At 74.4% G+C, this 43,564-nt stretch carries 26 protein-coding genes (1 of these 26 only partly in view); 11 read left to right on the top strand and 15 right to left on the bottom strand.

The features are described 5' to 3' along the window. Positions 1 to 1,647 (bottom strand): condensation domain-containing protein (locus tag ACZ6K0_RS28125; protein WP_469232232.1); only part of this gene is annotated, 1,647 nt, incomplete at its 3' end. Then, positions 1,644 to 15,875 (bottom strand): amino acid adenylation domain-containing protein, encoded by a 14,232-nt coding sequence (locus ACZ6K0_RS28120; protein WP_469232234.1) that lies wholly within the window; start codon positions 15,873 to 15,875, stop codon positions 1,644 to 1,646. The genes ACZ6K0_RS28125 and ACZ6K0_RS28120, both read right to left, overlap by 4 nt. Positions 15,876 to 16,183: 308 nt before the next feature. On the opposite strand from ACZ6K0_RS28120, the gene ACZ6K0_RS28115 reads away from it, so the two are divergent. Together ACZ6K0_RS28115 and ACZ6K0_RS28110 are read left to right on the top strand one after the other, a co-directional pair. Then, positions 16,184 to 17,173 (top strand): polyprenyl synthetase family protein, encoded by a 990-nt coding sequence (locus ACZ6K0_RS28115; RefSeq protein WP_376396195.1) that lies wholly within the window; start codon positions 16,184 to 16,186, stop codon positions 17,171 to 17,173. Beyond that, positions 17,163 to 18,386 (top strand): hypothetical protein, encoded by a 1,224-nt coding sequence (locus tag ACZ6K0_RS28110; RefSeq protein ID WP_376396198.1) that lies wholly within the window; start codon positions 17,163 to 17,165, stop codon positions 18,384 to 18,386. The genes ACZ6K0_RS28115 and ACZ6K0_RS28110 overlap by 11 nt, the downstream gene beginning before the upstream one ends. 87 nt (positions 18,387 to 18,473) lie before the next feature. On the opposite strand, the gene ACZ6K0_RS28105 is transcribed toward ACZ6K0_RS28110, so the two are convergent. The 8 genes from ACZ6K0_RS28105 to ACZ6K0_RS28070 form a co-directional block, all read right to left on the bottom strand. Beyond that, on the bottom strand, positions 18,474 to 19,406 hold the full coding sequence (locus ACZ6K0_RS28105) for a TauD/TfdA family dioxygenase (protein ID WP_376396201.1): 933 nt from the start codon (positions 19,404 to 19,406) through the stop codon (positions 18,474 to 18,476). Between the two features lie 12 nt (positions 19,407 to 19,418). Then, the gene (locus tag ACZ6K0_RS28100; RefSeq protein WP_469232237.1) at positions 19,419 to 20,276 is read right to left on the bottom strand and encodes an enoyl-CoA hydratase/isomerase family protein; all 858 of its coding nucleotides are present in this window, start codon (positions 20,274 to 20,276) and stop codon (positions 19,419 to 19,421) included. After that, on the bottom strand, positions 20,263 to 21,081 hold the full coding sequence (locus ACZ6K0_RS28095; protein WP_376396208.1) for an alpha/beta hydrolase: 819 nt from the start codon (positions 21,079 to 21,081) through the stop codon (positions 20,263 to 20,265). The genes ACZ6K0_RS28100 and ACZ6K0_RS28095 overlap by 14 nt, the downstream gene beginning before the upstream one ends. Beyond that, on the bottom strand, positions 21,078 to 22,655 hold the full coding sequence (locus ACZ6K0_RS28090; protein WP_469232239.1) for an amino acid adenylation domain-containing protein: 1,578 nt from the start codon (positions 22,653 to 22,655) through the stop codon (positions 21,078 to 21,080). Before ACZ6K0_RS28090 ends, ACZ6K0_RS28095 begins: the two co-directional genes overlap by 4 nt. Next, on the bottom strand, positions 22,639 to 23,838 hold the full coding sequence (locus ACZ6K0_RS28085) for an acyl-CoA dehydrogenase family protein (protein ID WP_469232241.1): 1,200 nt from the start codon (positions 23,836 to 23,838) through the stop codon (positions 22,639 to 22,641). Before ACZ6K0_RS28085 ends, ACZ6K0_RS28090 begins: the two co-directional genes overlap by 17 nt. Then, the gene (locus ACZ6K0_RS28080) at positions 23,835 to 25,250 is read right to left on the bottom strand and encodes a TrpB-like pyridoxal phosphate-dependent enzyme (RefSeq protein WP_469232243.1); all 1,416 of its coding nucleotides are present in this window, start codon (positions 25,248 to 25,250) and stop codon (positions 23,835 to 23,837) included. Before ACZ6K0_RS28080 ends, ACZ6K0_RS28085 begins: the two co-directional genes overlap by 4 nt. Continuing rightward, entirely contained in the window at positions 25,247 to 25,531 is a 285-nt protein-coding gene (locus ACZ6K0_RS28075; RefSeq protein ID WP_376396220.1) for a phosphopantetheine-binding protein, read from the bottom strand. Before ACZ6K0_RS28075 ends, ACZ6K0_RS28080 begins: the two co-directional genes overlap by 4 nt. Before the next feature lie 168 nt (positions 25,532 to 25,699). Then, entirely contained in the window at positions 25,700 to 26,383 is a 684-nt protein-coding gene (locus tag ACZ6K0_RS28070; RefSeq protein WP_376396223.1) for a thioesterase II family protein, read from the bottom strand. Positions 26,384 to 26,736: 353 nt separating this feature from the next. Between ACZ6K0_RS28070 and ACZ6K0_RS28065 the strand changes: the two genes are divergently transcribed. The 5 genes from ACZ6K0_RS28065 (at position 26,737) to ACZ6K0_RS28045 (ending at position 32,375) form a co-directional block, all read left to right on the top strand. Next, complete coding sequence (locus tag ACZ6K0_RS28065) at positions 26,737 to 28,167, top strand: aldehyde dehydrogenase family protein (RefSeq protein WP_376396225.1); 1,431 nt, start codon at positions 26,737 to 26,739, stop codon at positions 28,165 to 28,167. Between the two features lie 130 nt (positions 28,168 to 28,297). Continuing rightward, a complete protein-coding gene (locus ACZ6K0_RS28060; RefSeq protein ID WP_469232246.1) occupies positions 28,298 to 29,305 on the top strand; it encodes a terpene synthase family protein in 1,008 nt (335 codons plus the stop codon). A 54-nt stretch (positions 29,306 to 29,359) separates the two neighbouring features. Beyond that, positions 29,360 to 30,262 (top strand): oxygenase MpaB family protein, encoded by a 903-nt coding sequence (locus tag ACZ6K0_RS28055; protein ID WP_376396231.1) that lies wholly within the window; start codon positions 29,360 to 29,362, stop codon positions 30,260 to 30,262. A 5-nt stretch (positions 30,263 to 30,267) separates the two neighbouring features. Continuing rightward, positions 30,268 to 31,281, top strand: a complete 1,014-nt coding sequence (locus ACZ6K0_RS28050; RefSeq protein WP_469232248.1) for a cysteine synthase family protein — start codon at positions 30,268 to 30,270, stop codon at positions 31,279 to 31,281. Positions 31,282 to 31,343: 62 nt separating this feature from the next. Then, the gene (locus ACZ6K0_RS28045; protein ID WP_376396235.1) at positions 31,344 to 32,375 is read left to right on the top strand and encodes an ornithine cyclodeaminase; all 1,032 of its coding nucleotides are present in this window, start codon (positions 31,344 to 31,346) and stop codon (positions 32,373 to 32,375) included. Between the two features lie 111 nt (positions 32,376 to 32,486). Here the strand turns inward: ACZ6K0_RS28045 and ACZ6K0_RS28040 are convergent, their stop codons facing one another. Both ACZ6K0_RS28040 and ACZ6K0_RS28035 read right to left on the bottom strand, forming a co-directional pair. Continuing rightward, complete coding sequence (locus ACZ6K0_RS28040; RefSeq protein ID WP_376396238.1) at positions 32,487 to 33,641, bottom strand: acyl-CoA dehydrogenase family protein; 1,155 nt, start codon at positions 33,639 to 33,641, stop codon at positions 32,487 to 32,489. Next, positions 33,638 to 34,771: a CaiB/BaiF CoA transferase family protein gene (locus tag ACZ6K0_RS28035; protein ID WP_376397253.1), complete on the bottom strand. Its 1,134-nt coding sequence runs from the start codon at positions 34,769 to 34,771 to the stop codon at positions 33,638 to 33,640. The genes ACZ6K0_RS28040 and ACZ6K0_RS28035 overlap by 4 nt, the downstream gene beginning before the upstream one ends. A 241-nt stretch (positions 34,772 to 35,012) precedes the next feature. On the opposite strand from ACZ6K0_RS28035, the gene ACZ6K0_RS28030 reads away from it, so the two are divergent. Further along, the gene (locus ACZ6K0_RS28030) at positions 35,013 to 36,701 is read left to right on the top strand and encodes a class I adenylate-forming enzyme family protein (protein ID WP_376396241.1); all 1,689 of its coding nucleotides are present in this window, start codon (positions 35,013 to 35,015) and stop codon (positions 36,699 to 36,701) included. Between the two features lie 66 nt (positions 36,702 to 36,767). Beyond that, the gene (locus ACZ6K0_RS28025) at positions 36,768 to 37,811 is read left to right on the top strand and encodes an LLM class F420-dependent oxidoreductase (RefSeq protein ID WP_376396244.1); all 1,044 of its coding nucleotides are present in this window, start codon (positions 36,768 to 36,770) and stop codon (positions 37,809 to 37,811) included. A 35-nt stretch (positions 37,812 to 37,846) separates the two neighbouring features. On the opposite strand, the gene ACZ6K0_RS28020 is transcribed toward ACZ6K0_RS28025, so the two are convergent. Both ACZ6K0_RS28020 and ACZ6K0_RS28015 read right to left on the bottom strand, forming a co-directional pair. Next, positions 37,847 to 38,497, bottom strand: coding sequence for a response regulator (locus ACZ6K0_RS28020; protein WP_376397256.1), 651 nt, complete (start codon positions 38,495 to 38,497; stop codon positions 37,847 to 37,849). Between the two features lie 2 nt (positions 38,498 to 38,499). Further along, a complete protein-coding gene (locus ACZ6K0_RS28015; RefSeq protein ID WP_376396247.1) occupies positions 38,500 to 39,723 on the bottom strand; it encodes a sensor histidine kinase in 1,224 nt (407 codons plus the stop codon). A gap of 83 nt (positions 39,724 to 39,806) precedes the next feature. Between ACZ6K0_RS28015 and ACZ6K0_RS28010 the strand changes: the two genes are divergently transcribed. Beyond that, positions 39,807 to 40,772 (top strand): ABC transporter ATP-binding protein, encoded by a 966-nt coding sequence (locus ACZ6K0_RS28010; RefSeq protein WP_469232251.1) that lies wholly within the window; start codon positions 39,807 to 39,809, stop codon positions 40,770 to 40,772. A 2-nt stretch (positions 40,773 to 40,774) separates the two neighbouring features. Further along, entirely contained in the window at positions 40,775 to 41,524 is a 750-nt protein-coding gene (locus tag ACZ6K0_RS28005) for an ABC transporter permease (protein WP_376396253.1), read from the top strand. A 72-nt stretch (positions 41,525 to 41,596) separates the two neighbouring features. Here the strand turns inward: ACZ6K0_RS28005 and ACZ6K0_RS28000 are convergent, their stop codons facing one another. Then, a protein-coding gene (locus ACZ6K0_RS28000) for a BTAD domain-containing putative transcriptional regulator (protein ID WP_469232253.1) crosses the window boundary here: on the bottom strand, positions 41,597 to 43,564 show its 3' portion. 93 nt of this gene lie beyond the right edge of the window; only the last 1,968 of its 2,061 coding nucleotides appear in the window; the start codon falls outside the window, past its right edge; it ends in the stop codon at positions 41,597 to 41,599.

The raw sequence follows: 43,564 nt of genomic DNA, 5'->3' as shown, positions 1-43,564 counted from the left end.
CAGATCCACCGGCAGGAACACCCCACCCGCAAGACCCACACCCAGCATCGCCACCACCGCATCCACCGAACGCGGCACCGCCAACGCCACCACCGCACCACGACCCACACCCGCAGCGGTCAGCTCATTGGCCACACCCACCGCACGCGACCACAACTCCCCGTACGACAGACGCACCTCACCACACACCACCGCCGGCGCCTCCGGCGCCCGCGCCGCACACTCCGCGAACCACACCGGCACCACACCCACCGGCACCACAGCACCCGTCGCATTCCACCCGCTCACCAACCGATCACGCTCGGCGGCTTCCAGCACGTCTACCGCGCCCACGGGCCGGTCCGCGTCCATGACCGCGGCACGCAGCACACGCTCCAGTCGTCGCAGGATCCGTTCGGCCGCCGCACGGTCGAAGAGGTCGGGCCGGTAGTCGACGCGCACCTGCACGCCGGCGGCCGTCCGGGAGACGACGAGGGTCAGCGGGTAGTGGGTGGCGTCGCGGCCCTTCGCGCCGACGAGGCGCAGCCCGGACTCCAGCCGGGCGCCCTCGGCGGCGGGGTCCACGGGGTAGTTCTCCACGAGGACGGTGGTGTCGAAGAGTTCGCCGATGCCGGCCAGTGCCTGGATCTCGGCGAGGCCGAGGTGCTGGTGCGGGCCGAGGTCGGCCTGCTCGTTCTGCACGCGGGCGAGGGCCTTGGACCACGGTTCGTCGTGGTCGAGGGCGACGCGGACCGGGACGGTGTTGATGAACAGGCCGACCATGGACTCGACGCCGGGCACCTCGGCCGGGCGTCCGGCCACGGTGGTGCCGAAGACGACGTCGTCGCGGCCGGTGAGGCGGCCCAGGACGACGGCCCAGGCGAGCTGGACGACGGTGTTGAGGGTGACCGCGCCGGAGGCGGCGAGGTCCGCGATGCCGTCGCCGAGGTCGGCGGGGAGCAGGGTCTCGACGCGCTCCGGCATGCGGGCCTCGCGGCCGACGGCGGCCGGGGCGAGGCGGGTGGCCTCCTCGACGCCGGCGAGGGTGCGCCGCCAGACCTGCTCGGTCTCCGTGCGGTCCTGGGCGGCCAGCCACTGGAGGTAATTCTTGTACGGGGTGACCGGCGGCAGGGCCTGCTCGCCCTGCTCGTACACGGTGAAGAGTTCGCGCAGCACGACCGGCATCGACCAGCCGTCGAGCAGGATGTGGTGGTTGGTCACGACCAGCCGGTGCAGCGCGTCCTCGCGGCGGATCAGGAGGCAGCGGATCAGCGGCGGCGCGGCCAGGTCGAAGCGCTCGGCGCGGTCCTCGTCGGCGAGCCGGGCGAGTTCGGCCTCCTGCTCCTCCGCGGGCAGGTGGGTGAGGTCGGCCTCGCGCCAGGGCAGTTCGACCTCGCGGAGGATGAACTGCACCGGCTTTCCGGAGCGTACGGAGCGGAATCCGGCCCGCAGGTTGGCGTGGCGCCGCAGCAGGGCGGCCATCGCGTCCTTGAGCCGGGCCGCGTCGAGCGGTCCCTCCAGGTCGACGGCGAGCTGGACGGCGTAGACGTCGGGGCCCTCGCCGTCGTCGAGCAGGGAGTGGAACAGGAGGCCTTCCTGCAGGGGGGACAGGGGCAGGACGCCCTCGAGTCCGGACGGCTTGCGGGCCGGTCGGCTGGTGTGCGTCACGTCAGATCCTCCAGGTCGGCCAGGTCGGCCTCGAGCTCGTCGATCTCGCCCTGGTCCAGGTCTGCCAGGGAGAGGTCGGATGTCGTCAGACTGCGGGGGGCGCCGCCGGCGGGGGCGGCGTGTGCGGTGCTGTACCGCGTGAGGGCGTCGAGGGCCTCGAACCAGAGGCCGGTGAGGGCGTCGACGTCGGTCTCGTCGAAGAGGCCGCCGGGCCAGGTCCAGGTCACGGTCAGTTCGGGTCCGGAGGACCGGTCGTGGGTGACCGCGTTGACCTCCAGGCTGTGGGCGAACGGCAGGTCCGGGTCGGTCGGGGCGATGCGTACGTCCTCGGGCGCGGCGCCCCAGTCGGCGGGGCCGGCGGAGTGGTCGGTGCGGACGCGGCCCAGGTAGTTGAAGCCGATCTGCGGTGTGGCGCCGCCCGCGAGGAGGTCCGCGGTGCGCGGGTTGAGGTGGCGGAGCAGGCCGTATCCGGCACCCTTGGCGGGGATCGCGCGGATCTGGCCGCTCACCCGGCGCAGGGCCTCGCCGGCGGCCGGGGCTCCGCCGCGGACCTCGTGCCACTTGACGCCGGGGTCGAGGCGCAGCGGGTGCATGGCCGTGAACCAGCCGACGGTGCGGGAGAGTTCGGCGCCGTCGTCGTCGTTGCGGCCGTGGCCCTCCACGTCGAGGAGCACGGGCCCGGCGCCCGGCGCGCCGCGCCTGCGACCTCGTCGCCATTCGGCGAGGGCGAGGGCGAGGGCGGTGAGCAGGATCTCGTCGGGGCCGGCGCCGGTCGCCGCGGGTACCGCGGTGAGCAGGGGCTCGGTGCGGTCGGCGGGGAGGGTGCGGGCGCGACGGCGGGTGGTGGCGTGGGTGTCGGCGGAGGGTTCGAGGGGGCGGTCGGAGAGGAGCGGGTCGGCTTCCGCGGTCATCCTTTCCCACAGCGGGAGTTCGGCCTCGACGTCGCCGCTGAGGGCACGGTCGGCGAGGCGGCGGGCCCAGGTGCGGAAGGAGGTGCGGGCGGGTGCGATCCCGGTCTCGCGACCTGCTTCGGTGTCGGTCCAGCAGGTCATGAGCTCGGGGACGAGGATGCGCCAGGAGACGCCGTCGACGACGAGGTGGTGGGCGATGAGCAGGAGTCGTCCGGCGCGGTCGGGTCCGGCGTCGAACCAGACGGCGCGGAGCATGTCGCCCCGGTCGGGGTCGAGGGACCGGCGGGCGGTCTCTGCGTGGTCGGTGAGGAGCGGGGCGAGGGCGTCGTCGGGGACGGCGGTGATCTCGACCCGGGTGACGCGGTCGGCGGCGTCGGTCTTGCCGGCGGGCGGAACGTCCAGGGTCCAGGGGCCGTCCCCGGTCCGGTCGAGGCGGGCGCGGAGCAGGTCGTGTCCGTCGAGGACGGCTTGGACGGCGGCGACCAGGGCCGGTTCGCCGAGGCCCGCGGGGGTGCGGAGCAGGACGGACTGGTTGAAGCCCGCGACGGGGCCGCCGAGGCCGCGCAGCCATTCCATGATGGGGGTGGCGGGCACGGTCCCGGTGCCGTCGTCGGGGGCGCTCGCGGCGTCGGCGCCCGGAGCGGTGGCGGCGAGGGCGAGGGCCTCGACGGTCTGGTGCTGGAAGATGTCGCGCGGGGTGAGGACGAGTCCGGCCTCACGGGCCCGACTGACGAGCTGGATGGAGACGATGCTGTCGCCGCCCATGGCGAAGAAGTTGTCGTCGACGGCGACCTCGGCGACGCCGAGCAGGTCGGCGAAGAGCGTGCACAGCAGTTGCTCGCGCTCGTTGCGCGGGGCGCGGCCGCCACCGCCCTCGTACCGGGGTGCGGGCAGGGCCCTGCGGTCCAGCTTTCCGGTGCGGGTCAGGGGCAGTTCGGCGAGTTCGACGAACGCGGCGGGCGTCATGTAGTCGGGCAGCAGGGCCGCGACGTGGGCACGCAGCGCGTCGGCGTCGAGCGGCCGGCCGGCGGTCGGGACGGCGTAGGCGACCAGGCGCTTGTCGCCGGGCCGGTCCTCACGGACCACGACGACGGTCTGGGCGACGGCCGGGTGGGCGGCGACGGCGGCCTCGACCTCTCCGAGCTCGATGCGGAAGCCGCGGACCTTGACCTGGGCGTCGGCGCGGCCGGCGAACTCCAGGGCGCCGTCGGCCCGCCAGCGGACCCGGTCGCCGGTGCGGTACATGCGCGATCCGGGCGGGCCGTACGGGTCGGCGACGAAGCGTTCGGCGGTGAGGCCGGGGCGGCCGGTGTAGCCGCGGGCCAGGCCCTCGCCTGCGACGTACAGTTCGCCGGTGACGCCGTCGGGGACGGGCCGCAGGGCCGTGTCGAGGACGTAGACCCGGGTGTTGTCGAGCGGGCGGCCGATGGGGAAGGCGTTGCGGGCGACGTCCTCGTCGGTGAGGGCGTGGTGGACGACGCACAGGGTGGTCTCGGTGGGGCCGTAGCTGTTGGTGAGGCGGGCTCCGGCGGTCTGCTCCAGAACCTTGCGGACGGCGGTCGCCGAGGCGGTGTCGCCGCCGACGTAGATGTCGCGCAGGTCGCGGAAGGCGTCGGCGTGGTTCTCGGCGAGGAGCCGGAACACGCCCTCGCTGAACAGGCCGACGGTGACGCGGTGCCGGGTCATGGTGGCGGCCAGGGAGGCGATGTCGGTGGCGTCTCCGTCGGAGGCGACGATCAAGGCGCCGCTGAGGAGGGGGCCCCACAGTTCGTACGTGGAGGCGTCGAAGGACGGCGGGGAGTGCATGAGCACCCGGTCGTCGGCGCCGTGGCCCCAGTAGCGGTCGCGGGCGAGCCCGGCGACGTTGCGGTGGGTGACGGCGACGCCCTTCGGCTCACCGGTGGAGCCGGAGGTGTACATGACGTAGGCGAGCCGGTCCGGGTGGATCGCGGGCAGTTCGGCGTCGGGCGCGCCGGCCGGCGGGAGCCCGTCGTCGAGCAGCAGGACGGGCGCGGAGCCGTCCGGGACGCGGGCGGCGGTGACCGTCTCGGCGAGGACGAGGACGGTCGCGGTGCCGTCGAGGATCCGCCGGGTGCGGGCCTCGGGGCTGCGCACGTCCAGCGGTACGTACACGCCGCCGGCCTTGGCGACGGCGAGGGTCGCCACGACGTGGGCGGCCCGGTCGGCGAGGAGCAGCGCGATCCGGTCCTCGGGGCGGACGCCCCGGCCGAGCAGGGTGCGGGCGAGCCGGTCGGAGCGCGCGTCGAGTTCGGCGTAGGTGAGGGTGAGGTCGCCGCGGACGAGGGCGGTCGCCTCGGGGGTGAGGGCGGCCTGGCGGCGGAACAGCTGGGGCAGCGACGCCTCGGGGCGCGGGTGGCCGGTGGCGTTGCGGACGACGAGGAGGTCGTGGAGTTCCGCGTCGTCGAGGACCGCGAGGCCGCTGATCGGCAGCTCGGGGGTGTGCGCGGCGGCGGTGAGGAGCCGCTGGAGCCGGGCGGCGACCGTTTCCGCGGTGGAGCGGTCGAACAGGTCGAGGGCGTACTCGATCCGGCCGAGGACGCCGTCGGCGGCGCCGTCGTCGGTGTGCCGCTCCCAGAGGCTGACGGACAGGTCGAACTTGGCGACCGGGGCGTCGGCGCCCTCGACCTCGATCCGCAGTCCGGGCAGGTCGATCTCGGGCCGGCCGGTGTTGTGCAGGATCAGCATGACCTGGAAGAGCGGGTGGCGGGCCAGGGACCGTACCGGGTTCAGCTCCTCCACCAGACGCTCGAACGGCAGGTCCTGATGGGTGTACGCGGCGAGGTCGGTCTCGCGGACCCGGGCGAGAAGTTCGCGGAAGGTCGGGTCGCCGGAGGTGTCGGTGCGCAGGACCAGGGTGTTGACGAAGAAGCCGACCAGCTCGTCGAGGGCGTCGTCGGTGCGTCCGGCGATGGGCGTGCCGATCGGGATGTCGCCGCCGGCGCCGAGCCGCGTCAGCAGGGCGGCCAGACCGGCCTGGAGGACCATGAAGAGGCTGACGCCGTGGGCGCGGGCGAGCGCGGCGAGCGCGGCGTGGGTCTCGGCGTCGAGCTCAAGCGGCACGTTGTCGCCGCGGTAGGTGGCGACCTCGGGCCGGGGCCGGTCGGCGGGCAGGTCGAGTTCCTCGGGGAGGCCGTCGAGGGCGGCCTTCCAGTGGTCGAGCTGCCGGGTGAGCTGGCTGTCCGGGTCGGTCTCGTCGCCCATGACCGTCCGCTGCCACAGGGTGTAGTCGGCGTACTGGACCGGCAGCGGCTCCCAGGCCGGTGCGGCGCCACGGGTACGGACGGCGTAGGCCCGGGACAGGTCGGCGAGCAGCGGGGTGAGGGACCAGCCGTCGCTGGCGATGTGGTGGGTGACGAGGACGAGCACGCAGGCGCCGGAGCCGTCGGCGGTGAGCAGGCGGGCCCGCAGCGGCGGCTGGACCGTCAGGTCGAAGCCGCCGAGGACGGTGTCGGTGATCGCCTGCTCCAGCTCGTCGGCCGGGACGGCGCGTTCGTCGAGGACGGCGGCGCCCTCGACCGGGCCGAGGACGTGCTGGCGGGGGACGCCGTCGGTCTCCGGGAAGACGGTGCGCAGGCTCTCGTGGCGGTCGGTGACGTCACGGAGCGCGGCGCGCAGGGCGGCGCGGTCGAGCGTGCCGGCGAGACGGAGCACGAGGGGCACGTTGTAGGTGGCGTTGGGGCCTTCGAGCCGGTTGAGGAACCACAGCCGGGTCTGGGCGAAGGACAGCGGGACGCGGTCGCCGCGGTCGGCGGGGACGAGCGCGGGGCGCGTCTCGCCGGGGGTGGTGAGCCGGGCGGCGACGCCGGCGACGGTCGGGGCGTCGAACAGCGCTTTGACGCCGACGCGGACCCCGAGGGTGGAGGCGATGCGGCTGAGCAGCCGCATGGCGAGCAGGGAGTGGCCGCCGAGGGCGAAGAAGTCGTCGTCGACGCCGACGCGTGCGACGCCGAGGACGTCGGCGAACAGGCCGGCGAGGATCTCCTCCTCCGGGGTGCGCGGGGTGCGGGTCACCGGCCCGCCGGCGGCCTCGGGGGCGGGCAGCGCGCCCCGGTCCACCTTGCCGTTGGCCGTGAGCGGGAGCGCGTCGAGGACGACGACGGCGGTGGGCGTCATGTACTCGGGGAGCACCCCGGCGACATGGGCGCGGACGCGGTCGGGCACGAGCCGCTCGCCGGGGGCGGGGACGACGTAGGCGGTGAGGCGCTTGTCGTCCCGCTGGTCCTCGCGGACCAGCGGGAGTGCCTGGCGGACGCCGGGGGCGGACAGCAGGGCGGCCTCGACCTCGCCGAGTTCGATCCGGAAGCCGCGGACCTTGACCTGGTGGTCGGCCCGGCCGACGTATTCGAGGACGCCGGCGGCGTTCCAGCGGACCCGGTCGCCGGTGCGGTACATGCGCGCGCCGGGCGGGCCGTAGGGGTCGGCGACGAACCGCTCGGCGGTGCCGGCGGGGCGGCCGAGGTAGCCGCGCGCCAGGCCGGTTCCGGCGATGTACAGCTCGCCGGTGACGCCGTCGGGCACGGGCAGCAGGGCCGTGTCGAGGACGTAGGCGCGGGTGTTCCGCATGGGGCGGCCGAGCGGGACCGGTCCGGCGGCGAGCGGGGCGCCGGCCGGGACGCGGTGGTCGAGGACGCCGACGGTGGTCTCGGTGGGGCCGTAGTGGTTGACGACGGCGACCTGCGGGTGCCGGGCGCGCCAGGCGGCGAGCTGTTCGGCGTGCAGGGCCTCGCCGCCGGTCATCAGCTCGGCGGTCGGGGAGAGTTCGTCGGGCAGGGTGTCGAGGATCGGCAGGTGGCTGGGGGTGGCCTTGAGGAAGGTCAGGCCGCCGGGGACGTCGAGGGTCTCGTCGAGGTCGGCGACGTGGAGGCAGCCGCCGGCGAGGAGGGTGCCGTAGAGGGTGGTGAGGCCGAGGTCGAAGGAGAGCGGCGAGTGGAGGAGGGTGCGTCCGCTCAGGCCGGGGTACTCGGCGGCGCAGCGCACCACGTAGTCCACCAGGGCCCGCTGCTCGACGACGACGCCCTTGGGCGCGCCGGTGGAGCCGGAGGTGTAGACGACGTACGCGGCGTCGAGGGGGGTGACGGGCGCGGTCCGGTCGCGTTCGGCCGGGGCGTCGGTGCGGGCGCGGGCGAGCGCGTCGGCGATGTCGGGGGCGTCCAGGACGAGGACGCGGGCGCCGGCGCCGGCGCCGGCCAGGTGCGGGGCGGCGTCCAGGGTGGCGGCGGTGGTGAGCACGAGGGCGGGGCGGGCGTCGGCGAGGAGCCGGGTGACGCGCTCGCCGGGGTGCTCTGGGTCGAGCGGCAGGTAGGCGGCGCCGGCCTTGCCGACGGCGAGCATCGCCGCGACGGCGGTGGCCGAGCGGGGCAGGGCGAGGGCGACCAGGGTGTCCTGGCCGGCGCCGTGCTCCAGGAGCAGGTGGGCGAGGCGGTTGGCGCGGGCGTCGAGCCCGGCGTAGCTGAGCCGTTCGGCGCCGCAGACGACGGCGGGGGCGTCCGGGGTGCGGGCGGCCTGGGCCTCGAAGAGCTGCGGGAGGGTGGCGTCGGGGGTGTCGTGGTCGGTGGCGTTGCGGGTGACGAGCAGGTCGTGCCGTTCGCTGCCGTCCATGACGGCGAGCCGGGCGAGCGACCGGTGCGGGTCGCTCAGGGCGGATTCGAGGAGCCGGACGAAGCGGCCGGCGAGCGCCTCGACGGTGGGCCGGTCGAACAGGTCGGCGGAGTAGCCGGCGGCGGCCTCGACTCCCTGCGGTTCGCCGTGCTCGTCGTACCGTTCGGCGACGGAGAGGAGCAGGTCGAACTTGGCCATGTCGGGGTCGATCTGGGCGACGTCGGCGCGCAGGCCGGGGAAGTCGACCTCGGGGCGGTCCAGGTTCTGCAGGACGAGCTTGATCTGGAACAGCGGGTGGCGGTTGAGCGAGCGGCGCGGGTTGAGCGCCTCCACGAGCCGTTCGAACGGCAGGTCCTGGTGGGCGAAGGCGGCGATGTCGGCGGTGCGGGTGCGCTCCAGGAGTTCGGCGAAGGTGGGGTCGCCGGAGGTGTCGGTGCGCAGCACAAGGGAGTTGACGAAGAAGCCGACCACGTCGTCGAGGGCCTCGTCGCCCCGGCCGACGACCGAGCCGCCGATCGGGATGTCGGTGCCGGCGCCGAGGCGCGTGAGGAGGGCGGCGAGGGCGGCGTGCAGCACCATGAACGGGGTGACGCCGTGGGTGCGGGCGAGGCGCAGCAGCGCGCGGTGGGTCTCGGGGCCGAGATGGAAGGGCACGAGGCCGCCGCGGTGGCTGGGCAGCGCGGGCCGGGGCCGGTCGGTCGGGAGCGCGAGCTCCTCGGGGAGGCCGGCGAGGGCGTCCTTCCAGTAGGCGATCTGGGCGGAGACGACGCTGTCCGGGTCGCTCTCCTCGCCGAGGCGGTCGCGCTGCCACAGGGTGTGGTCGGCGTACTGGACGGGCAGCGGGGTCCAGTCGGGGGCGCGGCCTTCGAGGGCGGCCGCGTAGGCGACGCTCAGGTCGCGGGCGAGCGGCGCGGTGGACCAGCCGTCACCGGCGATGTGGTGGACGACGACGACGAGGACGTGCGTCTCGGGTCCGACGGCGACGAGCCGGGCGCGCAGCGGGGCCTCGCGGGTGATGTCGAAGCCGCGGCCGACCGCTTCGGCGACGAGGGCGTCGGCGTCGCGTCCGGCGGCTTCGACGACGTCGAGGACGGGGCGGGCCTGCTCGGGGTCGAGGACGAGCTGGCGCGGGACGCCGTCGGTCTCGGGGAAGACGGTGCGCAGGCTCTCGTGCCGGCCGGCGACGTCGGCGAGGGCGCGGCGCAGGGCGCCGTGATCGAGCGGGCCGGAGAGCCGCAGCACCAGGGGGATGTTGTAGGTGCCGTCGGCCGGGTCCATCCGGTTGAGGAACCACAGGCCGCGCTGGGCGTACGACAGCGGCAGCCTGTCGGGGCGTTCGCGGCGGGCGACGGCGCCGCGGGCGGGTCCCGCGGCGGCGATCCGGGCGGCGAGGCCGGCGACGGTCGGCGTCTCGAAGAGCGCGGCGATCTCCAGGTCCGCGTCGAGGGCGGTGCGGATCCGGGCGACGAGGCGGGTGGCGAGGAGGGAGTGCCCGCCGAGGGCGAAGAAGTCGTCGTCGACGCCGACCCGGTCGAGGCCGAGCATGTCGGCGAAGACGCCGCACAGGATCTCCTCCTGCGGGGTGCGCGGGGTACGGCGTTCGACGGCGGTGAAGTCGGGGGCGGGCAGGGCCTTGCGGTCGACCTTGCCGTTCGGGGTGAGCGGCATCGCGGGCAGGGCGACGAGGACGGCGGGGACGAGGTGTTCGGGCAGCGTGGCGGCGAGGGCCTCGCGCAGGCCGCGGACGTCGTCGTCGCCGACGACGTAGCCGACGAGGTGGCGGTGTCCGCCGGCGCCGGGGACGACCGCGGCGGCGGCGTCGGTGACGCCGGGCAGGGCCCGCAGATGGGCCTCGACCTCGCCGAGTTCGATGCGCTGGCCGCGGATCTTGACCTGGGAGTCGCGCCGGCCGATGAACTCCAGCTGCCCGTCGGGGCGGTGGCGGACGAGGTCGCCGGTGCGGTACATGAGGCTGCCGTCGTCGGCGAACGGGTCGGGGACGAACGCGGCCGCGGTGCGTTCGGGATCGCCGAGGTAGCCGCGGCCGACGCCGACGCCGGCCACGTACAGGTCGCCGGGGGTACCGGGCGGGACGAGCTGCCTCTCGTCGCTGAGGACGTAGAGGGTGGTGTTGCGCACGGCGTGACCGATGGGGGCGGTGATCCGCCGCTCGTCGAGGGTGTCGGGGGTGAGAACTGCGTGGGTGACGTCGTCGGAGCACTCGGTGGGCCCGTACGCGTTCATCATCGGGATGCCGGGGAAGCGGGCGAACCAGCGGCGGCACAGGTCGGCGGGGAGTTCCTCGCCGGTGACGACGAGCCACCTGAGGGCGGTCAGGGCGGGGACCTCCGCGCCTTCGTCCCAGGTGTCGAGGGCGGCGCGCAGCAGGGAGGGGACGACCTCCAGGACGGTGACCTCGTCGTGGCCGACGAGCCGGAACAGGCCCAGCGGGTCGGCGGCGAGGAGCTGGTTCACGGCGAGGACGCGGCCGCCGGTGAGCAGCGGGGCGATCATCTGCCAGACGGAGACGTCGAAGGTGAGGGGCGCGTTCTGGACGATGGCGTCGGCGCCGGTCAGGCCGAGGTCGTCGACCTTGGCGAGCAGGTGGTTGTTCATGCCCCGGTGGTGCACCATCGCGCCCTTGGGGCGGCCGGTGGAGCCGGAGGTGAAGATGACGTACGCGAGCTGGTCACCGGCCGGTGCGGTGGCGTCGGCGGCCGGGGCGGGGTCGGCCGGGTCGTCGACCGGCAGGGCCTTCGCGCCGGTCCTCGCGACGACGGCGGCGGCGGTCTCCTCGTGGCCGGGCCCGGTGAGCAGCCAGGCGGCGGAGGCGTCGGCGAGCAGGGAAGCGGACCGCTCGTGCGGGGCGCGGGTGTCCAGCGGGAGGTAGGCGGCGGACGCGGCCTGGATGCCGAGGAAGGCGGTGATCGCGGCGGCGCCCCGGTCGGCGAGGACGGCGACGACGGTGTCCTCCCGGGCGCCGCGGGCGCGCAGCCGGGCGGCGAGCCGGTCGACGCGGTCCATGAGTGCGGCGTACGTGACGTCGCCGTGGTCGTCGGTGACGGCGACGGCCTCGGGGTGCTCGGCGGCGACGGCGCGGACGCGGGCGACGGCGTCGGTCATGGTCTCCGGCGCGGCGGTGTCGTTCCATGCGACGAGGAGCCGGTGGATCTCCTCGTCCGAGAGGAGCGGGGCGCTGCCGATGCGGGTGCCGGGGGCGGCCGTGGCGGCTTCGGCGAGCCGGGCGAAGCGGGCCAGGAACGCTTCGGCGGTGGTGCGGTCGAAGAGGTCGGTGCGGAACTCCAGCGCGACGAGCAGGCCGGCCTCGTCGCCGCCGGGTGCGCGGTGCTCGCGGACGTTGAACGACAGGTCGAACTTGGCGGCGCCGGTGGGCACGTCGACCAGGCCGAGCGTGAGCCCGTCGGTGGCGGGCAGTGACCGCTCCGAGCTGTCCATGGAGATCATGACCTGGAACAGCGGGTGGTGGGAGGTGGAGCGGGCCGGGTTGAGCACCTCGACCAGCCGCTCGAAGGGAAGCTCCTGGTGGGCGTAGGCGTCGAGGTTGCTCGTGCGGACGCGGGCGAGGAGTTCGGCGAAGGTGGGGTCGCCGGAGGTGTCGGTGCGCAGCACGAGGGTGTTGGTGAAGAAGCCGACGAGGGCGTCCAGGCAGTCCTCGGGGCGGCCGGTGACGGGCGTTCCGAGGGCGATGTCGGTCCCGGCGCCGTGTCGGGTCAGGAGGGTGGCGACGAGGGCCTGGACGACCATGAAGGTGCTGGCGCCGGTGGCACGGGCGAGCTCGGCGAGGCGGCGGTGGGCGGCCGCGTCGAGGTCGAGTGCGACCAGGTCCGCGGGGGCTGCCGAGCCGGCGCCGCGGGGGTGGTCGGCGGGCAGGTCGAGGTGGTCGGGCAGGCCGTCGAGCTGCCGCTTCCAGAAGGCGATCTGGCGGGCGGCGGCGCTGTCGGGGTCGCTCTCGTCGCCGAGGGCGCGCCGCTGCCAGGCCGCGTAGTCGGCGTACTGGACGGCGAGCGGGGCCTGTGCGGGGGCGTGTCCGGTGCGGCGGGCCGTGTAGGCGTCGGTGAGGTCACCGAGCAGCGGGGCGAGGGAGCCGGCGTCGGCGGCGATGTGGTGGAGCAGGAGCAGCAGGACGTGCCGGTCGGGGGCGAGGGCGAACAGGGTGGCCCGCAGCGGGGGTTCCCCAGCGAGCGCGAAGCGGTGGGTGACGGCGGCGGACAGCTCGGCGTCCAGGGTGTCGTCGCTCACCGCGCGGACGGTGAGCGCGGGTGCGTCGCCGGGGGGCAGGATGTGCTGGGCGGCGACGCCGCCGGTCTCGCGGTAGACGGTGCGCAGGATCTCGTGGCGGTCGGTGAGGTCGCCGAGCGCGGCGGCGAGGGCGGGCCGGTCGAGCGTGCCGTCGAGGGTGAGCACGAGCGGGATGTTGTACGCGGCGCTGGGCCCTTCGAGCTGGTCGAGGAACCACAGGCGCTGCTGGGCGTAGGAGAGGGAGAGGTCGCCGTCACGGGACACGGGGGTGAGCGCGGGGCGCTCGGCGGTCGTGCCTTCGAGGCGGCCGGCCAGCCGGCGGACGGTGGGCGCGGCGAAGACGGCCGCGACACCGCAGTCTCGGCCGAGTTCGGCGGAGACCCGGCGGGCGAGCCGGGCGGCCATGAGGGAGTGGCCGCCCAGCGCGAAGAAGTCGTCGTCGGCGAGGACGGTGTCGCGGCCGAGGGCGTCGGCGAACAGGGCGGCGAGGGCGTGTTCGAGCGGGGTGCGCGGCTCCCGGCCCGCACCGGCGGTGGCCGGGCCCGGCTCAGGCAGGGCCTTGTGGTCGACCTTGCCGTTGGGGGTGACGGGGATGGCGTCGACGACGGTGACGGTCGCAGGGACGAGGTAGCCGGGCAGGACCTCGGCGAGGGCGTCGCGGACAGCGGCCGGGTCGAGTCCGGCGGCGGCCTGGGCCGTGGGGACGACGTACCCGGCGAGGGCCGGGGTTCCGTCGGCGGAGCGGCGTACGGTCACGGCGGCCTGGGCCACGGAGGGCAGGCGCAGCAGCGCGGCCTCGGTCTCGCCGGGCTCGACGCGGTAGCCGCGGATCTTGACCTGCTCGTCGGCGCGTCCGACGAACTCCAGTGAACCGTCCGGGAGCTGGCGTACGAGGTCGCCGGTGCGGTACATGCGCTCGCCGGGCAGCCCGAAGGGGTGGGCGACGAACCGCTCGGCGGTGAGCGCGGAGCGGCCGAGGTAGCCGCGTGCGAGGCCGGGGCCGGCGACGTACAGCTCGCCGGTGACGCCGGGCGGCACGGGCAGCAGGGCGCTGTCGAGGACGTACACCCGGTTCTCGGCGATGGGGTCGCCGATGGGGGGCGTGCGGGAGCCGTCGAGGGCCTGGCTCATGGTGGCGCAGACGGTGGTCTCGGTGGGGCCGTAGCCGTTGACGAAGAGCCGGCCGGGCGCCCAGCGGGAGACCAGTTCCCCACCGGCGGCCTCGCCGGCGATGAGGATGGTCATGCCCGGGGGCAGGTCGGTGGCGGGGTCCATGACGGCAAGCGACGACGGAGGAAGGATGGCGTGGGTGATCCCGGCCTCGCGGGCGAACGCGGCCAGCGGGTCGCCGGGCAGCAGCCGCTCGGCGGGGGCGAGGACGAAGGTCGCGCCGGCGAGCAGGCCCATGCACAGCTCGGGCACCATCGCGTCGAAGCCCATGGAGGCGAACTGGAGGACCCTGCTGCCCGGGCGGACGTCCAGCCGCCGGACGAAGGTGTCGGCGAGGCCCGGCAGGCCGGCGTGGGTGACCACGACGCCCTTGGGGCGGCCGGTGGAGCCGGAGGTGTAGATGACGTACGCGGCGTGCGCGGCGGTCAGCGGGGCGGTGCGGTCGGCGTCCGCGAGGTCGGCACCGGAAAGCGACGCCAGTTCGGCGACGACGGCCGGGTCGTCGAGGGCGAGCGGGGTGCGCCCGGCGGCCTCGGCGACGGCAGCGGTGGAGGCGTCGACGAGGACGCGGACGGGGGCCGCGTCGCCGAGGATGTGCGCGATGCGGGCCTCGGGGTAGCCCGGGTCCACGGGGACGTACGCGGCTCCGGTCTTGACCACGGCGAGGATCGCGATGACGAACTCGGCGGAGCGCGGCAGCAGCAGGGCGACCCGCTCCTCGGGCCCCACGCCGCGGGCGGCGAGCAGCCGGGCGAGCCGGTTTGCGCGCCGGTTCAGCTCGGCGTAGTCGAGGACGGTGTCCTCGAACGCAAGGGCGGGCGCGTCGGGCGAGGCGAGGACCTGGCGCTCGAACAGGGCGGCGAGCGTGGGGCCTTCGGCGGCGGGCGCGAGCGCGGCGGAGGGGCGGACGACGGCCGCGTCCCGCTCTTCACCGCCGAGCAGCCCGATCCGGCCGAGCGGCGTCCCGGGCTCGTCGAGCGCGCGGGCGATCCGGCCGACGAACCGCAGGTACCGGTCCTGGTGGGCGGCGAGCTCGGCCGGGGCGTACAGCTCCGGGTGGGCGTCGAAGTCGACGCGGATGCCGCCGCCGTTGCCCCGGTCGTAGACGGAGACGGCGAGGTCCTCGATGAGCCGCAGCGACATGTTGTGCGCGTCGGCGCGCAGTCCGGCGAAGCTCAGGTCGTAGTCGAACGGGACGACGTTGAGCAGCGGGCCGAAGAAGCGGCGGTGGTCGTTGGGCAGGCCGAGGTCGCGGCGCAGCTCCTCGCCGCGGTAGCGCTGGTGGGTGACGAGGCCGCGCAGGGCGACCCTGGTGCGTTCCAGGAGTTCGCCGACGGTCGTGGCGTCGTCGACAGCGACCCGCAGCGGGACCACGTTGGCGGCCATGCCGGGCGCGGTGCGGGACTCGGGGCCCGGGCGGGCGGTGACCGGCAGGCCGAGCACGATGTCGGTGAGGCCGGTCATGCGGTGCATGTAGGCGACCGTGGCGGCGATGACGACGCGGGAGCGGGCGGTGCCGGCCCGCTCCGCCGCGCGGACCAGGTCCTGCCGGACGTCCTCGGGCAGGTGCGCGCTGCGCCGGACGAAGTCGGCGGACGGCTTCAGCGGGCGGGTGGAGAGGGCGACCGGCTCGGGCTGGTCGGCGTACCGGCCGTGCCAGAACTCCCGGTCGTCGGCGAGGTCCCCGGAGGCGCGGTACGCGGCGTCCTCGGCGAGGAGGGTGCGGACCGAGCCGAAGGGCGTGGGGCCGGGGTCGGCACCGGCGGCGAGCGCGGTGTAGACGTCGGCGACGCGGCGGACCAGGAGGGCGGCGCCGACGCCGTCGAGCAGGATGTGGTGGTAGGCGTGGTACCAGAACCAGCGGTCCTCGGCGGCCTTGAACAGCGCGTACGTGAACAGCGGCGAGCCGGTCAGGTCGATGCGGCGGCGCAGGTCGCGTCCCATCCACTCCTCGGCGGCGTGGCGGGGGTCGGCCTCGCCGGAGACGTCGACGGTCCGCAGGGTCCAGGGGGGCTCGGCCCCGATCACCTGGCGGGGGCCGTCCTCGGTGTCGGCGAACCGGATGTGCAGGGCGTCCGCCTCGGCGGTCATCCGCCGCAGCGCCCGCTCGAAGAGCGCGGTGTCCAGGGCGCCGTGGATCTCCAGATACTCCGCCGCGCGGAAGATGGGGCTGTCAGGTTCGACGGCCTGCGCGAACCACACCCCTGCCTGAGCCCCGGTCAGCGGAAGCTGCTGCTCGCCGTCGGCAAAAGACTGAGACTGGTCCATGATTCCTCGCCATCCACCTACAGGTGTGCGACAGGGAATTCCTGGCACACCGCAAGAACAAACAGGTCAGTGGTTTCTCCGCAGACGGCGTCTGCTCACTGCGCAGGACGGTAGCCCGCGGCACGCCGACCCCTCTGGACAGCACCTATACGCCAAGCTGCCTCTTTTCGGGGGCCCTTGGGTGTGCGAGAAAGAGCGTGTTGAGGTCTACCCGGTATCAGGAGATCCGCATGTCCACTACCTTCCCAGTGAGTCAAGAATTCACTGGTGTCGCCGCCCGCGAAACACGCGACCGCGTCTTGGCGCGGGTGGAGCGACGCATTCATGAATTCCTCGCCGAGGAGCGCCGCTCCTGGGCGGCGCTCAACGCGGATTCGGCCGAACTGATCGACTGTGTGAGCCGCATGGTGGGCAGCGGGGGCAAGCGCCTGCGTCCCGCGTTCTGCGTCGCCGGCTATCTCGCCGGCGGCGGCGACCCGGAGGCGCAGGTCGTCGTCGACGTGGCGGCCGCCCTGGAGCTGCTGCACACCTTCGCGCTGCTGCACGACGACGTCATGGACGACTCAGGGCTGCGCCGCAACGAGCCGACCGCGCACGTCGTGCACTCGACGCTGCACACGGAGCGGGACTGGCGCGGCGAGCCGCGCCGGTACGGCGAGAGCGTCGCCGTCCTCGCCGGCGATCTCGCGCTGGTGTACGCGGAGCGGTTGCTCGTCGACTGTCCGCCGCAAGCCCGGCGGATCTGGGGCGAGCTGTGCACGGAGCTGATGGTCGGTCAGTTCCTGGATGTACGGGCCGCCGCCCGGTTCGTGCCGGACCCCGAACTGTCGAGCTGGATCGCGCTGTTCAAGTCCGGCCGCTACACGGTCTACCGGCCGCTGGCCATGGGCGCGGAGCTGGCCGGCGCGCAGGAGCTGCGGCCCGCGTTCGAGCGGTACGGTCTCGCGCTCGGCGAGGCGTTCCAGCTCAGGGACGATCTGCTGGACGCGTTCGGCAGCTCCGACGTGATCGGCAAGCCCGCCCAGCTCGACTTCAAGCAGCACAAGATGACGCTGTTGATGTCGATCGCGCTGCGCCACGAGGCGGAGGTCCGGGAGCTGGTCGGCGACGACCTCGCCGGGGCCGACCCCGAGCGGCTGCACGAGGTGCTCATCAGGACCGGGGTGCGCGACCGGGTGGAGGCGGTGATCGCGGAGCGCATCGAGACCGCGCGGGCCGCGGTACGCGGGGCGCTGGACCCGGACTGGGCCGCCGAGCTCCACACGATGGCGAGGCAGGCCGCCTACCGTGACAAGTGACCTGAGCGGCCCCGGCCCGGCGGCCCCGGGCCGGGCCGCCCCGGCTGCGTCCGCCGCGGGCCCGGCCGCCCCCGGCCGTCCGAGCCCGGCCGTCTCCGGGCGGTTGGTCTCCGAACGGGTCGTGGCGGACTGGGAGTTCGCCGTGCCACCGGGCGCGGCGGGGACCTTCTGGGACGGGGTCGATCCGGTCGAGGGGCTCGACGTCTTCACGGGGGCACTGGCCCGCGGCGCCGGACCGCTCCCCGGCCCGGGGGCGGTCCGGCTGCGGGTGCGGGCGGTGGACGCGTACCGCCCGCCGTCCGGCGAGCCGCCGCCGGCGCCGGGCGGGCCCTGGGCCTCGTACAGCGAGAGCGGGGACATCCGCCGGATCCACTGGCCGGCCCGGGAGGGCTCGGGCACGGCCGGACTGCTGACGGCGTCGCCCGCCCCCACCCCCGCCCACGGCGCAGCCGACGGCACGCCGCGCGCCGACGACGCATCCCTGTCCGGCGGCGCACCCGGCGCCCTCGTGGAGGTGTCCGCGAGCCACGAGGCGTTCCGACGCAAGCTGACGCGGACGGCGCTGATCGCCCCACTGATGCTGAGCGGCGGGATGGCGCTGATCCACGGCGTGGCCGTCACCCGTGACGACGGGTTCACCGTGCTGCTCGCCGGGGCGTCCGGGTCGGGCAAGTCCACCCTTGGTCTCGCGGCTTTCGCCCACGGCTGGCGGGTGGTCGCGGAGGATCTGGTGTTCGTGACCGCTGACCGGGCCGTCGTGCCGCTGTTCCTGAGCGGCGCGTGGGAGTGCCGGGCGCATCCGGACGACCGGGCTCTGATCGAGCGGGTCACCGGGACGCCGGTCGAGGGGCACGCCTCGGAGCTGCCCGCGGACCACCGGGGGCGGGAGTACCTGTTTCCGGTGCGCCCCGGGGCCGGGCCCGCCCCGGCCCGGCCGCTGCCGGTGGACCTGGTGGTCTTCGTGGACCGGGACGGCGACGTCCCGGTCTCCTCCGAGAACCGCGCCGGGCAGGTCCTGGGCGCGGGCCCGCGCAGCACGCTGGGCGCGATGGCGAACCTCCTGCGGCTCGACTTCGCGCCGGTCGTCCGGGAGACGGAGAAGACGCTGCGGCGCGTCGTCGAAGGGCTGCCGTCGCGGCGGTTCGCGGCGACCGGCCGGATCGCGGACGACGTGCCGGCGTTCCTGGCCGCCCTCGACCGGTGGGCGTCCTGACGGTTCCCGCCCCCCACCGTGAACGCCTCGAAGGGCCGGCCCGCCCGGGCCGGCCCTTCGAGGCGTGTACGGGAGCGGAGGCGCGGATCAGGCCATGGCGACCAGGATCCGGCGCTGCCCGGTGAACGCGCGGCGGCCGTGCGCGACCGCGACGTTGTCGACGAGCAGCAGGTCGCCGGCCTCCCAGGCGACGTCCACGGCGGTCTTCATGCCGATCTCCTGGACGTGGGTGATGTACTCGGCCGGGATGGGGCTGCCGTCGGCGAAGAACGCGTTCTGCGGGAGCTCGTCCTCGGGGATGAGTTCGGCGAGCGCGGCGGCGTCGTCGCCGAGTCCGGCGATGTGCCACTGGTCGGCCTGGTTGAACCAGACCTCCGTGCCGGTGACCGGGTGCTCCAGCGTCGCGCGGCGGAGCTGGGTGACGCGGAGGGTGCCGTCGGGCTGCCAGCTCCACTCGGCCTCGGCGCCGTCGAGGAACGCCTCGGCCTCGGCCCGGTCCTCGGTCTCGAAGGTGGCCTGCCAGCTCTTGCCGAAGCCCATGCCGTCGTGGAGGTTCTGGGTGTAGCGGACGCCGGGGGCGAAGGCCGCCCGGATCTCCGGGTCGATGGACTCCAGCCAGAGCCGGCCGTCGACGAGCGGGGTCGCACCGCCGGTGGCCGCCGCCACGTCGCAGAAGAACAGGATCCGCGAGGGCCAGGTGTGCGCGTACGACATCTCGTTGTGCATGGAGATCTCGAATTCGGCCGGGTACTCGGTGGAGGTGTAGAGGTTGCGGCCGACCTTGGTGCGCGGCGAGTTGCCGTGGACGTACGCGAGCCGGTTCGCCAGCAGCAGGTCGGCAGCGCCGTCGTAGCTGTCGGCGGTGATGCCGAAGCCGCGGAGGTAGACGGCGCGTTCCTCGGCCAGGAGCCGGCCGACGTCAGTGGCCCGCAGGTACTCCTCCAGGCCCTGCGGGGTGGCGTCGGCGCCCACGTCGGCGGGGCGCAAAATCCGGGGTCGCCAGGCGTTCTCGGTGGTCACGTGGGGTTCCTTTCAGGAGGGGGTCGCCGACGGGACGGCGTCCCCGGCGTGCTGGGGGTCGGTGGGCCGGGCCGGGCCGAAGTCGGGGGCGCGGCGGGCCCGGAAGGCGGCCACGGCCTCGCGGACGTCCGGCGAGTGGGCGGCGACGACCTGGACGGGCGCCTCCCGTTCGAGGGCGGCCTCCAGCGAAGGCGCGTCGGTGTTCGCCCGGAGCACCTGCTTGGTGAGGGCCAGCGAGACCGGGCTGTTCGCGGCGATCTCGGCGGCGAGGCCGAGCATGGCGCCGGCCAGTTCGCCGGGGGCGGTCACCCGGCTCACCAGGCCGCGGGCGAGGGCCTCGTCGGCGGCCACGAACCGGCCGGTGAGCATCATGTCGGAGGCGAAGCCGAGGCCGGTCAGCCGGGGCAGCAGCCAGGAGGCGCCCATGTCGCCGCCGGAGAGTCCCATCTTCGCGAAGGAGGCCTGGAAGCGGGCGCCGGGCGCGGCGAGCCGGATGTCGGCGGCGAGCGCCAGGGAGAGCCCGGCGCCGACGGCGGAGCCGTCGACGGCGGCGATCACGGTCTGCGGCAGGGCCGTCAGTCCGGTGATCGCCTCGGCCTGCCGGTGCAGCAGGGCGAGCAGGTCGAGCGGGGGCAGCGCGGCGATCCGGCCGACCTCGTCGATGTCGTACCCGGCGCAGAAGGTGTCCCCGGCGCCGGTCAGGACGAGCACCCGTACGGAGGAGTCGGCACGCAGTCCGGCACAGAGGTCCGTGAGGCGGGCGAACAGGTCCTCGTTCAGGGCGTTCCTGCGGGCGGGCCGGTTCAGGGCGGCCGTGACGACGCCCGGGAGGGGGCGGGTGACCAGGAGGGAGGGTTCAGATGCGTTCATGCGTCCGCTCCTCGGTGTGGCGGGCGACGAATTCCAGCGAGGCGGGCAGGGCGCCGTCGACGAACCGCCAGTCGTGGCCGCCGGGCCGCTCGTGGTACGCGACCTCGTGGCCGCGCTCACGCAGCGCGTCGCGGACCCGGCGGTTCATGGCCCGCATCCGGTCGTGATCCTCGGTGCCGATGTCCAGGTAGAGGGCGGGCGGCGGGGTCCGGCTGTCCTGTCCGATCAGGCGGTACGGGTCGTAGCGCCGCCGGGTCTCGCTGCCGGGCGGCCCCCAGACCCGCTCGTGGCTCTCCACGGTGGGCATGGCGAACGCGGGGTCCGAGCGGAACGTGGCGTACGGATCCCCGGTCCGCAGCGGCGCCTCGAAGGCCCCGGCGTGCGAGGCGACCGCGCCGAAGACGTCGCGGTGCCGCAGACCCAGGAAGAGCGCGGCGGCCCCGCCCATGGAGAAGCCGCCGACGGCGCGCCCGGAGCGGTCGGCGCGGGTGTGGAACCGCGCGTCGACCGCCGGCACGAGTTCGTGGACGAGGTGGTCCTCGTACCGCAGTCCGGCGTGGTCGTTGACGAACCAGCGGCGTCCGCTCTGCGGCAGGACGACGATGGTCCGGCTGTCCCTGACCAGGTCGACGAGACGGGTGTTGACGAGCCAGGTGTCCTTGCTGCCGCCGTAGCCGTGCAGCAGGTACAGGACGGGGTGGGCGGGGCCGTCCTCGCTGTAGCCGCCGGGCAGGACGATGTTGACGCCCTTGTCGCGGCCGAGCAGCCGGCTCGGCCGGCGCAGGGTGAGCACGCGGGCGGTCACGCCGCCTCCCGGAGGGGAAGGGCTGCCAGGGCCCGGCGGTCGGTCTTGCCGGTCGAGGTGCGGGGGAAGGAGTCGGCGAGGTGGAAGGCGGCGGGGACCATATAGCGCGGGAGGGTCGCCATACAGTGGGCGCGCAGGTCGGCAGGGTCGGGAGCCGCGCCGTCGGCGGGCACCACATGGGCCTGGAGTTCCTGGTCGCCGTGGGCGTCCGGGACGGCGACGCAGACCGCCTCGTGGACGTCGGGCAGCCGCATCAGGACGGCCTCGATCTCCTCCGGTTCGACCCGGTGCCCCCGGATCTTGATCATGTGGTCGCGGCGGCCGAGGTAGAGGTAGCCGCCACCTTCCAGCGACCGGACGAGGTCGCCGGTGCGGTGGGTCCGGGCCGCTCCCCCGACGGCCTCGGCGGGCGGGGTGCGGCCCCAGTAGCCGAGCATCACCGAGTCGCCTGTGACGCAGAGTTCGCCCTCGGCGCCGGGGACGTCGGGGACCGGCCCGCCGTCCGGGCCGAGGAGCCGGGCATCGGCGTACGGGCAGGGACGGCCGATGGGCGGGGGTGCGGTGCGGTCGGGGGCGAGGTCGGCGTCGGTGACCCGGTGGTGGGTGCAGACGTTGGTCTCGGTCGGGCCGTACAGGTTGTGCAGGGCCGCTCCTGGCAGCGCCGCGCGCAGCCGCCGCAGGTGCTTGAGCGCGAAGGGCTCGCCCGCGAAGAGCACGGTCCGCAGTCGTGAACCCTCCAGCAGGGCGCGGTTCTTGGCATCGAGCATCCGGATGAGGGCGCCGGGCACCGAGTACCAGACGGTGACGCCCTCCTCGGCGACCAGCCGGTTGAGCGCCGGGCCGAGGGCCCGCTGGTGCTCGGGCACGAGGACGAGGCAGGCACCGGCGCTCACGGCGGCGAAGACGTCGAAGACGGACAGGTCGAAGTGGACGGGGGCATGGGAGGACAGCCGGTCCTCGGCGGTGAGCCCGAACTCGGTCACGGTCCAGTCGACGAACGCCAGCGCGTTGCGGTGGGACAGCATGACGCCCTTGGGCGTGCCGGTGGATCCGGAGGTGTAGAGGATGTAGGCGAGGTCGTCGGGGCCGACGGCGGCGGGCGCGAACCCGTCGGGCGCCGGCCGGTCCACCGCCTGCGCCCAGCTCGTCGACCGGAGCGCCGGGTCGCCGGGCGGGGCGGGCTCGTCGCCGACGAGGACGGCTGTGCGCAGCGGGGCGGGGACGCCGTGCTCCTGGAGCAGGGCGAGCCGGGGCGCGTCGGTGACCAGGCAGCGGACGGCGCAGTCGCCGAGGATGTACGCGGCACGGGCGACGGGCGTGGCCGGGTCGACCGGGACGTACGCGGCCCCGCACTTGAGGATCGCATGGAGGGTCACGAGGGTCTCGGTCGACTTGCCGAACCACAGGCCCACCCGGTCACCGGCGCGGACGCCCTGCTCGCGCAGGGTCGCGGCGAGCGCGGTGGCCGCCCGGTCCAGGCCAGCGTAGTCGGTGGAGCGGCCCCGGTGGCGGACCGCCTCGGCCGTGGGCCGGGCGGCCACGGCGCGGGTCAGCAGCTCATTCAGCGTGCGCATGGCGGGCTCCTGCGGGGCGGGGGGACGCGGCGCGGGCGCGGGTGGTGAGGCCGAGCTTCTCGGCGATCACCAGCCGTTGCATGTCGGAGGTGCCGGAGGAGATCCGGGTGCCGAGCGCGTCGCGCAGATTCCGTTCGACGTCGGTGTCGGTGGTGTAGCCGAGGCCGCCGTACACCTGGAGGGCGTCGAGGAAGGTCTCGACGGCGGACTCGCTGGTGCGGAGCTGGGCCGCCTCGGCGTAGTGCGAGGCGACGCTCCGCTCCAGGTCCCAGGCGGCCCGGTGGGTGAGCAGCCGGGCCTCGTCCAGCCGGATCCGCATCTCGACGATGCGGTGGGACACGGACTGGAACTTGCCGATGTTCCGGCCGAACTGCTCACGGGTGCGCGCGTACTGGACGCAGTCGTCGATCTGGCGTCCCATGACGCCGAGCAGCGGGGCCAGGATCATCGAGCGTTCCCAGGCCATGGTGGCGGCGAGGATGCGGGAGCCCTGCTTCTCCGCGCCGAGCCGCGCGGAGAGCGGGACGCGGCAGCCGCTGAGGGTGATCTCGCCCCAGGGCGCGGTGCGCAGTCCGGCCTTCTCGTAGCGGGTCTCGACGGTCAGCCCCGCCTGGCCGCGTTCGACGAGGAAGGCGGTGACGCCGGTGAACCCGAGGGCCGGGTTGACGGTGGCGTACACGAGGAAGACGTCGGCGAGGGGCGCGTTGGTGACGAAGCGCTTGGCGCCGTCGAGGACGTAGTGGTCGCCGTCGCGGCGGGCGGTGGCGGTGAGGGACAGGGCGTCGGAGCCGGATCCGGCCTCGGTGATGGCGTGGGCGCCGATCAGTCGGCCGTCGCAGAGTCCGGGCAGATAGCGGTTCTTCTGCTCCTCGCTGCCGAAGAGCAGCAGCGGGACCTCGGCGGCCCAGATGTGCGCGCCGAGCGCGATCATGAGGCCGTTGTCGCGGCAGCCCTCGCCCAAGCCCTCCAAGGCGAGGGCACAGGTCAGCGGGGTCAGGCCGAGGCCGCCGTACGCGCGGGGCACGGGGAGACCGAGGACTCCGGCGTCGGCGCAGCGCTGCCAGTCGCCGGGCTGGAGCGTCCCGGTGCGTTCGCGGGCCGGGAGGTCGGCGCCGAGGTCCCGGCCGAGCCGGCGGAACCGGTCGGCGAGGGCGGTCTGTTCCTCGGTGGGGTCGAGGTTCACGGGCGGCCGCCGACCGGGTCGAGGGCGGGCAGCCCGGCCAGCGAGGCGGCGATGTGACTGTCGGAGACCACGTGGTCCTCCAGGGTGCCCGCCAGGTACTGGTCGTACGCGGACAGGTCGAGCAGGCCGTGGCCGCTGACGTTGAAGAGGATGACGCGCGGCTGATTCTCCTCGCGGGCGCGTACGGCCTCGTCGACGGCGCACTTGACGGCGTGCGCGGATTCGGGGGCGGGGATGAGGTTCTCGGTACGGGCGAAGAACGCCCCCGCCTCGAACACGTCCTTCTGCCCGTAGGCCACGGCCTCCATCAGGCCGCGGTCGTAGAGGGCGCTCACCAGCGGCGCGGCACCGTGGTAGCGCAGTCCGCCGGCGTGCACGCCGGGCGCGACGAACGTGTGGCCGAGGGTGTACATCTTCGTCATGGGGGTGGTGCCGGAGAAGTCGTTGTAGTCCCACGCGTAGCGGCCCCGGGTCATCTTGGGGCACGCCTCGGGCTCCACGGCCACCAGCCGGGTCGTGGCTCCGGTGCGCAGCTTCTCGCGGTGGAAGGGGAAGGCGAGACCGGCGAAGTTGCTGCCCGCGCCCATCGCGCCGATGACCACGTCGGGGAACTCCCCGGCCAGCTCCATCTGGAGCAGGGCCTCTTCGCCGATGACCGTCTGATGCAGCAGGACGTGGTTCTCGCCGCTGCCGACGGAGAAGGCGCCGCGTGTCACGCTCCGGGCGTGTTCGAGGGCCTCGGCGTTGGCGATGGCGACGCTGCCGTCGCCGTCGGGCGAGGCGGCGAGCAGGGCGCGGCCCGCCTCGGTGGTGCCGCTCGGACTGGGGATGACGCGGGCGCCGTTGAGCTCCATCAGGACCCGGCGGTAGGGCTTCTGCCGGTAGCTGCAGTTGACCATGAAGACGGTGCAGGCGAGGTCGAGGGCGTGGCAGGCCATCGACAGCGCGGTGCCCCACTGGCCGGCGCCGGTGCCGGTGGTGATCTCCTGGACGCCGGCCTTCTTGTAGTAATAGGCCTGCGCAAGCGCCGAGTTGAGCTTGTGGCTGCCGGAGGCGTTGGCACCCTCGTACTTGTAGTAGATGTGCGCGGGGGTGTCGAGGGCCTGCTCGAGGCGGTGGGCGCGGATCAGCGGGGTGGGACGCCAGCGCTGGTACTGCGCGCGCACCGGGTCGGGGATCTTCACATGGCGCTCGGTGCCGACGCTGCCGCGGTACATGGAGAGCGGGATGTTGGCCCCGGTGGACCCGCGGTCGGTGGTCTGCGCGTCGCCGGTCGCGTCGCCGTCCGGCCGTGCGGCGGGCCGGGCCCGGCGGACGTCGGAGGCCGGCACGTCGAGGTCGGCGAGGATGTTGTACCAGTGGGTCGGGACGTCGTCCTCGTCGAGCAGGTACTGGTTGCGCACGGCTTTCATGCCGGGGTCTCCGTCCGCAGGCCGGCGACATGCCGGCGGACGAGCTCGATCAGGTCGCCGACGGTCTCCAGGTCGGCCTCCATGACGTCCTCGTCCTCGATGTGGCCGCCGAACTCGGTCTCCACGGCGAGCAGGAGCTGGAGCAGGTTGAGCGAGTCGAGCTGGATCATCGGCGAGTAGAGCGAGACCTGCGGACCGATGTCCTGGGGGTCGAGCCGGAGATCGAGGGCGTCGACCATGAGTGCGCGGACCTTCGTGGCCACGTCGTCGTCGGGCAGCATGTCGAAAGGCTCCTTGGAACAGGAAATACTTCGGGTCGGGATGACTTCGTGCGGGCGGCGCCGATACGGCGCCGGAGAGAATTCCCGCGGCGGCCGGCGGTCGGGTGCGCGGGGAAGCCGAGGAAAGGAGCGGGAAGCAGGGGGGCTGCAACGAGGGACATACGGGGGTCAGTGCGGGGCCGCGAGAACGCGGGCGACGTCCGTGACGATCTCGCTCCCCTGCACGAGGGAGAAATGGTCGCCGGAAAAGACCTGCAGGGAGAATTCCCCGGACGTCGCGTCCGACCAGGCGGCGGCGTGCGCGACGGGCACACCCGGGTCGGCGTCACCCACGTACGCCGTCACCGGCACGGTCACCGGCCGCGCCGCGGCGGGCCGGTAGGTCTCGATCAGGGTCAGGTCGGCGCGGAACGACGGCAGCAGCAGGGCCAGCAGCTCCGGCTCGGCGACCACCGCCGGGTCCATGCCGCCGAGCGCGAGCAGGCCCTCGACCATGGCGTCGTCGTCCCGCAGATGGAGGTCCCGGCCGCCCCGGGGGCTCAGCGGCGAGCCGTGTCCCGAGACGAACAGGTGCCGCGGCCGGGCCCGGTACAGCGCCTCCAGACGCAGGGTGACCTCGTACGCGAGGGCCGCGCCCATGCTGTGGCCGAGCAGCGCGACCGGCCGGTCGAACAGCGGCAGCAGCTCCCGCGCCACGCTGTCGGCGAGCGGCCCCATGGCGCTGACGCACGCCTCGCCGAAGCGGTCCTGCCGTCCGGGGTACTGCACCGCGACGAGTTCCACGTCGTCCGGCAGGGCGTCGGCCCAGCCGTAGAACGCGCCGGCGGTGCCGCCCGCGTGCGGCAGGCACACCAGACGGCTCCTCGGCGCGGGCACCGGGCGGGGCCGACGCAGCCAGCGCCCGTCCGGGCTCGCGGCATTCCGGGTACGTACCGGGCTGGGTATCACTGACGGCCTGCTTCCCTGGGCTTCTCGAACGGCCGGGAACTCACCCGTCCCGGCATTTCAAGCACCGCACCTTAACTCCTTTTCGCGGGTCGTCACCACCCGATTCGGGCGGCAGTTCGACATACAGAATTTATCCAGTCCGCGGGCGGCCGAGCTCCGTACATTGGTCCGCCGTCACGTCGTCAATTCCTTCCCTCCTGCCTGTTCGCCGGAGGAATTCAGCTCATTCGAACCTGCCGAAAGAGACCCGTCACGCCATGAATTCCCTCCCTCTGCACCAGGTCTACGTCGGCGGCCGGTGGACCGCCCCGCGCGCCACCGGCACGATCGCCGTGGAGAACCCGGCGACCCTGCGGATCGTCGGCGAGGTCCCGGACTGCGGCAGCGAGGACGTCTGGCGCGCGGTGGACGCGGCCCGCCGGGCGCTGCCCGGCTGGGCGGCGACCGGCGTCGAGGAGCGCACGGCGGCCCTGACGGCGCTGCGCGAGGCCCTGGTGAAGCACCAGGACGAGCTGGCGGAGACCGTCACGCGGGAGATGGGGTCGCCGATCACGTTCTCCCGGCGCGTCCAGGCGGGGCTGCCGGTGCGGGTGCTCGACGGCTTCACGGCGGAGCTCGCCGCGGCCACCGCCGAGGAGCGGATCGGGCACTCCCTCGTGGTGCGCGAGCCGGTCGGCGTGGTCGGCGCCATCACCCCGTGGAACTACCCGCTGCACCAGGCGGTCGCCAAGATCGGCGCGGCCATCGCGGCGGGCTGCACTCTGGTGCTCAAGCCGAGTGAACTCGCCCCGCTCTCCTCGTACTTCCTCGCGCAGCTCATCGACGGGATCGGGCTGCCGCCGGGCGTCTTCAACCTGGTGCCCGGCCGGGGCGCGACGGCGGGCGCCGCGCTCACCGTCGACGACGGCGTCGACCTGGTGTCCTTCACGGGGTCGCTGGAGGCCGGCCGGGAGGTCGGCGCGGCGGCGGCCCGTACGGTCAAGAAGACCTGCCTGGAGCTGGGTGGCAAGTCCGCCACGCTGGTCCTGCCGGACGCCGACCTGGCCGCCGCGGTCGAGGACGGGGTCCGCAGCGCCCTGCACAACGCGGGACAGACCTGCACCGCCCGCACCCGGCTGCTGGTGCCGCGGGCGCGGCTGGACGAGGCGCTGGACATCGTCCGCGAGGTCGTCGCCGGCTACGTGCCGGGCGACCCCGAGGACCCGGCGACCCTGCTGGGCCCCCTCGCCTCCGCCGGGCAGCGGGAGCGGGTCCTCGGCCATCTGGCGCAGGCCGCCCGCTCGGGCGCCCGACAGGTCACCGGCCAGGACACCGCGGCCGCGCTGCCCCCGACCGGCCACTACGTGGCGCCGAGCGTCTGGACGGACGTCAGCCCGTCCTCGCCCCTGGCCCGCGAGGAGGTCTTCGGCCCCGTCCTCGCGGTCATGGCGTTCGAGGACGACGAGGAGGCGGTGTCCCTCGCGAACCGCTCCGAGTACGGCCTCGCCGCCACCGTGTGGTCCGGCGACCAGGACCGCGCCGTCGCCGTGGCCCGCCGGCTGCGGGTGGGCCAGGTCGACGTCAACGGCGCGAAGTTCAACGCCGCGGCTCCGTTCGGGGGTTACAAGCAGTCCGGCATCGGCCGGGAGCTCGGCCGCCACGGCATCCAGGAGTTCCAGGAGGTCAAGTCCCTCCAACTGCCCGGCTGAGCGCGCCCGGTGAATGCCGCCGAGCCGAGGCCCCCGCTTCTCCCCCACCCCCACCCCCACGCCCCACGCCCCCGCACCCCTGATCCCTGCACCGCGACTCGAAACGACGGGTGACACCGTGCCCCTGCGCATGCCGCACATCCATGTGGAGTTCCCTCCGGAGCTCAGTCCGTTCGCCGACCGGGCGGAGGCCGGAGCCCGGGCCTTCGTGGCCCGCTTCGGCCTCGCCCCCGACGAGGCCGCCCGCCGCCACCACGAGCGCTCCCTGCTCGGCACCCTGATGGGCAGGGCGTACCCGCACGCTGGCGCCGAGGAGCTCCAGCTCGTGACCGACTGGATCAGCTGCATGCTCGTCCTGGACGACCAGTTCGACGAGACCTCGCTCGGCACGGAGCCGGAGCGGTTGCGCGAGGTCTGCGACGAGGTGCTCGGCTGGTTCACCGAGGACGGCTCCGTCGACGACGACCCCGGCCCGGCGGCGCACTCCCTCACCCAGGTGTTCCGCCCCGCCTACGCGGACCTGTGGCGCCGCACCGCCCCGCTGACCTCACCGGCCTGGCGCCGACGGCTCGCCGCGCACATCGGGGCCTTCTTCGACACCTGCGTGTGGGAGTCGGAGAACCGGCTCACGGGCCGCGTCCCCGGCCTGGACGAGTACATCGCCCACCGCGGCCGCGCGCTCATGCCGTACCTCGACCTCATCGAGGTCACCACGCACTTCGAGGTGCCGGAGGAGATCTACACGCTGCCGGCGTTCGCCGAGATGAACGCGGCGCTGTCCGACGCGGACCTGTGGACCAACGACCTGTTCAGCTGCGAGAAGGAGGCGCTGCTCGGCGACCCGCACAACCTGGTCCTGGTCCACCGGCACGCGCACGGCACGGACCTGCAGACCGCCGCGGACGCCGTCGGGGAGATGGTCCAGGGCCGCTTCGACCGTTTCACCGAGCTCAGTTCCTCCTTCGCGGAGCTCCTGACGCCCGCGCAGCGCGCGCTCTTCCCGGCGGACAGCCTGGAGCGCCACGTCGCGGGGCTGCGGAGCTGGCTCACCGGCCAGCTCCAGTGGCGCTTCGAGACGCTGCGGTTCGACCCCACACGGCCCGAGGTCACCAGCGCCGCGGGCTCCACTCCGCTGTAGGCGCGCGCCCTCGACCGACTTCCCCCACCGTGACCCACCGTGAACGGGGTACCCATGCGAGACCGTTACGCGACACTCAGACATCTGGAGACCCTCGACCCGAAGGCGGACCACCAGGAGATCCACCGCATATCCTCCGACCGCGAGTTCCCCTGGGACTACGGCCGGGGGCTGGAGGTGGCGATCTGGCGCACCTGTTGCGTGCCCGCCATCTCCGACGTCCTGGACGGCAGCGGCGAGTTCGCCCTGCGCGCGCAGAAACGTTATGACGACACCCGGATCCTGCTCGGCGAACTGGTGCGCGGGGGTTACGACTCCACGCGCGGACGCCAGGCGATCCGGCAGATCAACCAGGCGCACCGCAGGTTCGACATCGCCAACGAGGACATGCTGTACGTCCTGTCGACCTTCGTCTTCGAGCCGGTCCGCTGGATCGACCGCTGGGCCTGGCGGCGGACCTCCGAGACGGAGCGGCTGGCCGCCTTCTACTTCTTCACCGGGGTCGGCAAGCGGATGAACATCCGTGAACTCCCCACCGACTACCAGTCGTTCGAGCGGTTCAACCGCGAGTACGAACGGGCCCGCTTCCAGCGGGCCGCGAGCAACCACCGCGTCGGCACCAACATCCTGAACCTGTACGCGTCCTGGTACCGCCGCCCGGTCAGCGACCTGGTCGTGGCCACGCTGCCGTGCCGGCTGGACGCGCCGGCGCTGGACGCCCTCGGCCTGCCCGTCCCGCCCCGCTGGGTGCGGACCGTCCACCGCGCCGGGCTGCTCGGCCACGCAGGGGCCGAGCGCGTCGCGCCGCGGCTGATGGCGCGGCTGATGACCCGGCCGACCGCGCGGACGTACCCGGGCTACCCGCACGGTTACGACCTCGCCGACATCGGTCCCCAGCGGACCGTCCCGCCCGTGCGGCAGCAGCCGACGGCCCGTGTCGACAGCCTCAAGGACTGAGCGCCATGACCGAAACCACAGCTCTCGTCGCGCCCTTGGCGGCCATCGGCGACACACCCCTGCGACCGGTCGTCGTCCCGGTCGGCGACCGGACCGTGCGGATCTGGCTGAAACTGGAGGCCGAGAACCCCTTCGGGTCGATCAAGGCCCGTACGGCGGAGGCCCTGCTGAACGCCCTGGAGTCGAGCGGGGCGCTGCGTCCAGGGACGCGGGTGGTCGAGTCGACCTCCGGAAACCTGGGCGTGGCGCTCGCCGGGCTCTGCGCGCAGCGCGGCTACCGCTGCACGCTGGTGGTCGAGCCGAGCACGCCGCCCGCCAGCGTCGCGCGGATGCGCGGGTACGGCGCCGATGTCGTGACCGTGCCCGAGGTGCCGGGCGGCCGGACCCTCGGGGCCCGGCTCCAGGCCGTGCGGGAGATCGTGGCGGCCGGCTCCGATGCCGTGTGGACCAACCAGTACGAGAGCCCCGCCAACCCCGGGGTGCACGAGTGGCAGACCGCCGCGGAGCTGATGAAGGCCGCGCCGGACGGCCGGTTCGACGCGGTCGCCGTGGCCGTGTCGACCGGGGGCACGCTGGCGGGGATCGCGCGGTTCTTCCGCGACCACGCCCCGGACACCCAGGTCGTCGCGGTCGACGCGGTGGGGTCCTCGGCGCTCGGCGGCACCCCCGCCGACCGGCCGTTCAAGCTGATGGGCTTCGGCTCCGGACAGGTGTCGGGTTTCGTCGAGCCGCATCACGTGGACCATACGGTGCGACTGACGGACCAGGCGGCCGCCGCGGCCTGCGCGCTGATCGCCCGGAGGACCGGGATCTCGCTCGGGGGCAGCGGCGGCGCCGCGGTGCTCGCCGCCGTCTCCCGGGCGCTCCTCGACCCGTCGCTCCGGGAGATCGCCTGCGTCTGCCCGGACAGCGGGGAGAAGTACCCGCAGCTCCGCGACACCCCGGCCGACGGCGGCCCCGGCTGCACCGGGGAGATCCGCGCGGCCCTGGACCTGCTGGACCGGGTGCGTGCCGGGTGACCGCCCGTGCCCACCCCGCCGAACCCGCGAATGCGGCCGAACCCCCGGAAGGGGACGCACCCATGCCCCCGCACGACGACACGACGCTCACCTATCTGGACAGCGCCGACGTGGCCCGGCTCTGCGACGGGCTGCCCGTCGCCGACCTGGCACACGACACGCTGCTCGCCTACCGGCGCAAGGAGGCGGGGCTCACCCCCGAGGCCGCGCTGCGCTGGACCACGCCGTCGGGGGCGTCGGCGCGCAGCCTCATCCTGCCCGGCTGGGCGGGCGGCGCCTACGGCTGCAAGATCATCAACGCCTCGCTGGGCAACCGGCGCCTCGGCCGGCCGCGCGCCGCCGGGCTGGTCGTGCTCGACGACCCGGAGACCGCGCGGCCGGTCTGCATCATGGAGGGCGGCCGGATCAGCGCCCTGCGCACGGCCGGCGTCTCGATCGCCGCGCTGCGCGCCGTACGAGACCTGGCGGCCGTCCGGCGGGTGGCCTTCCTCGGCTGCGGCCGGCAGGCCGAGGTCCACCGGGAGCTGTTGGCGAGCGCCTGCACCGGCGTCGAGGAGCTGTTCGTACACGACCAGGACGCCGGCCGGGCCGAGGAGCTCGCCGCCCGCTGGCGCGCGGTGGACCCGGCGGTCGCCGTCACGGTGACCGCGGACGCCCGCACCGCCGTCGAGCGGGCCCAGGTGACGGTCGCGGTGACGACGACCACCGAGCCGTACGTGGAGCTGGACTGGGTGCCGACGGGTGGGACCTTCGTCAACGTGTCCCTCGACGACGCGGCGGAGAGCCTGCTGCTGGGCTGCGACCACCTGTTCGTCGACGACTGGGAACTGGTCGTCGACGACGACCACCGGCTGCTGGGCAAGCTGGCCCGGGCCGGCCGCGTCGCCGGCCCGGGGACCGCCGCCCCGGCGGGCGGCCGCTCGGTGGACGCCTCCCTGCCCGAGCTGTTCGCCGGTGACTACGCGCGGACGGTCGCCGGGGACGACCGGGTGGTGATCAACCCGTTCGGCATGGGCGTCCAGGACATCGCGCTGGCCGCCGCCGTGTACGCGCGGGCCGTCGAGCAGGGCGTCGGCCTCTCCCTGGCCCACTGATCAGGGGGCCGTACGGCATCCCCGCCCTACGGCCCCCCGCCGCGTCCGGACCCTCATGACCGTGGCCCCGCCGGTTTCCCGGCGGGGCCACGGTCGTACGCAGGGGCGAGGTCAGTAGGACTTCGGCAGCCCCAGGGTGTGGTGCGAGACGAAGTTGAGGATCATCTCCCGGCTCACCGGGGCGATCCGCGCCACCCGGGAGAGCGTCAGCAGCGAGGCGAGCCCGTACTCGGTCGTCAGGCCGTTGCCGCCCAGGGTGTGGATCGCCTGGTCGACGGCGTGGGCGCAGGCCTCGGCGGCGGCGTACTTGGCCATGTTGGCGGCCTCGCCCGCAGCCATGTCGTCGCCCGCGTCGTAGAGTTCGGCGGCCTTGCGGGTCATCAGCCGGGCGAGTTCCAGCTCGACGTGGATCCGGGCGAGCGGGTGGGCGACGGCCTGGTGGGCGCCGATCGGGGTCGACCACACCTGCCGGGTACGGGCGTAGTCCACGGCCTTGTCCAGGGCGTGCCGGCCCAGGCCGACGGCGAACGCGGCGATCATGACGCGTTCGGGGTTCAGCCCGGCGAAGAGCTGCTGGAGTCCCGCGTCCTCCTCGCCGACCAGCGCGTCGGCGGGCAGCCGTACGTCGTCCAGGACGAGTTCGAACTGCCTCTCCGGGGCGCTGAGCTCCATCGGAATCTCGTGGTGGGCGAAGCCGGGGGTGTCGCGCGGGACGACGAAGAGGCACGGCTTGAGGCGGCCGGTGCGGGCGTCCGCCGTCCGGCCCACGATCAGGGTGGCGTCGGCCTCGTCGACCCCGGAGACGAAGACCTTCCGGCCGGTGAGCAGCCAGTCCGTGCCGTCGCGGCGGGCGGTGGTGGTCAGCCGGTGGGAGTTGGACCCGGCGTCCGGCTCCGTGATGCCGAAGGCCATCCGGGAGGAGCCGTCGGCCAGTCCGGGCAGCAGCCGGCGCTTCTGCTCCGGGGTGCCGAAGCGGCTGATGACCGTGCCGCAGATGGCGGGCGACACGACCAGCATGAGCAACGGGTTGCCGGCCGCGCCGAGTTCCTCCATGACGAGCGAGAGTTCGGTGATCCCGCAGCCCCCGCCGCCGTACTCCTCCGGCAGGTTGACCCCGAGGTAGCCGAGCCGTCCCGCCTCCGCCCACAGCTCCTTCGGGGAGCGCGGGTCGGGACCGGCGCCGCCCCGGCCGCGCGCGAACGCGGCGACGGCCTCCCGCAGCGCCCGGTGCTCGGCGCTCTCCGCGAACGCGCCGCGCCCGCTCATCGGTCCAGCTCCGCGAGGATCTCGGCGGTGTGCTCGCCGTGCCCGGGGGCGGCACCGCGCAGCGAGTCGAGTCCGGCGCCGAACAGGACGGGAAAGCGGACCTGCCGGCGCGGCTCCTCGGTCGGCGACCCCGGCAGAGACCCGACCAGGTCGCGGGCGGCGACGTGTACGTCGGCCAGGAACGCGTCGGCGGTCTCGTACACCGGCGCCCAGGGCAGATCCAGGCCGGCGAGCGCGGCGCACCACCAGGCCAGGTCGCGGCGGGCGAAGACGCCGGTGAGCAGCTCCCGGATCCGCCCACGGGCCCGGGTGCGCGCCGCGCGGCGGTCGTACGCGTCGTCGTCGAGCTCGGGGAACTCCCCGGCGAAGGCCGTGCGGAAGGTCAGCCAGAACTTGTCCTCGAAGGTCGCGAGCGCGATCCGGCCGCCGTCGGCGGCGGTGAACACGTCGTTGTCGCCGGTGACCAGGGGGTTGTCGGCGGGGTCGGGCAGCGTGCGCAGAGGCAGCGCGAGCGGTCCGGCCCAGGCGGCGGCCGCCTCGTGCAGCGACACGTCGAGGTGCTGGCCGTGGCCGGTGGCGCGGGCGGAGGCGACCGCGACCGCGGTGGACAGCGCCGCGTACATCGCTCCGGCGAGGTCGGCGATCCTCAGGCCCACCCGGTCGACGCGCTCGCCGGGGCGGTGCGGCACGGCGAAGAAGCCCGCCAGTGCGAGGAAATTGAGGTCGTGGCCGGGCCGGGAGGCGTAGGGGCCGTGCTGTCCGAAGCCGGTGATCGAGCACAGCACCACCCGCGGGTTGGCCTCGCGCAGCCGCGCGTACCCGAGGCCCATGGCGTCGAGGACGCCGGGCCGGTGGCTCTCCACCACGGCGTCGCTGCGCTCCACCAGACGCAGCAGGGTGTCCCGCCCGGCCGGGTCACGCAGGTCCAGGACGAGGGAGCGCTTGTTGCGGTTGAGCGCCGCGAACGTCTCCGGCTCGACCAGCCTGCCGTAGTCGCCGCCGTCCGGGCTCTCCACCTTGACCACGTCGGCGCCGAGGTCGGCCATCAGCACCGTGGTGAATCCGCCGGGCAGCAACCGCGAGAGATCGAGGACCCGTATGCCGTCCAGGGCCGGCCAGCCCGCCGTCATTTCCACCTGCGACTCCTTTCGCCCCCGCGGCCTCCGGTCGAGGGCGGGCACAAGCGGGCGCACGTTACCGGCGTCCGGACGGCCGGCCCTGGACGGGATCTGCACGGTTCCTGCCTCCCCCGTCCGGTTCCCTCCCGGGAGGGAACGGCTTCCAGCCGCCGGGGGATCCGGCGTCAGGGGCCCGCGCGGTGGGATGGGACCAGCGCCGGACGGACCGGCAGCCCACCGCCGAGGAGTCACCATGCAGGTCAGCACCGCACCGGCCGCCCCGCGCACCGGCACCCCGCACGCCGGCGTTCCGCACATCGAGACCCCTCTCGTCGAGTCGCTCCGCCCCGCGGACACCGAGGCGCCGCTCTCGGACCACACCGTCGGCTCCCTGCTGCGCGAGGTCGCCGCGGGCCGACCGGACGCTCCGGCCCTGGAGTCGGTCCCGGACGACGGCGGCGCCCCGCGCCGCTGGACGTACGCCGAGCTGCTGGCCGAGGCCGAGAGCGTGGCGGGCGGGCTGCGGGAGCGCGTCGGACTCGGCGCGCGGGTCGCCCTGTGGGCGCCGAACGTCCCGGAGTGGCCGATCGTCGCGTACGCGGCGGCGCTGGCCGGGGTGACGCTGGTGACGCTCAACCCGGCGCTGCGGGCCGGCGAGCTGACGCACGCCCTGCGCACCTCCGAGGCCGAGATGCTGATCCACGCCGACGCCGTCCGGGGTTACGACATGGCCGGGACGGTACGGGCGGTGACGCCGGACCTGCCGGGTCTGCGGCACGTCGTGCCGCTCGCCGCGTGGGAGTCGCTGCGGGGTGCCGCGCCGCTGCCCTCTCAGGAGGAGATCGCCGCCGTCCCGGCGCAGATACAGTTCACCTCCGGCACCACCGGCGACCCGAAGGCGGTACTGCTCTCGCACCGGTCCGTGGTCAACGTGGCCCGGCTGACCTTCGAGGGGCTCGGCGTCCACGACGGCGCGACCGTGGTCTCCCCGCTGCCGATGTTCCACACCGCCGGCTGTGTCATCTCCTGCCTGGGGCCGCTGTGGAGCGGCGGCGTCTTCACGCTCCTGGAGCGTTTCGACCCCAAGGTCCTCTTCGAGGTGCTGCGCCGCTCGCCCGGCGCGGTGCTCACCAGTGTGCCGACGGTGCTGACCGCCCTGAACGACGTGGCACGCTCCGCCGACGGCGCGCCGGCCCGGCTCTCCTCCGTCCTCACCGGCGCGGCGCCGGTGCGCCCGCAGCTCATCACCGAGACCGAGGAACTGTTCTCGACCACGGTGTTCAACCTGTACGGACAGACCGAGCTGGCCTCCGTGGTCACCCTGACCCGGCCGGACGACACCGCCGAGGACAAGACCAGCACCGTCGGCCGGCCGCTGCCGCACGTCGCGTGCAAGATCGTGGACCCGGACACCGGCCGGGTGCAGCCGCTCGGCGTCCCCGGCGAGATCTGCGCCCGCGGCTACCAGCAGCTCCTCGCGTACTACGGCGACGCGGAGGCCACCGCGCGGAAGGTGGACGCGGACGGCTGGCTGCACACCGGGGACCTCGGTTCGATGGACGCGACCGGTGCGGTCCGGATCGAGGGCCGGCTGAGCGACCTGATCATCCGGGGCGGCGAGAACATCGCGCCCGGGCCTGTCGAGTCCTTCCTCAGCACGCTGCCCGGCGTCCGCGACGCCCTGGTGGTGGGGGTGCCGGACGACCGGTGGGGCGAGATCGTCGCCGCGGTGCTGCTGCCCGCCGCCGACCGCCCGGAGGGCCCGGACGTCGAGGAGTGCGTCGCCCTCTGCCGCGAGCAGCTGTCCCCGCACAAGATCCCGGCCCGGTGGTACCTCGCGGACGGGCTGCCGCTGACCGCCTCCGGGAAGATCCAGAAGTTCCGGGTCCGGGAGCTGATCGCCGAGGGCGCCCTCCCCCGCCTCGACGCACCGCGCGCCTGACGCGTGCTGTCGAATCCCGCCTCTGACGTCCCGTCACCCCGCCGACGCACCCCCGGAGCCCCCGCCATGAAGATCTCCATGCAGCTGAAGTACGACACCGACATCGTCGCCGCGGCCGGCCAGGTGGCCGAACTTGAGCGGGCCGGCCTCGACCTGGTCTGGGTGCCGGAGGCGTACGGCTACGACGCACCCAGTTTCATGGGCTTCCTCGCCGCCCGCACCGAGCGGATCGAGATCGGTTCCGGCATCCTCTCGGTGTTCAGCCGGACGCCCGCCCTGCTGGCGATGACCGCGGCCGGCGTCGACGCCCTGTCCGGCGGACGCTGCCACCTCGGCCTCGGCTCCTCGGGCCCGCAGGTCGTCGAGGGTCTGCACGGGGTGCCGTACGCCGCGCCGGTGGCCCGGACCCGCGAGACCATCGAGGTCATGCGCGCCTTCTGGCGGCGGGACGAGCCGGTGCGTCACCAGGGGTCCACGATCACGCTGCCGCTGCCCGAGGGGCAGGGCACCGGCCTCGGCAAGCCGATGCGGCTGCTGACGCCGCCGGTCCGCCCGTCCGTCCCGGTGTGGGTGGCCGCGCTCGGCCCGAAGAACGTCCGGATGGTCGCCGAGACCGCCGACGGCTGGCTGCCGCTGTTCTTCGTCCCCGAGTGGTGCGACCGGGTGTGGGGGCCTGCGCTCAAGGAGGGCGCCGCGACCCGCGCGCCCGAGCTGGGCCCGCTCCAGATCTCGGCGGGCGGTCTGCTCGCGATCGGCCCGGACGCCGAGCGGGCCCGGGAGCTGGCCCGCGGCCAGCTCGCGCTGTTCGTCGGGGGCATGGGCGCGCCCGGCCACAACTACTACCACGACCTGGTCAGCCGGTACGGCTATGCCCGTGAGGCGGAGACGATCCAGCGGCTGTTCCGGGCCGGCGACAAGGCCGGGGCCGCGGCCGCCGTGCCCGCCGCACTGCTCGAAGCCACCACGATCTGCGGCACGGAGAGCTATGTGAGGGATCGCCTGGACGCCTACCGCGAGGCCGGGGTCACCCATCTCCAGGTCGTGCCGGTGCCGCAGGAGGGCGAGTCCGAGGCGACGGTGGTCTCCCGCCTGAAGGACCTCGTCGGCTGACGGATGCCGTCGGCCCCGGGAGCCCCGGAGCCTTCTCAGCCCACGCCGACGAACCCCGACTCGTACGCCAGGACCACCGCCTGCGTCCGGTCGCGCGCCCCCAGCTTCGCCAGGGTGCCGCTGACATGGGTCTTGACCGTCTGCACCCCCAGGAACAGCTGCGCGGCGATCTCCGCGTTGGACATCCCCCGCGCCATCAGCCGCAGCACGTCCGCCTCCCGCTCCGTGAGCTGGGCGCGGGCCAGCGCGTCGCCCGGCTCTCGGGCCTGACGCCCTTCCACCAGCGAGCGGATCGCGGCGGGGAAGAGCACCGAGTCCCCGGTCGCCACGGTTCGGACGGCCTGGACGATCTCGGCGGGCCGGGACCGCTTGAGCAGGAACCCCGACGCCCCTTCCCTGAGCGCCTCGTAGACGTAGTCGTCCCGCTCGAACGTGGTGATCACCAGGACTCTCGGCGGGTCGGCGACGGCGGCCATGAGATCGCGGGTCGCGGTGATGCCGTCGACGGTGGGCATCCGTACGTCCATGACGACGACGTCCGGGCGCAGCCTCCGGACGAGCGGCACCACCTCGCAGCCGTCGGAGGCCTCGCCGGCCACGGTGATGCCCTCGGCGTTGCCGAGGATGGCCGACATGCCGGCCCGGACGAGCTCCTCGTCGTCGACGAGGAGTACGGAGATGTCCATGATCACGATCCCAACCGTAGGGGAAGGCGGGCGCTGACGGTCCAGCGCCCCGATGCGGCTCCGGCGGTGGCCCGGCCGCCCAGCAGTGCGGCGCGCTCCCGCAGACTTCGCAGCCCCTTGCCGGTGCCGGGAGCCCGCGGGGCCTCCTCCACCAGCGGGTTCGCGACGGTGAGCCGGACCTGTTCGCCGGTGACGTCCAGGTCGACGTCCACGGGTGAACCGGGCGCGTGCTTCATGGCGTTGGTGAGCGCCTCCTGAAGGATGCGGTACGCCTCGCGGGAGACGACGCCCGGCACGGCGTCGACCTCGGCGGCGGTGCGCGAGCGCACCGTGACGCCCGCCGCGCGGCTGGCCTCCAGGAGCTGCCCGATGTCCGCGAGCGTGGGCCGGACGGTGCGGGCGGCCAGCTCGTCCTCCTTCAGATAGCCGAGGGTGCGCTCCAGGTCGTCCATGGCGCGGCGGCCGGTGTCCTCGATGGCGGTCAGCGCCCGGATCGCGAAGTCTCGGTCGGTGTGGATGAGTTCGCGGGCCGCGCTCGCCTGCAGCACGGTGACCGTGAGGGCGTGGCCGATGGAGTCGTGGAGTTCGCCCGCGAGCCGGTTGCGGGCCAGCAGTTCGTCCGCCCGGCGCTCCGCCTCCGCGAGCCGCTCGGCCGTCGAGGGGCCCAGCAGCCGTCGCGCGAGGGCGAGTTGGACGTGCCCGGCCCATACGACCAGCACGAACGCGGCGAGCAGCAGCGGCGGCACCAGGCCCAGGTACCAGATGTGCCGGTGGCCGCCGGGGATGGTGACGCCGAGGATCGTCCGGGCCCCCTCGACGGCGGGCGCGGACGCCAGCGTTCCCGTGACGGACAGCAGCTGGGCGACGACCGTGGCGACGAGCAGTCCCCACCAGCAGCGCAGCACCAGCCAGACGCTGGTGCGCCGGCGGTCGGAGAGACTCCGGGCCGGGGCACGGCCGATGTCGTTCTCGTCGTCCGGAACGAGCAGCAGCCGCGCCTGGATGCCCTCCGCGCGCCGCGTCCCCGGCACCAGGCCGAGCAGCAGCAGGGGGACCACCGGCACGAGGGCGCAGGCCGCGAGGGTACGGCCCAGGTTGTCGGTGATGCCGGGCCACACCAGCACGCAGACCGGTCCCACGGCCCCGCCGAGCAGCAGATGGAGCCCGCGGGCGTACGTACGGCCCTGGCGCAGGGCGTCGTGGAGCGTCGACGGCAGACGTCTCATGTGGATCAGCTCCCTCCCCGGGGGGAGGTGACTCCCGCCGTCGGGGGATCCGTCCGGGGCCGCCGGACGATTGGCTTGGGGACATGAACAGGGACAACGGAACGGCGCACGGTGCGGGCGACGCACCCGCCGTGGAAGTACGGGGTCTGGTGAAGGCCTACGGCGACAGGACGGTGGTGCAGGGTCTCACCTTCCAGGTGCGGGCCGGTTCGGTCACCGGCTTCCTCGGCCCGAACGGTGCGGGGAAGTCGACCACCCTGCGGATGATCCTGGGGCTTGACCGGCCCACGGCGGGCGAGGTGCTGATCGCGGGACGGCCGTACGGCCGGCTGGTCGAGCCGCTGCGCCACGTCGGCGCGCTGCTGGACGCCGGCGCGGCGCATCCGGGACGAACCGCGCGCGACCATCTGCTCTGCATCGCCCACGCCGGGCGCATGCCGCGGGCGCGGGTCGACGAGGTGCTGGAGCAGGTCGGCCTGGAGTCCGCGGCCCGTCGGCGGGTCGGCGGGTTCTCGCTGGGGATGCGTCAGCGCCTGGGCATCGCCGCGGCTCTGCTCGGCGACCCCGAGGTGCTGATCCTCGACGAGCCGGTCAACGGCCTGGACCCGGAGGGCATCCGCTGGCTGCGGCACTTCCTCAAGGGGTTGGCGGCGCGGGGGCGGGCGGTGCTGATCTCCAGTCATCTGATGACGGAGACGGCGCTGCTTGCGGACCGGCTGGTCGTGATCGGCCGGGGCCGGCTGCTGGCGGACGTGTCCATGGCCGAGTTCGCCGCGGAGCACGGCCGCTCCCGGGTGCGGGTGCGGGCCGACGAGCCGGAGCGGTTGCGCGAGGCCTTGGTGCGCAAGGGGCTGCGGGTGGTGCCGGGCGACGACGGCGCGCTGGAGGTGCACGCGGCGGAGGCCGCCGATGTCGGCCGGATCGCGGCTCACGAGAGGGCCGCCGTCCTGGAACTGGTCCAGGTCGAGGACTCGTTGGAAGAGGCTTTCATGCGGATGACCGCCGATTCGGTGGAGTACGGGGGGCGACCCCTCGGAGAGGTGGTCTGACGATGTCTGTCAACGCGGTGCTCCGCTCGGAGTGGACGAAGATCCGCTCGGTGCGTCCGGTCCTGTGGTCGCTGCCGCTGGCCGCGGCCCTGCTCGTCGCCATCGGCGCCGGCGTGTCGGGGTCGGTCGGCCCCGAGGAGGCGGACGGCCCGGGCTTCGACCCGGTGCAGCTCGGCTACTACGGCATCCTCTTCGCCCATGTCGTCGTGATCGCCTTCGCCGTTCTGGTCGTCGGCAACGAGTACCAGAACGGCGCGATCCGGGTCTCGCTGGCGGTGGTGCCCAAGCGCGGCCTGATGTACGCGGCCAAGCTGACCGTCGGGGCGGTGCTGGCCCTGGTGGCCGGCGTGGTCGCCTCGCTGTGCACGTTCTTCCTCTCCCAACGCCTGCTCGGCGAGCACGGCACGGCGTTCGGCGATGCGGGGACGGTGCGGGCGATCGTGGTGGGGGCCCTGTACTTCCCGCTGCTCGCGGTCATGTGCATGGGGTTCACGGCGATGCTGCGCAGTCTGATGCTCTCCATGGGCGTCCTGGTCCCGGTGCTGTTCCTGGTCTCACCCGTGCTGGCCGAGATCCCCGGCCTGAAGGAGCTGGCCTGGTACCTGCCCGACCGGGCCGGCCAGTACGGGCTGCGGCTCGACCCCGCCGTCGCGGCGCCCTACAGCCCCATGACCGGGGTGCTGGTCATGGCGGTGTGGGCGGCCGCGGCGGCGGTCGGCGGCTGGCTGACGCTCCGCACCCGCGACGCGTGAGCGCTCCGCCGCCGTGAAGGACGCGTGAGGGGACGGGGACGGTGGGCATCGACGACCGTCCCCTCACGCCGTTCATCGCTCCCAGGCGTGGAGGCGTACGAGGGGCGGAATCGCGTACTCCTCGCCGGCGCCCGCCGGGGGGTCGAGCAGATGGTGGTCGACAAGCCGCTCCAGGAGGTCCTCCGCCTGGCGTCCGCCGCAGCGCAGCACGGCGGCCGCTCCTGCGGGGGTGAACGCCCGGTCCGCGGACCGGGCGAGGGCGCGCACGGCGTCGCGGAGCACGGGGTCCAGGCCCTCGTACGCGGAGGTCAGCCGTTCCCGTACGGACAGGTCTCCGGCGACCAGCTCCGACAGCCGCCGCTCCTCGTCGGCCAGCCGGTCCGCCAGCCGGGCGAGGGTCCAGTGCGGGCGGGCGGCTAGCCGCATGCCCGCGATCCGCACGGCCAGCGGGATCCCGTCGCACAGCTCGGCAACGGTCTCGGCCGCCGTCCGTTCGGCCAGCACCCGCCGCTCACCGGCGATCCGGGCGAGCAGGGAAACGGACTGGTCGGCGGTGAAGCGCTCGACGCGGAAGGGCTGGGCGCCCTCCAGACCGGACAGCGGGATCTGGCCGGCCAGCAGCGCGGCGCCGCCGGGGCCGGACGGCAGCAACGGGCGGACGGCGCGTTCACCGGGTGCGTCGTCGATGACCACCAGGACCCGGCGGCCGGCGACGGACTCCTGGTAGAGCGCCGCGAGTTCGGCCTGCCCGGCGGGCAGCCCGGCCGTCGGCACGCCCAGCGCCCGGGCGAAGTCGCGCAGCACGGTGCGGACCTCGTCGGGCGTGCCGGTGCGTAGCCGGGCATGCAGGACGCCGTCGGGGAAGTGGCGGGAGACGGCCGCGGCGATCTGGACGGTCAGGGCGGACTTGCCGACGCCGACGGGTCCGTGGAGCACGGCGACCGGGGCCGCGCCGAACGCGGCCAGCGGCCCCTGCCCGGTCAGGTACTGCCGGACCTGGAAGTGCTCGGCCCGGCCCACGAAGTCCCCGACGCTCCGCGGCAGCTGGACGGAGCTCGGCGCGTCGGACCGGCCGGCGGGCTGCGCCGTCCTCGCCGTCGCGGCCGGGGCGTCCTCCCCCAGCACGGCCATCTGGGCCTCGCGGAGTTGGGCACCGGGCTCGATGCCGCTCTCGACGCGGAGCCTGCGGTCGACCGCGGCGAACAGCTCCAGCGCCTCCGCCCGGCGGCCGGAACCGGCGAGCGCGGCGAGCAGCCGAGCGTGCAGGCCCTCGTGCAGCATCTCGTGCCGGGCGATCGGCCCGAGCTGGGCGAGCACCTCCTCGTACTGGCCGCGGGCGAGGGCGAGATCGGCGAGGCGCAGCGCGGAGGCGACGCGCAGGCGGGCGTGCTCGACGGCGGCGGCGTGGCGGGCCAGCCGTGGCGGGGCGCCCTCCAGGAGCGGCCCGCGCCAGAGCCGCAGCGCCTCGGCGAGCAGGGCCTGTTCGTGCACCGGGTCGTCGCCGGCACGGGCCCGCGCGGCCTCGTGCGTCAGCCGGCCGAACTCCAGGACGTCGAGTCGACTGTCCCCCTCGATCCGGAGCTCATAGCCGCCGCCGCGCCGCAGAACCGCGGTCCGGCCGGCGCCGGGCAGGGTGTGCGCCTCCAGCATCAGCCGGATGCGTGAGATGTAGGTGTGGATCAACTGGCCGAACGTGTCGGGCAGTTCGCCGTCCCAGAGGACCTCGATGATCTCGTCGCGTTCGACCACCTGATGGGCCTGGAGCGCGAGCAGTCCGAGCAGGGTCCGCTGCTTCGGCGTTCCGGTGAGCAGTTCGGCCGCGCCGCGCGTGGCGGAGAGCCGGCCGAGGATCTTCAGGACCAGCGGGGCGTCCTCGGGGACCTCCCCTTCGGCACCGGCCGTGGCACCGACCTGCGCGAGCAGCGCGGGTTCGTCCAGGGCTTCGGCGATTCTGCGCAGCGATCCGGATCTCGGGGCGCGTACCCGGCCCCGTTCGATCTCACGGAGCGTCCGCAGACCGATCCCGGACTTCTCGGCGAG

Source organism: Streptomyces sp. NPDC042346, assembly GCF_055581845.1.
The sequence above is the reverse complement of the archived record's forward strand: the minus strand, read 5'-3'. Positions and strand labels throughout refer to the sequence as shown.

What these genes read in the sequence shown, in the direction of transcription:
- ACZ6K0_RS28045 (WP_376396235.1), top strand. Translation starts at nt 31,344, where the DNA reads ATGCCCCCGCACGACGACACGACGCTCACCTATCTGGACAGCGCCGAC.
- ACZ6K0_RS28080 (WP_469232243.1), bottom strand. Translation starts at nt 25,250, where the DNA reads ATGAAAGCCGTGCGCAACCAGTACCTGCTCGACGAGGACGACGTCCCG.
- ACZ6K0_RS28040 (WP_376396238.1), bottom strand. Translation starts at nt 33,641, where the DNA reads ATGAGCGGGCGCGGCGCGTTCGCGGAGAGCGCCGAGCACCGGGCGCTG.
- ACZ6K0_RS28075 (WP_376396220.1), bottom strand. Translation starts at nt 25,531, where the DNA reads ATGCTGCCCGACGACGACGTGGCCACGAAGGTCCGCGCACTCATGGTC.
- ACZ6K0_RS28035 (WP_376397253.1), bottom strand. Translation starts at nt 34,771, where the DNA reads ATGACGGCGGGCTGGCCGGCCCTGGACGGCATACGGGTCCTCGATCTC.
- ACZ6K0_RS28065 (WP_376396225.1), top strand. Translation starts at nt 26,737, where the DNA reads ATGAATTCCCTCCCTCTGCACCAGGTCTACGTCGGCGGCCGGTGGACC.
- ACZ6K0_RS28120 (WP_469232234.1), bottom strand. Translation starts at nt 15,875, where the DNA reads ATGGACCAGTCTCAGTCTTTTGCCGACGGCGAGCAGCAGCTTCCGCTG.
- ACZ6K0_RS28090 (WP_469232239.1), bottom strand. Translation starts at nt 22,655, where the DNA reads ATGCGCACGCTGAATGAGCTGCTGACCCGCGCCGTGGCCGCCCGGCCC.
- ACZ6K0_RS28060 (WP_469232246.1), top strand. Translation starts at nt 28,298, where the DNA reads ATGCCGCACATCCATGTGGAGTTCCCTCCGGAGCTCAGTCCGTTCGCC.
- ACZ6K0_RS28015 (WP_376396247.1), bottom strand. Translation starts at nt 39,723, where the DNA reads ATGAGACGTCTGCCGTCGACGCTCCACGACGCCCTGCGCCAGGGCCGT.
- ACZ6K0_RS28005 (WP_376396253.1), top strand. Translation starts at nt 40,775, where the DNA reads ATGTCTGTCAACGCGGTGCTCCGCTCGGAGTGGACGAAGATCCGCTCG.
- ACZ6K0_RS28055 (WP_376396231.1), top strand. Translation starts at nt 29,360, where the DNA reads ATGCGAGACCGTTACGCGACACTCAGACATCTGGAGACCCTCGACCCG.
- ACZ6K0_RS28100 (WP_469232237.1), bottom strand. Translation starts at nt 20,276, where the DNA reads ATGAACGCATCTGAACCCTCCCTCCTGGTCACCCGCCCCCTCCCGGGC.
- ACZ6K0_RS28010 (WP_469232251.1), top strand. Translation starts at nt 39,807, where the DNA reads ATGAACAGGGACAACGGAACGGCGCACGGTGCGGGCGACGCACCCGCC.
- ACZ6K0_RS28020 (WP_376397256.1), bottom strand. Translation starts at nt 38,497, where the DNA reads ATGGACATCTCCGTACTCCTCGTCGACGACGAGGAGCTCGTCCGGGCC.
- ACZ6K0_RS28030 (WP_376396241.1), top strand. Translation starts at nt 35,013, where the DNA reads ATGCAGGTCAGCACCGCACCGGCCGCCCCGCGCACCGGCACCCCGCAC.
- ACZ6K0_RS28050 (WP_469232248.1), top strand. Translation starts at nt 30,268, where the DNA reads ATGACCGAAACCACAGCTCTCGTCGCGCCCTTGGCGGCCATCGGCGAC.
- ACZ6K0_RS28025 (WP_376396244.1), top strand. Translation starts at nt 36,768, where the DNA reads ATGAAGATCTCCATGCAGCTGAAGTACGACACCGACATCGTCGCCGCG.